At 58.0% G+C, this 57,671-nt stretch carries 52 protein-coding genes and 2 tRNA genes (1 of these 54 running past the window's edge); 36 read left to right on the top strand and 18 right to left on the bottom strand.

The genetic code is table 11. The annotated features are described in order from the left end of the window. Together HMPREF2651_RS04095 and HMPREF2651_RS04090 are read left to right on the top strand one after the other, a co-directional pair. Nucleotides 1-8, top strand: partial view of a mannose-1-phosphate guanylyltransferase gene (locus HMPREF2651_RS04095; protein ID WP_038627889.1) — the 3' end only. It extends 1,150 nt beyond the left edge of the window; 8 of the gene's 1,158 nt are visible here — the last part of the coding sequence; the start codon falls outside the window, past its left edge; it ends in the stop codon at nucleotides 6-8. Nucleotides 9-328: 320 nt separating this feature from the next. Then, nucleotides 329-697: a WhiB family transcriptional regulator gene (locus HMPREF2651_RS04090; protein WP_005510060.1), complete on the top strand. Its 369-nt coding sequence runs from the start codon at nucleotides 329-331 to the stop codon at nucleotides 695-697. Nucleotides 698-820: 123 nt separating this feature from the next. On the opposite strand, the gene HMPREF2651_RS10760 is transcribed toward HMPREF2651_RS04090, so the two are convergent. After that, nucleotides 821-1,303, bottom strand: coding sequence for a metallopeptidase family protein (locus HMPREF2651_RS10760; RefSeq protein ID WP_070628649.1), 483 nt, complete (start codon nucleotides 1,301-1,303; stop codon nucleotides 821-823). Nucleotides 1,304-1,475: 172 nt separating this feature from the next. On the opposite strand from HMPREF2651_RS10760, the gene HMPREF2651_RS04080 reads away from it, so the two are divergent. The 4 genes from HMPREF2651_RS04080 (at nucleotide 1,476) to manA (ending at nucleotide 5,723) form a co-directional block, all read left to right on the top strand. Next, nucleotides 1,476-1,883, top strand: a complete 408-nt coding sequence (locus tag HMPREF2651_RS04080; protein WP_005509890.1) for a DUF3499 domain-containing protein — start codon at nucleotides 1,476-1,478, stop codon at nucleotides 1,881-1,883. Between the two features lie 116 nt (nucleotides 1,884-1,999). Then, nucleotides 2,000-3,379: a phosphomannomutase/phosphoglucomutase gene (locus HMPREF2651_RS04075; protein WP_080972929.1), complete on the top strand. Its 1,380-nt coding sequence runs from the start codon at nucleotides 2,000-2,002 to the stop codon at nucleotides 3,377-3,379. Nucleotides 3,380-3,417: 38 nt separating this feature from the next. Continuing rightward, entirely contained in the window at nucleotides 3,418-4,434 is a 1,017-nt protein-coding gene (locus tag HMPREF2651_RS04070; protein WP_038627894.1) for a hypothetical protein, read from the top strand. Nucleotides 4,435-4,520: 86 nt separating this feature from the next. After that, a complete protein-coding gene (gene manA, locus HMPREF2651_RS04065) occupies nucleotides 4,521-5,723 on the top strand; it encodes a mannose-6-phosphate isomerase, class I (protein ID WP_049182270.1) in 1,203 nt (400 codons plus the stop codon). Here manA and HMPREF2651_RS04060 read toward each other — a convergent pair. Beyond that, on the bottom strand, nucleotides 5,720-6,496 hold the full coding sequence (locus HMPREF2651_RS04060; protein WP_049182269.1) for a hypothetical protein: 777 nt from the start codon (nucleotides 6,494-6,496) through the stop codon (nucleotides 5,720-5,722). The two genes, manA and HMPREF2651_RS04060, sit on opposite strands and share 4 nt — an antisense overlap. A gap of 350 nt (nucleotides 6,497-6,846) precedes the next feature. On the opposite strand from HMPREF2651_RS04060, the gene HMPREF2651_RS04055 reads away from it, so the two are divergent. From HMPREF2651_RS04055 to secA, 9 genes are all read left to right on the top strand, one after another. Beyond that, on the top strand, nucleotides 6,847-7,221 hold the full coding sequence (locus tag HMPREF2651_RS04055; protein WP_038627901.1) for a DUF4259 domain-containing protein: 375 nt from the start codon (nucleotides 6,847-6,849) through the stop codon (nucleotides 7,219-7,221). 67 nt (nucleotides 7,222-7,288) lie between these two features. Continuing rightward, nucleotides 7,289-8,743 (top strand): adenosylhomocysteinase, encoded by a 1,455-nt coding sequence (gene ahcY / locus HMPREF2651_RS04050; RefSeq protein ID WP_049182268.1) that lies wholly within the window; start codon nucleotides 7,289-7,291, stop codon nucleotides 8,741-8,743. Between the two features lie 45 nt (nucleotides 8,744-8,788). Next, a complete protein-coding gene (locus tag HMPREF2651_RS04045; protein ID WP_049182267.1) occupies nucleotides 8,789-9,418 on the top strand; it encodes a dTMP kinase in 630 nt (209 codons plus the stop codon). Between the two features lie 54 nt (nucleotides 9,419-9,472). Then, nucleotides 9,473-10,147, top strand: coding sequence for an MtrAB system response regulator MtrA (gene mtrA / locus HMPREF2651_RS04040; protein WP_048731669.1), 675 nt, complete (start codon nucleotides 9,473-9,475; stop codon nucleotides 10,145-10,147). Between the two features lie 78 nt (nucleotides 10,148-10,225). Continuing rightward, entirely contained in the window at nucleotides 10,226-11,899 is a 1,674-nt protein-coding gene (gene mtrB, locus HMPREF2651_RS04035) for an MtrAB system histidine kinase MtrB (protein ID WP_065423007.1), read from the top strand. Further along, entirely contained in the window at nucleotides 11,900-13,741 is a 1,842-nt protein-coding gene (locus HMPREF2651_RS04030) for an LpqB family beta-propeller domain-containing protein (RefSeq protein ID WP_049182266.1), read from the top strand. Nucleotides 13,742-14,234: 493 nt separating this feature from the next. Further along, nucleotides 14,235-14,492 (top strand): hypothetical protein, encoded by a 258-nt coding sequence (locus tag HMPREF2651_RS10890; RefSeq protein ID WP_141746480.1) that lies wholly within the window; start codon nucleotides 14,235-14,237, stop codon nucleotides 14,490-14,492. 161 nt (nucleotides 14,493-14,653) lie between these two features. Continuing rightward, complete coding sequence (gene hpf / locus HMPREF2651_RS04020; protein ID WP_038627911.1) at nucleotides 14,654-15,313, top strand: ribosome hibernation-promoting factor, HPF/YfiA family; 660 nt, start codon at nucleotides 14,654-14,656, stop codon at nucleotides 15,311-15,313. 161 nt (nucleotides 15,314-15,474) lie between these two features. After that, the gene (gene secA / locus HMPREF2651_RS04015; protein WP_038627913.1) at nucleotides 15,475-18,177 is read left to right on the top strand and encodes a preprotein translocase subunit SecA; all 2,703 of its coding nucleotides are present in this window, start codon (nucleotides 15,475-15,477) and stop codon (nucleotides 18,175-18,177) included. A 3-nt stretch (nucleotides 18,178-18,180) separates the two neighbouring features. Here secA and HMPREF2651_RS04010 read toward each other — a convergent pair whose 3' ends face one another. Next, nucleotides 18,181-18,804 carry a hypothetical protein gene (locus HMPREF2651_RS04010; RefSeq protein ID WP_049182265.1) on the bottom strand — a complete coding sequence of 208 codons (624 nt, stop codon included), beginning with the start codon at nucleotides 18,802-18,804 and terminating at the stop codon, nucleotides 18,181-18,183. A 286-nt stretch (nucleotides 18,805-19,090) separates the two neighbouring features. Between HMPREF2651_RS04010 and HMPREF2651_RS04005 the strand changes: the two genes are divergently transcribed. From HMPREF2651_RS04005 to HMPREF2651_RS03990, 4 genes are all read left to right on the top strand, one after another. Next, nucleotides 19,091-19,501 (top strand): HAD-IA family hydrolase, encoded by a 411-nt coding sequence (locus tag HMPREF2651_RS04005; RefSeq protein ID WP_038627918.1) that lies wholly within the window; start codon nucleotides 19,091-19,093, stop codon nucleotides 19,499-19,501. Further along, nucleotides 19,501-19,992 (top strand): DUF6912 family protein, encoded by a 492-nt coding sequence (locus HMPREF2651_RS04000; RefSeq protein ID WP_038627920.1) that lies wholly within the window; start codon nucleotides 19,501-19,503, stop codon nucleotides 19,990-19,992. Before HMPREF2651_RS04005 ends, HMPREF2651_RS04000 begins: the two co-directional genes overlap by 1 nt. Nucleotides 19,993-20,319: 327 nt before the next feature. After that, entirely contained in the window at nucleotides 20,320-21,384 is a 1,065-nt protein-coding gene (locus HMPREF2651_RS03995; RefSeq protein ID WP_038627922.1) for a flavin reductase family protein, read from the top strand. Between the two features lie 69 nt (nucleotides 21,385-21,453). Continuing rightward, nucleotides 21,454-22,794 carry a fatty acid desaturase family protein gene (locus HMPREF2651_RS03990; protein ID WP_038627925.1) on the top strand — a complete coding sequence of 447 codons (1,341 nt, stop codon included), beginning with the start codon at nucleotides 21,454-21,456 and terminating at the stop codon, nucleotides 22,792-22,794. Here HMPREF2651_RS03990 and HMPREF2651_RS03985 read toward each other — a convergent pair. From HMPREF2651_RS03985 to aroA, 3 genes are read right to left on the bottom strand one after another with little or no spacing between them, the layout of a single operon-like run. Then, a complete protein-coding gene (locus tag HMPREF2651_RS03985) occupies nucleotides 22,791-24,176 on the bottom strand; it encodes a chloride channel protein (protein ID WP_038627927.1) in 1,386 nt (461 codons plus the stop codon). The genes HMPREF2651_RS03990 and HMPREF2651_RS03985 overlap by 4 nt on opposite strands. Further along, nucleotides 24,163-25,209 (bottom strand): ribosome small subunit-dependent GTPase A, encoded by a 1,047-nt coding sequence (gene rsgA, locus HMPREF2651_RS03980; RefSeq protein WP_038627929.1) that lies wholly within the window; start codon nucleotides 25,207-25,209, stop codon nucleotides 24,163-24,165. Before rsgA ends, HMPREF2651_RS03985 begins: the two co-directional genes overlap by 14 nt. A 2-nt stretch (nucleotides 25,210-25,211) precedes the next feature. Next, entirely contained in the window at nucleotides 25,212-26,690 is a 1,479-nt protein-coding gene (gene aroA / locus HMPREF2651_RS03975; RefSeq protein WP_080972919.1) for a 3-phosphoshikimate 1-carboxyvinyltransferase, read from the bottom strand. Nucleotides 26,691-26,760: 70 nt separating this feature from the next. On the opposite strand from aroA, the gene HMPREF2651_RS03970 reads away from it, so the two are divergent. After that, a complete protein-coding gene (locus HMPREF2651_RS03970) occupies nucleotides 26,761-27,456 on the top strand; it encodes an SOS response-associated peptidase (protein WP_038627934.1) in 696 nt (231 codons plus the stop codon). Nucleotides 27,457-27,495: 39 nt separating this feature from the next. Here the strand turns inward: HMPREF2651_RS03970 and ybaK are convergent, their stop codons facing one another. Beyond that, complete coding sequence (gene ybaK, locus HMPREF2651_RS03965; protein ID WP_038627936.1) at nucleotides 27,496-28,008, bottom strand: Cys-tRNA(Pro) deacylase; 513 nt, start codon at nucleotides 28,006-28,008, stop codon at nucleotides 27,496-27,498. A 97-nt stretch (nucleotides 28,009-28,105) separates the two neighbouring features. Here ybaK and HMPREF2651_RS03960 point away from each other — a divergent pair, with 97 nt between their 5' ends. Further along, a complete protein-coding gene (locus tag HMPREF2651_RS03960; protein WP_016422221.1) occupies nucleotides 28,106-28,735 on the top strand; it encodes a sigma-70 family RNA polymerase sigma factor in 630 nt (209 codons plus the stop codon). After that, nucleotides 28,732-29,040: a mycothiol system anti-sigma-R factor gene (rsrA, locus tag HMPREF2651_RS11205; RefSeq protein ID WP_016422222.1), complete on the top strand. Its 309-nt coding sequence runs from the start codon at nucleotides 28,732-28,734 to the stop codon at nucleotides 29,038-29,040. Before HMPREF2651_RS03960 ends, rsrA begins: the two co-directional genes overlap by 4 nt. A 130-nt stretch (nucleotides 29,041-29,170) precedes the next feature. On the opposite strand, the gene HMPREF2651_RS03950 is transcribed toward rsrA, so the two are convergent. The 4 genes from HMPREF2651_RS03950 to HMPREF2651_RS03940 all read right to left on the bottom strand — a co-directional run bounded on the left by HMPREF2651_RS03950 (nucleotide 29,171) and on the right by HMPREF2651_RS03940 (nucleotide 31,620). Next, nucleotides 29,171-29,243, bottom strand: a tRNA-Ala gene (locus HMPREF2651_RS03950). Nucleotides 29,244-29,608: 365 nt separating this feature from the next. Then, nucleotides 29,609-29,683 (bottom strand): 50S ribosomal protein bL37, encoded by a 75-nt coding sequence (locus HMPREF2651_RS11200; protein WP_014300525.1) that lies wholly within the window; start codon nucleotides 29,681-29,683, stop codon nucleotides 29,609-29,611. Between the two features lie 75 nt (nucleotides 29,684-29,758). Next, nucleotides 29,759-30,028 carry a WhiB family transcriptional regulator gene (locus tag HMPREF2651_RS03945; protein WP_005511107.1) on the bottom strand — a complete coding sequence of 90 codons (270 nt, stop codon included), beginning with the start codon at nucleotides 30,026-30,028 and terminating at the stop codon, nucleotides 29,759-29,761. Between the two features lie 485 nt (nucleotides 30,029-30,513). After that, the gene (locus HMPREF2651_RS03940; protein WP_239663088.1) at nucleotides 30,514-31,620 is read right to left on the bottom strand and encodes a diacylglycerol/lipid kinase family protein; all 1,107 of its coding nucleotides are present in this window, start codon (nucleotides 31,618-31,620) and stop codon (nucleotides 30,514-30,516) included. Between the two features lie 100 nt (nucleotides 31,621-31,720). Here HMPREF2651_RS03940 and HMPREF2651_RS03935 point away from each other — a divergent pair, with 100 nt between their 5' ends. Beyond that, a complete protein-coding gene (locus HMPREF2651_RS03935) occupies nucleotides 31,721-32,179 on the top strand; it encodes a hypothetical protein (RefSeq protein ID WP_236658477.1) in 459 nt (152 codons plus the stop codon). Here HMPREF2651_RS03935 and HMPREF2651_RS03930 read toward each other — a convergent pair. After that, nucleotides 32,176-33,507, bottom strand: coding sequence for an Rv3212 family protein (locus HMPREF2651_RS03930; RefSeq protein WP_049182190.1), 1,332 nt, complete (start codon nucleotides 33,505-33,507; stop codon nucleotides 32,176-32,178). The two genes, HMPREF2651_RS03935 and HMPREF2651_RS03930, sit on opposite strands and share 4 nt — an antisense overlap. Before the next feature lie 69 nt (nucleotides 33,508-33,576). After that, a complete protein-coding gene (locus HMPREF2651_RS03925) occupies nucleotides 33,577-34,941 on the bottom strand; it encodes a DEAD/DEAH box helicase (protein ID WP_049182189.1) in 1,365 nt (454 codons plus the stop codon). A gap of 94 nt (nucleotides 34,942-35,035) precedes the next feature. Here HMPREF2651_RS03925 and HMPREF2651_RS03920 point away from each other — a divergent pair, with 94 nt between their 5' ends. From HMPREF2651_RS03920 to HMPREF2651_RS03890, 7 genes are all read left to right on the top strand, one after another. Then, nucleotides 35,036-35,260: a DUF3107 domain-containing protein gene (locus HMPREF2651_RS03920; RefSeq protein ID WP_065423001.1), complete on the top strand. Its 225-nt coding sequence runs from the start codon at nucleotides 35,036-35,038 to the stop codon at nucleotides 35,258-35,260. After that, nucleotides 35,260-36,168, top strand: a complete 909-nt coding sequence (locus HMPREF2651_RS03915) for a DUF3152 domain-containing protein (protein ID WP_070585980.1) — start codon at nucleotides 35,260-35,262, stop codon at nucleotides 36,166-36,168. Before HMPREF2651_RS03920 ends, HMPREF2651_RS03915 begins: the two co-directional genes overlap by 1 nt. A gap of 9 nt (nucleotides 36,169-36,177) precedes the next feature. Then, nucleotides 36,178-37,029: a TIGR02569 family protein gene (locus HMPREF2651_RS03910; RefSeq protein WP_049182185.1), complete on the top strand. Its 852-nt coding sequence runs from the start codon at nucleotides 36,178-36,180 to the stop codon at nucleotides 37,027-37,029. Between the two features lie 103 nt (nucleotides 37,030-37,132). Further along, nucleotides 37,133-40,483, top strand: a complete 3,351-nt coding sequence (locus HMPREF2651_RS03905) for an ATP-dependent helicase (protein ID WP_235191231.1) — start codon at nucleotides 37,133-37,135, stop codon at nucleotides 40,481-40,483. Between the two features lie 2 nt (nucleotides 40,484-40,485). Next, a complete protein-coding gene (locus HMPREF2651_RS03900; RefSeq protein ID WP_049182183.1) occupies nucleotides 40,486-43,980 on the top strand; it encodes an ATP-dependent helicase in 3,495 nt (1,164 codons plus the stop codon). A gap of 115 nt (nucleotides 43,981-44,095) precedes the next feature. Then, the gene (locus HMPREF2651_RS03895) at nucleotides 44,096-45,163 is read left to right on the top strand and encodes a potassium channel family protein (protein ID WP_049182182.1); all 1,068 of its coding nucleotides are present in this window, start codon (nucleotides 44,096-44,098) and stop codon (nucleotides 45,161-45,163) included. 119 nt (nucleotides 45,164-45,282) lie between these two features. Then, complete coding sequence (locus tag HMPREF2651_RS03890; RefSeq protein WP_049182343.1) at nucleotides 45,283-47,352, top strand: ATP-dependent DNA helicase UvrD2; 2,070 nt, start codon at nucleotides 45,283-45,285, stop codon at nucleotides 47,350-47,352. A gap of 26 nt (nucleotides 47,353-47,378) precedes the next feature. Here HMPREF2651_RS03890 and HMPREF2651_RS03885 read toward each other — a convergent pair whose 3' ends face one another. Further along, nucleotides 47,379-48,314 (bottom strand): TOMM precursor leader peptide-binding protein, encoded by a 936-nt coding sequence (locus tag HMPREF2651_RS03885; protein ID WP_239663087.1) that lies wholly within the window; start codon nucleotides 48,312-48,314, stop codon nucleotides 47,379-47,381. Nucleotides 48,315-48,382: 68 nt separating this feature from the next. On the opposite strand from HMPREF2651_RS03885, the gene HMPREF2651_RS03880 reads away from it, so the two are divergent. Continuing rightward, nucleotides 48,383-48,913: a YgjP-like metallopeptidase domain-containing protein gene (locus HMPREF2651_RS03880; protein WP_016422236.1), complete on the top strand. Its 531-nt coding sequence runs from the start codon at nucleotides 48,383-48,385 to the stop codon at nucleotides 48,911-48,913. Between the two features lie 4 nt (nucleotides 48,914-48,917). Here the strand turns inward: HMPREF2651_RS03880 and HMPREF2651_RS03875 are convergent, their stop codons facing one another. Beyond that, nucleotides 48,918-50,420 (bottom strand): zinc-dependent metalloprotease, encoded by a 1,503-nt coding sequence (locus HMPREF2651_RS03875; RefSeq protein ID WP_049182180.1) that lies wholly within the window; start codon nucleotides 50,418-50,420, stop codon nucleotides 48,918-48,920. 139 nt (nucleotides 50,421-50,559) lie between these two features. Here HMPREF2651_RS03875 and HMPREF2651_RS03870 point away from each other — a divergent pair, with 139 nt between their 5' ends. Continuing rightward, nucleotides 50,560-51,633 (top strand): YlbL family protein, encoded by a 1,074-nt coding sequence (locus HMPREF2651_RS03870; RefSeq protein WP_038627965.1) that lies wholly within the window; start codon nucleotides 50,560-50,562, stop codon nucleotides 51,631-51,633. Between the two features lie 37 nt (nucleotides 51,634-51,670). Here the strand turns inward: HMPREF2651_RS03870 and HMPREF2651_RS03865 are convergent, their stop codons facing one another. The 3 genes from HMPREF2651_RS03865 to HMPREF2651_RS03855 all read right to left on the bottom strand — a co-directional run bounded on the left by HMPREF2651_RS03865 (nucleotide 51,671) and on the right by HMPREF2651_RS03855 (nucleotide 54,009). Beyond that, nucleotides 51,671-53,098, bottom strand: coding sequence for an alanine/glycine:cation symporter family protein (locus HMPREF2651_RS03865; protein WP_038627968.1), 1,428 nt, complete (start codon nucleotides 53,096-53,098; stop codon nucleotides 51,671-51,673). Nucleotides 53,099-53,167: 69 nt separating this feature from the next. Next, nucleotides 53,168-53,593 (bottom strand): fluoride efflux transporter FluC, encoded by a 426-nt coding sequence (locus HMPREF2651_RS03860; protein WP_038627971.1) that lies wholly within the window; start codon nucleotides 53,591-53,593, stop codon nucleotides 53,168-53,170. Continuing rightward, nucleotides 53,590-54,009: a fluoride efflux transporter FluC gene (locus HMPREF2651_RS03855; RefSeq protein ID WP_224792265.1), complete on the bottom strand. Its 420-nt coding sequence runs from the start codon at nucleotides 54,007-54,009 to the stop codon at nucleotides 53,590-53,592. The genes HMPREF2651_RS03860 and HMPREF2651_RS03855 overlap by 4 nt, the downstream gene beginning before the upstream one ends. 290 nt (nucleotides 54,010-54,299) lie before the next feature. Between HMPREF2651_RS03855 and pgm the strand changes: the two genes are divergently transcribed. From pgm to HMPREF2651_RS03835, 4 genes are all read left to right on the top strand, one after another. Further along, complete coding sequence (pgm, locus tag HMPREF2651_RS03850) at nucleotides 54,300-55,955, top strand: phosphoglucomutase (alpha-D-glucose-1,6-bisphosphate-dependent) (RefSeq protein ID WP_038627973.1); 1,656 nt, start codon at nucleotides 54,300-54,302, stop codon at nucleotides 55,953-55,955. Nucleotides 55,956-56,009: 54 nt separating this feature from the next. Then, nucleotides 56,010-56,450 carry a MauE/DoxX family redox-associated membrane protein gene (locus HMPREF2651_RS03845; protein WP_038627975.1) on the top strand — a complete coding sequence of 147 codons (441 nt, stop codon included), beginning with the start codon at nucleotides 56,010-56,012 and terminating at the stop codon, nucleotides 56,448-56,450. 133 nt (nucleotides 56,451-56,583) lie between these two features. Then, a complete protein-coding gene (locus HMPREF2651_RS03840; protein ID WP_049182178.1) occupies nucleotides 56,584-57,315 on the top strand; it encodes a DsbA family protein in 732 nt (243 codons plus the stop codon). Between the two features lie 175 nt (nucleotides 57,316-57,490). Beyond that, nucleotides 57,491-57,566: transfer RNA gene (locus HMPREF2651_RS03835), tRNA-Ala, on the top strand. Nucleotides 57,567-57,671: the final 105 nt, after the last annotated feature.

Below are 57,671 nucleotides of genomic sequence, written 5' to 3'. Positions count from 1 at the left end.
ATGTCTAGTCTGCAGCCTTCGGCGTGTCAGACTTTTGTCGGCAATATCTGATTAGAATTGCCGGAGTATCGCCAAAGTTGCTGGTGAGAGGCATGTGGTGAATGTGGTTGAGTTCAGGTGGCAGGTTTAGGGTTCAGGCACCATCCTTCAACCTGAACTTAATCCCCAACGCGGGGGGAGGGGCTTCAGGGGCAATGAAAAGTATTGGGGCAAATTCTCTATTCGGCTTGACCGATGGTGGGTTACACGTGTGTAATCACAAATGTGTGTTTCGCACACTAAGCCCAATTTAAAGACCCGCAGCAACAACCATCAGGAGGCCCTCGGCATGGAAAAGTCCAGCATGTTTGATGGCGGCTCTGCTGTGGATAGTGAGACGAATGCGGGTGACATCGCTGTGAACGATAGCTCCTCTGAAAACCAGCCTCGGCCGTTGACAGAGTGGGCAGATGACCTTTCGGGGTTGTTTGAAGCCGTCGATCAGGACTGGCAGGAGCAGGCTCTGTGTGCCCAGACTGATCCAGAAGCTTTCTTCCCTGAGAAGGGTGGATCCACTCGCGAAGCAAAGCGTATTTGTCGTGCTTGTGGTGTGCGAGATGAATGCCTGGAGTTTGCTCTCGAGCATGATGAGCGCTTCGGTATTTGGGGTGGCCTCTCTGAGCGTGAGCGCCGCCGTTTGAAGCGGCAGATTGGCTAGGAAGGCTGGGGTCGGTTTTTATCCTTCTCTCGACCTCGCAGTTTCCCCTTGGGTAATACCCTGGGGGATTTTTCGTTGAACGGGTTTTTCTGCTCTCTAGGGAGCTCCTTAGAAGAGAGCTTTCTACAGGAAGTTTTCGTCGAAACTAGGATCCACCTCAACCGGATCAATACCCAGATATACCGCCACCAGGCGGGTCAGTACATATTGCAGCATCCGGTCCAGTTCCACTCGGCCCGACACACGGCGCTCAATGGGGCGGCGGAACACTACTACGCAGGGGCGGGTGGGGTTGCCTATGCGGTCAATGCCAGCAGGGATAAGCCGTCCCAGTGGGACAGGTCCGTCAGCGACAACCTCTTCCGGGAAGTACATGTCCGGGCGCAACTGCATGCGAGGAATCGTATCGATGGCGATGTCCAGGTGCGACAGTTGCCGGGACCAGCGCTGATCCAATGGGGCATAGGCGTCAATAACCGCCTGGTCAAAAGCTTCTGAACGGCTCTTCCAACGAGGTACTTCCGGCGGCAGCAGAGGCCCCCGAGGTCCGCGACCGCGTCGCAGTGAGCGTCGCAACGAGCGCGGAGTATAAGCCGATGAATTCATATTTGTTGAGCATAATCGGTCGGCCTGTCAACGTGGGTGAGGTCAACTTTCGGCCATGTCGCGGGTTTGCTGGGTAAGGCTGGGGTGCTCCGGGGGAGCGTCGGAAAGCGAAAACGCCCGGAGTGGGAGAAAAACTATCGAAACTTAAAGTTAGGGTCTAGACTTTGATGCCGTGAGTGTTTTTAGACGTTGTTGCCGGCCCGGCTGTGGCAAACCTGCCGTAGCTACGTTGACGTATGCCTACGCGGAGTCGACGGCTGTGGTGGGTCCGCTCGCCGCCGCGTCCGAACCGCATAGCTGGGATCTCTGTGAGAAGCACGCGCGTTCCATCACCGCACCGCTGGGTTGGGAGCTCGTGCGTTACGACGTGCCGACGCCCGCCCAGGACGATGATGATTTGACCGCATTGGCGGAAGCCGTCCGTGAAGCTGGCCGCAACGCGACTGGCCTGGTGTTGCGGGATGAGGTCGACAACCGTCCGCAGACCTACAAGATTGATTCCAGCCGTCACCCGTCGACGCGGAAATCCGCGCGCGGTCACCTGCATGTAGTTCGCGATCCGGAGGATTCGGACGACTAACGGGGCGGGCGCCGTGCCCCAGCTCATGCCATCTTGCCGCGGCATTTCTTTGTGAGAGCCTCTCTGTGGCTAGTATCATTTTTCACAACACTGATACTTACCCAGAGAGGTTTTTCGTGGGCACTTACAATCGTTCCGATTTGGATGCCGTCATCAAGGCCTATGACGTGCGCGGTGTTGTCGGTGAGGGCATCGACGCGGACCTTGTCGGAGCCATCGGCGCCGCCTTTGGGCACATCATGCGTTCAGAGGGCGCAACGCGTGCCGTAGTTGGCCACGATATGCGTGAGTCCTCGCCGGAGTTGGCGGCTAGTTTCGCCGATGGCGCGGCAGCGCAGGGGCTCAATGTCACCCTGCTCGGCCTGACCTCTACGGACGAGCTGTATTTCGCCTCCGGAGTAAGGGAATGCCCGGGCGCGATGTTCACTGCCAGCCACAACCCAGCTGAATACAACGGCATCAAGATGTGCCGTTCGCTGGCCCGCCCAATCGGGCAGGAGACAGGGCTTGCTCAGATTAAGGATCTGCTTGTCGGCGGAATCCCGGAGTACACCGGCACTCCGGGCGAAATTGATCGTGAGGATGTTCTGCAGGATTACGCGGCGTTCCTCCATGGGCTGGTCGACATCCGCTCCGGCCGTCGCCTGAAGGTTGCAGTCGATGCCGGTAACGGTATGGGGGGACTGACAGTTCCGGCAGTGCTCGGAGAAGACATGGATGTTGCTGACCTCTACTTTGAGCTCGACGGCAACTTCCCGAATCACGAGGCCAATCCATTGGAGCCCGCCAACCTCGTTGACCTACAGAAGTTTACGGTGGAGCAGGGCGCAGACATCGGTATTGCCTTCGATGGCGACGCTGACCGCTGCTTCGTCGTCGACGAGAAGGGCAACCCGGTCAGCCCATCGGCCATCTGTGCGTTGGTGGCCACCCGCTACCTGGAGCAGAACCCGGGTGCGGCTATCATCCATAACCTGATCACCTCGCACGTCGTGCCGGAGATGATTGTGGAAAACGGCGGAACTCCGGTTCGTACCCGTGTTGGGCACTCCTTTATTAAGGCGCAAATGGCCGAGCACAGTGCTGTTTTTGGTGGCGAGCATTCAGCGCACTACTACTTCAAGGAATTCTTCAACGCAGACTCCGGCATGCTGGCTGCCATGCATGTCCTGGCCGCACTGGCCGAGCAGAACAAGCCGCTGAGTGAATTCATGGCCGAGTACAACCGCTACGAGGCCTCCGGTGAGATTAATTCCCGCCTGGGCAGCGCCGAGGAGCAGCAGGCCAAGCAGAAGGAAATCGAGGCCGCGTTTGCCGATCGCACGGAGTCCTCGGACTGGATGGATGGCCTGACCATTGAGCTGGCGGACTCCAAGGCGTGGTTCAACGTCCGGGCCTCCAATACGGAGCCGCTGCTGCGTCTGAACGTCGAGGCTCCGACGCGTGCTGAGGTCGACGCTCTTGTCGACGAAGTTCTCGGCATCATCCGCGGTTAATCAACCCCACGCGCCCGTTTTCAGGCATGCTTGGGAGTATGACCTCGTCATTCGACTCCTCCCATAATCCGCGCCAAGAGGCCCTGTTCTACCGTATGGCCACTGCCGGTGCAGGTCTCAGAGCTGCTGCTTCCGCGACTCGCGGGGGTGCGTTTGCTCAACTTCCACTGCCGCGCAGTGCGGTCATCCTCGTGGGAAATCGTCGGGCGCAGCTCGCTGCCGAATCCGTGCGCGCGCTTGCCGACGACATCCGCTGCCCGGTGGTAATTGCGCATCAGCTGCCCAGTTATGTCGGTGCCCTCGACTTGGTCATCGTCTGTGACGACAACCCCGGCAGCCCACTGGGGGCAGCTCTGGCTGAAGCTGATAGGCGAGGTGCTGCCACGGTCGTGGTGGATCCCGGTGAAGGGCCACTGCGTGCCGCCGGTAGTCCCGATACGGTTGTGGTTCCGCGCCCGGCGATGGCGGAGTCCGCGTCCTTTACCGCCTATGTCGGTGCCATCGCCAGCGCGCTCACCGAATGTGGTGCCACCACCCTGGCTCCGGCCGGGGTCGTGGAGGAAGTCGCTGATGCGGTGGACGCCGATATTGCCGCCTGTGCTCCGCAGCGAGATGAAACAGTTAATCCCGCGCGGCAGGTAGCGCAGTGGGTGGCAGGCCGCAGAATGCTTGGAGTGTCGACGACCTCGGCGCTGGCACCGGTAGCGGAACTGGCATCGTTACAGATGCTTGAGGCAGGCGTGGTCTCGGCAGCGTCGTCGATAAGCGAATTGTCTCTTAGTGTGGGCGCGTTGCTCGCTGCAGAACCCCAGGAAAGCCGTGATATTTTCTATGACCCGTTCATTGATGGTGGGGATGAAGGGGCGACAGTGCTACCGTTGGGGGCGATTGTTTTAGCTGCGCCGAACAATGTGGGCCACTACCGGGACCACTACGGCGAGGTTGGATGGGCTCGTGTGGAGTGCCCTGCGCTCGATGCGGAGACTCATCATCCATTGGTTGAAGTATGTGTTGCTGCAGCCAGAGTTGGTGCGATTGCGGCGTTTTCTGCGTAATCGCCGGGTGTCACCGAAGGCTTTTGGGCCTTCGGTGAGATTGGCGTGCTTGCGCCAGAAGTGACTATTAGAGGAGTGATACGGGCATGGAGCTGTTGGACCCCGTGCTGCAGTCGTACCCCTGGGGGTCTCGTACACATTTGGCGAGAATCACCGGTGCGGACGCTCCCACATCGAAGCCCTGGGCGGAACTGTGGTTTGGTGCGCATGCACTGGCATCGGCCACGGTGGCCGGCACGCCGCTGGACGAGCTCATTGCGCAGGATCCGGCAGCTGCGCTCGGATATGCAATTGACACCGACAACGGCAGGCTGCCGTTCCTGTTGAAGCTGCTCGCAGCCGATGAGCCGCTATCGCTGCAGGCACACCCCACCTTGGCAGAAGCTCAGGAGGGATTTGCACGCGAAAATGCGGAGGGCATTCCGGCCACTGCACATTTCCGCAATTACCGGGACAACAACCACAAGCCAGAACTCATTGTCGCCCTGACTACCTTCGACGCGTTGGCCGGATTCCGCCCGGTGGAGCGCACGAAGGAGTTGCTCGCGACGCTGGCGGTACCGGAGCTCGACCACTACATGGGACTGCTCGATGCCGCCGATGACGAGAGTGCTCTGCGGGCATTGTTTACAACGTGGTTGACGTTGCCCCAGGATGTCCTCGATGAGCTGGTCGAGGCCGTGGCTGCCAAGTGCGCGGATTACAGTGGCGATGACGAGGAGTTCTCGCGAGTGGCCGAGACCACTTGCGAACTGGCTCGAAAGTATCCGGGGGATCCGGGAGTCCTGGGGTCGATGCTGCTTAATCGCCTTCGCTTACAGCCGGGCGAAGCCATCTACCTTGGTGCGGGACAGCTGCATGCTTACCTCAATGGCATGGGCGTGGAAATCATGGCCAACTCCGACAACGTGCTGCGCGGAGGGCTGACCTCTAAGCACGTCGATGTCGTGGAGCTACTGCGCGTGCTCTCTTTCCGACCGCTGCCAGATCCGGTGCTGCAGTCGTGGCTGACCGATGACGGCTGGAATGACTATGACGCGCCGGTGCGCGAGTTCCGCCTTCGTTCGCGGGACCTGGAGCCGGGCGAACATGTTCTGCTCGACGAAGAATCCGCCACGGTTGTGTTGTCTACAGCGGGCACGGTGGCGTTGCGTCACGACGACTCCGTGGTTGAGGTTCCCAGCGGCCATGCGGCCTGGGTTCCGGCTGTCGACGCAGTTGATATTGAGCTGACTGCGCGCCAAGACGGGGCAACCGTCTTTGTCGCGACCGTCCCGCGGGTGGGTTAGTCCTCGTCGTTATCGAAGAAATTTCCCAGGAATCCGGAGTCCTTCGGCTTTTCCGGGATTGGGGAAATCTTGCTATTGCTAGCCCCATTGCCGCCAGTGGTGCCCTTCTCCGTCGAAGGGGTCTGGTCCTTCGAAGAGGTCTGGCTCTTCGGAGGTGTCGGCTCCTTCGGGGATGTCGGTTCCTTCGAAGGAGTTTTCTGAGGAGTCTCGGACGGAGTTGTAGTTTGCGTACCCGACTGGGACTGCGCCTGCGATGAAGGCGGCTTCGGCTCAGCTGGTGCACCACCGTCGCCTTCCGGAAGACTGTCGTTCGGCTTTTCCGAGTTATCTTCCGGTAGCAGTGGCACCGGCTTGCTGGGCGTCGGCGAAGATATGTCGTCAGAGGTGGGCTTTGTGGTCTCTGTGGTCGTCGGAGGTGTCGATGTCGTCGACGTCGGAGTTGTCGCACTTGAGCTTGTGGAAGTCGGGGGGATGTAGGCCTGCGGTGGCAGGTACGGATCCTCAACGATTTCGGTGCTCGATGACGTGGTCGGACGAGGTACTAGACTGCCGTTCGTCTCAGTCAGCGAGGAATCTGAATTCGGTTCAGTGGTCTGCTGCAGCTCGGCATCACTAGGAACGGGAGGCAGTGGAGCAGAGGTCTCCATTTTCGACTGAGAGCCGGCGTTTTCCGGATTCGCCCCCTTGGCGGCACTGCTATCGGAGCAGCCTACGAGCGAAGCGCTCAGGGGAAGGGCTGCGAGCAGAAGAGCTCCAAAAGCCTTCTTCACCATGGTAGGTACTCCTTTCGTGTCATGCGTGAGGTCGCCCTGTAACGAAAAAGATAACAGTTGCATTACGAGGTCTGGGAACTAACTTAACATGCCCGTTATCTTCTCTCTAGGGTGAAAATTGTGTTGAAGGGATTAAATATGTCTCTCGAACTGTAAAAGTGACGAAAAGTCGGGTAGAACTTCGGTAAGGCCACATGCGGTTTTCCGGCTAGCGGTACGTGCAGGCGACAGCTTTTAGGTCGGCGGCCAGATTACCGTGGGCTCGTCGAAAAGCGCTCTTTGGAAAGCGCTCGTCGATAGACGAAAACTGGCTATTGGTTCGAAGCGCGAAAGGAGCGTGGCCACCTATCATGTCCATCTGGGATACTGAGATTTTTGGTAGCGATTCGGTCATTGAACTCTTCGATGAGGTTCAGGATCTCGACTCACAGGATCGTGTTGGTGCATTGATTGATGCTGGCCGCATTGGGGTGGATTCCGAAAATAGCGATGAGAAAGCATGCGCACTCGCGGCGGCTGTGATCATTGCAATTTGGAATGGTGCGCCATTTAGCGGCGGTGACATTGTGGAGGACTACAGCTTCATCCGGGAGGGAATCTCCGAGGCGCACGGCAGCGAGGAAGATGCGTTGGCTATCGCATCCGAGGTGTTCGATAGTCTTCTGGGGGAACTCAGTGAGTCTGACCAGGCGGCGCTGGAAAACTGCGTCGAAGCGGTAGAGTAACTCTCGCGTCCCCAGTAGTAATTCTTTAAGAAGAATCTCACGTCAAAGAATCTAGAGAAAGCGTTACATGTCCTCGAAGAACATTGATTTCAAGGTTGCAGACCTCTCCCTGGCTGAGGCCGGTCGTCACCAGATTCGTCTGGCTGAGCACGAGATGCCAGGTCTAATGGCGCTGCGCGAAGAGTACGCGGAGCAGCAGCCACTGGCCGGTGCCCGTATTTCCGGCTCCATTCACATGACGGTTCAAACCGCAGTGCTCATCGAGACGTTGACGGCGCTGGGCGCACAGGTCCGCTGGGCCTCGTGCAACATCTTCTCCACCCAGGATGAGGCCGCTGCGGCAGTCGTCGTTGGGCGAAACGGCACTCCGGAGGACCCGCAGGGTGTTCCGGTTTTCGCTTGGAAGGGCGAGACACTGGAAGAGTACTGGTGGTGCCTCGACCGCATCTTCGACTGGGGCGATGAAGATGCCAACATGATTCTGGACGACGGCGGCGACGCTACCATGGCTGTCATTAAGGGCATGGAATTCGAGGATGCTGGCCTGGTGCCGCCTGCAGAAGAGTCGGATTCGGATGAGTTTATTGCCTTCAAGGACATGCTTCGCGCCAGCCTGGAGAAGGATGCCGGCCGTTGGCACCGAATTGCAGAGTCGGTGAAGGGTGTCACAGAGGAGACCACCACTGGTGTCCACCGCCTCTACCACTTCGCAGAGCAGGGAGTGCTGCCATTCCCGGCCATGAACGTCAACGATGCGGTCACCAAGTCCAAGTTCGATAACAAGTACGGCACCCGTCACAGCCTTCTGGACGGCATCAACCGCGGTACCGACATGCTGGTTGGGGGCAAGAACGTACTGGTCTGTGGCTACGGTGACGTGGGTAAGGGGTGCGCAGAGGCACTGGTTGGCCAGGGCGCTCGCGTTCAGGTCACCGAGGCCGACCCGATTAACGCATTGCAGGCATTGATGGACGGTTTCGACGTTGTCGCTACTGAGAGCGTCATCGCAGATGTCGACATTGTCATCACCGCCACAGGCAACAAGGACGTCATTACTTTCGAGCACATGCAGCAGATGAAGAACCACGCGCTGCTGGGCAACATCGGGCACTTCGACAACGAGATTGACATGCACAGCCTGCACCATCGCGATGATGTCCGTCGTGTGGAGATCAAGCCGCAGGTCACCGAGTACATCTTCCCGCATGCTGACGGCGAAGAGCGCTCTCTGATCGTGCTTTCCGAGGGGCGTTTGCTCAACCTGGGCAATGCCACCGGACACCCGTCCTTCGTAATGTCGACCTCCTTCGCCGACCAGACAATCGCTCAGATTGAGCTCTACTGCAACGGCGAAAAGTACGACAACTCTGTCCACCGTCTTCCGAAGATTCTGGATGAGAAGGTCGCTCGCATTCACGTCGAGGCACTTGGCGGCGAGCTCACCCGGCTGTCCAAGGAACAGGCCGAATACATCGGCGTTGATGTCGAGGGTCCGTATAAGCCAGAGCACTACCGCTACTAGTTCTAGCCAAGGCTTGGTCGTAGCCATGTGTGCGAGGAGAAAAATTTGATTATCGCAGTCGAAGGAATCGACGGTGCTGGCAAGAACACGCTTGTCACAGCTGTTACCAATCAACTCCGAAGTCAAGGGCTCTCCGTTTCATCGATGACCTTTCCGGCGTACCGGCAGACGATCTTCGCTGATTTCGCCGATCAAGCTTTGCACGGTCAGCTCGGCGACACTGCGGACTCCGCTTGGGCAATGGCACTCCTGTTCGCTCTGGACCGCAAAGAACGTCGTGAAGCGATTGTTGATGCAGCGCGCGAAAACGATGTTCTGATCATCGACCGCTACGTCGCGTCCAACGCGGCCTACTCCCTGGCTCGCACGCAGGATCCGGCGATTGTCGAGTGGATTGAGAAGACCGAATTCGGAGATTTCCAGCTTCCGCTTCCCGACGTTCAGGTCTGTCTGGCCACGTCGGTGGGAGTGGCAGCCGACCGCGCACGCAATCGGGAAGCCTCTGATGCGCAGCGAACTAGGGATACCTACGAAAAGGACTCGGGTTTGCAGGAGCGCACGCTGGCGGCGTACCAGAAGTTCGCGGGGGGCTCGTGGCAGTCACCATGGTTGATGCTTACGGGGGATGATGGGGCGGACCGTCTTGTGGAATGGATCAGTGCACGCCTGCGCTAGCCACCTCAACTGGAAACTACAGAACTAGATAGCTTTACGTTTAGAATATGACGCATGAGCTCAAAAATCCTGGTTGTTGATGATGATCCGGCCATCGCCGAAATGCTCACGATGGTGATGGAGCGCGAGGGCTTCGACACAGTAGTAGTCGACGATGGCCTCGAAGCTGTCAAGGCAGCAGAGCGGGAGAATCCAGATTTGATTCTGCTGGATCTCATGTTGCCGGGCATGGGTGGTGTCGATGTCTGTCGCACTGTGCGAGAGACATCGGCGGTGCCGATCATCATGTTGACTGCGAAGACCGACACGGTCGATGTGGTCCTCGGCCTGGAATCCGGTGCGGATGACTATGTCACGAAGCCCTTTAAGCCGAAGGAGCTCGTGGCGCGTGTGCGCGCTCGGCTGCGTCGTCAAGAGGACAGTCCGAGTGAGACCCTCGAGGTCGGCGACCTGACTATCGACGTGCCCGGTCACGCCGTGTTCCGCGATGGCAAGGAGATTTCTCTGACCCCGTTGGAGTTTGACCTATTGCACACTCTTGCATCCCGTCCGAAGCAGGTCTTTTCCCGTGATGAGTTGTTGGAAAAGGTCTGGGGATATCAGCACACCTCGGATACTCGACTCGTCAACGTTCACGTTCAGCGTCTGCGCTCGAAGATTGAACTGGATCCGGAAAACCCCCAGATTGTGCTGACCGTCCGCGGTGTCGGGTACAAGACGGGTGACTAATCAAGGTCAGTCAGCTTTAGTGGGAGCCGATTCTTGCGTCGATTAATAACGAAGCTTCGAGACTTCACCAATAGGGGAGTGACCTGGGCGGTTACGCTCTGGCGCACGTCTATCCAAGCGCGCATTCTGACCTCTGTCGTGGTACTGAGCGCGATGGTGATTGCGGTACTCGGTTTCGCGCTGGCGACTATTGTTACCCAGCGGCTTATCGACGCAAAGGTTACCGCTGCCGACGAGGAAATTGACCGTGCTCGCGCGGTGGTGGAGCAGGCGATTGAGAACTCTTCGTCCAACGAGCTGCAAGCTCTGCTCAACGTGGGGCGCGATGCCCTTGTGAACCGTGCAGCCGGTTCCGGTGCTGCGCCATTGACAAGTTATGAACCGCTGCTCGTGGCGCCGGTGCCACGAGGCACGGTGTTGGCTTCATCGCCGATTAAGGCCGATGTCCCAGAACGATTGCATGAAGTAGTCCGACAAGGGCAAATTGCGTATCAGGTACGTCAAGTCACTGATAACCGCGGCGATACGTACTCGGCGTTAATTATCGGTAGCCCTACTTCTACCTCGGTTGATGGGCTCGAGATCTATCTGGTCACCTCTATGGCTGCAGAGGAATCGACTATTAAGTTGGTTCGTGGTCTGCTCGCCGGTGCGACAGTAGTCATCATGGCGCTTCTCGGCGGTATTACTTGGTTCTTCTCCAATCAGGTGACGACACCAGTGCGTTCCGCCGCCCAGATTGCCCAACGCTTTGCCGACGGCCACTTGCGCGAACGCATGGTCGTGCAGGGTGAAGATGACATGGCGCGACTGGCCATGAGCTTTAACAAGATGGCCGAATCGCTGTCGACGCAGATTAGACAGCTGGAGGAATACGGCAGTCTGCAGCGACAGTTCACCTCCGATGTTTCGCATGAGTTGAGGACGCCTCTGACCACGGTGCGTATGGCCGCCGATCTTATTGCTGACGGCGCTGAGGACCTCGATCCGGCGACTCGCCGCGCAGCTGAGCTGATGAATGAGGAGCTTGAGCGTTTTGAGATGCTTCTCAATGACCTGCTTGAGATCTCACGCCACGATGCCGGCGTTGCTGACCTGTCCGCAGAGAAGGTCGATGTCCGTCGCTGCGTGGATGCTGCCTATCAGCAGGTAACGGTCGTGGCTAAGGAGACCGGTACACCCATTCGCTTCCACCTGCCCGATGAACCGGTAATGGCAACAGTCGACTCGCGTCGTATCGAGCGCGTGCTACGCAATCTTATGGCCAACGCTGTTGACCACAGTGAGGGCAATCCGGTGGATGTCACAGTGCGGGCGAGCGATTCCGCGGTCTCGTTTACGGTCGTTGACCACGGTGTGGGGCTAAAGCCGGAGCAGCAAGAGCTGGTGTTTAACCGGTTCTGGCGCGCTGACCCCTCGCGTGTCCGACGCACCGGTGGTACCGGACTTGGCTTGGCGATCGCGCGTGAGGACGCACAATTGCATGGTGGGGAACTGGAGGCATTTGGCGTGCCGACGGTCGGTAGCTGTTTCCGCCTGACTGTGCCACTGGAGCCTGATGCGAGCTTCGGTGAGCATCCGCTCGGCCTGGAAGTTCCGCCGCTGCCCGATCAGATTCCGCATCAGCAGGAAATTGGTGCACGGGAGTTGGAATCGGATTCGATTGCACCGCAAGTCAAGAGCCAGGATCAGGATAAGGGGCAGCGGACTAGCGATAGCGAATCCCGACAGGCACGAGAGGAGGATATTTAAATGACGGCGCAGCAACAGTCAAAGGCTCGTCGCGTCCTGCGTAAGACAGTGGCGCTTAGCTCAGTGATCATTTTGGGCACGGCCGCAGGATGTACCACCATTCCGAGGAACACCAGCCCCCAGGTGCTGCGTCCGTTTGAGCCGCCCCAAGTTCGTATTGAGGTTCCGCAGCCACGGCCGAATGTCAATGCAGACATTGTCCTGCGCGACTTTTTCGCCGCGGCCGCGCATCCGGTTGATGATTTTCAAGCTATGCGTGCCTTCATGACCCCGGAACTTGCGGCCAGTTGGAAGCCGCATGATAGCGCCCGCATTCTCGACGGTGTCAACCTCATCGCTCAACGGGATGAAGGAGGTTCTCGACAGTCCTTCGTTGCCCGAGGTCGCAGCGTTGGTCAATTTGGTACTGATGGTGCTTATGAGCCCCAGTCCGGTGACTATGAGGAAACCGTGGAGATGAAGCTCGGTTCGGATGGGCAGTGGCGCATTTCCTCGCTGCCCGACGGTGTTGTCATGGAGCGTCAGGCATTCCTGGAAAACAATGTGCCTCGCAATGTCTATTTCCTCGACCCGGCGGGTAATCATTTGGTCACAGATCGTCGTTGGCTCTATCGTGGCGTCACCGATGGCGCGACCAATCTGTTGACAAAGCTGAAGAACGGACCATCAGCACCACTGCGACCGGGCGTCACCACAGTGCTCAAGCCCAATGCCTCAATTGCGGTGGAAGCAGGACCTGTGTCCAACTCGGACGGTCGCAGGGTCGAAATCACCGGATTGGGTGATGTTTCCGAGGAACTGCGTGTCATGCTCGCGGCACAGATTATCTGGACTCTCGACTCGGCAGATTTCCGTGGTCCGTGGATCCTCATGGCCGACGGCGAACCACTAATTGCCAGCCACGACGAGCCGTGGACGAAGGATACCGACGCAATCCAGCTCTACGACCCGAATCATCTACCGGCTGATAACGCGCCGTTGCGGACGGTCGACCGCAGCGGTATCTACGAGATTGCTGACGGCCACGCCACACCTGTGGGACGCGGCTGGACTGCCAGCGGCAGCACTGCGGTGTTTTCCGCGGCAGTGGGCATCAACCCCAATGGCAGCGAGCTTATTGCCGCCGTGTTCCGCTCGGCTGTGGATGGTCGTACCGGTTCGTATGACCTTGGGGAGTCCACATTGATGCTCGGCGGAATACAAGATCAGCCGGTTCCTGTGCTGACTGGCGAGAGTCTCACCCGTCCGACATGGTCGCCAGATGCCGAGGCGGTCTGGACAGTGAAGGACGGTACAACCGTCGTACGCCTGGTTCGGCAGTCGACGTCGTCCCGGATTCAGCAGGAGGAGGTTGATACCTCTGAGCTCAGTCACCTTCTTGACGGCGGCGAAGACACGGGGCACCCAAGCGCCGGTATTTCTGAATTCCGCGTCGATTCTTCGGGCACGCAGGTAGCGATGATTATCGCTGGTGAGGTCTATATCGCCACCATCGAAAGGCATGACGACAAACCGTGGAAGTTGACGCATCCGCGCGCTCTGCCGCTCCCTGAAAACGTTTCCCCGGTGTCGCTGACGTGGTCGCCGAATCAAACGGTCACGGTGGGCGGTTACAGCGGAGACACCCCGATGTGGAGTGCCTTCCCGGACGGTGCGACCAGCTCCGTTCTGCCGAAGCTCAACCTGACACCGCCAATTCCTGTGGTTACCGCGACCTCGTCGAAGCGTTACGCATTGGATGCCACCGGTGTTATGGAGCTGATCTCCAGCGAGGGGCAACAGCAGTTCTGGCGCCAGGTTCCGGGTGCGCGTGGTCGAATGGCTCCGGTGTCTGTGGAGTAAGCGCAAATCGGGGAGGGGATCAATGGCGCAGGGGAAATCATCGCAGGATGTACTGCGCGTGCTTTACGACGTCACTCGCGATGCGATTGGCCTCGTGATACCGGAAACCTGCCCGGTGTGCGGCTGCTCCGGGACGCTGTGTCGTGATTGCAAGGACAATCTTCAGCAACCTCCAGTGCGGTTTTCACCGCGGGCTGCGTTACGCGCAGCAGCGTGGACCTGCGGTCCGTACTCCGGTGCGAGGAGACATCTCATTTTGTCGGCCAAAGAACGGGGCAGTGGTGAAGCCAGACGAATCATGGGGGCTGTGTTCGCCGCTGCGGTACGAAGGCTGGCCTCAGACGGCCATATAATGCCCCCGGAAATTACCCCCGTCATTTTGATTCCCGCGCCGACAAGATTGTCATCCCGTCGACAACGGGGTGGGGATCCGGTAACAATTGCCTGCGACTTTGCCTGCAGTCAGCTCCCCTCTAGTTCGGTATTGCCCCTGGTGCGCATTGCTGAGCGCACGCGGGATTCCGCGGAACTTGGGGCTTCTCAACGCAGACGAAACCTTTCTGGCCACATTGTGCCGCTGACGCAATTCAAGCACGGAATTAGTGGCAAGCTGCGACAACGGTGTGCCCAGGCGACAGTGATTCTGGTTGATGATGTGGCCACCACTGGTGCCACTGCAGCGGAAACCGAGTTGGTGGCAGCGTCATTGGGGATTCGCATCGACATGGTGTTGGTACTCGCCCGGGCGTAGACGCAGGGGTGTCGTCGGCAAGCGAAAAATAAACGAGGGGAACGTGGCATTGGTTACCCCCGGAACTGTATCCTGGGGGTGCAGAAAGACTCGTCACCGTAGACGCCGTGAGTAATCCCGCTCACGGAAGGGCGGTGGCCATACCGGGAGGTAGGTAGCAAGTGTCCACACCTGCTGACAACAACGAGGTACTCAGCCCGAACGCTCAGGTGACCATCACCGGGCGCAATGTTGAGGTTCCAGAGCACTTCGCAGATCGTGTTAAGGCGAAGCTGGCGAAGATTGAGCGCCTCGACCCGACTTTGACCTTCTTCCACGTGGAGCTCCAGCACGAGCCGAATCCGCGCCGTGCAGACCGCTCTGACCGTATTCAGATCACCGCTACTGGCAAGGGGCACCTGGCTCGTGCGGAGGCGAAGGAAGATAGCTTCTACGCTGCACTGGAGTCTGCTCTGGGCAAGATGGAGCGCTCCCTGCGTAAGGTGAAGGCTCGCCGCAAGATTAGCCGTTCTGGCCACCGTGCACCGATGTCCGTCGGCGAGGCAACTGCTTCGCTGGTTGCAGAGGCTGAGGCAGCGGCTCCGGAAAAGGCTGATCCGTACGAGGATCTGGTTGAGGACGTACGTCCGGGCCAGGTTGTGCGTACCAAGCAGCACTCCGCAACTCCGATGACGGTCGAAGATGCTCTGTCTGAGATGGAGCTCGTCGGTCACGACTTCTACCTCTTCGTTAACGAGGCAACCTCTCGTCCGTCCGTGGTCTACCGTCGTCACGCATACGACTACGGTCTGATTGAGCTGGCAGAGGAAGACGAGAAGTAAGTCTTCATCAAAAAGAGCACGCAATGCCGCACAGAGCTGTGTATTGGTAAGTAATTGCTCACATGAGCCCGTCTTCTCTTAGAAGGGAAGGCGGGTTCGTCGTATAATCAACCGTTGCACATTAAAGTTCGACGTGAATCGGCCGGAAAGGTCCCAATTTAGTGTTTTCGCTCAGCAAGTTGCTCCGCATTGGTGAAGGCCGCGCTGTCAAGAGGCTTGGCAATATTGCAGATCAGGTCATCGCCAAGGAAGACGAGTACGCAGCTCTTTCAGACGATGAACTCCGCGCCAAGACCGAGGAGTTTAAGAAGCAGCTGGCTGACGGTGCCGATGTAGACGATCTGCTGCTGGATGCTTTCGCCACGGCGCGTGAGGCATCCTGGCGCGTGCTGGGTCAGAAGCACTACCGCGTCCAGGTTATGGGCGGTGCGGCACTGCACTTCGGCAACGTTGCCGAAATGGGTACTGGTGAAGGTAAGACCCTGACCTGTGTGCTGCCCGCATACCTCAATGCGTTGGCAGGCAAGGGCGTTCATGTCGTTACGGTTAATGACTACCTGGCTAAGCGTGACGCGGAGTGGATGGGTCGAGTCCACCGCTTCCTGGGGCTTGAGACCTCGGTGATTCTCTCTGAGCTCAGCCCGGACCAGCGCCGCAAGGCCTATGCTGCCGACATCACCTACGGCACGAACAATGAGTTCGGCTTTGACTACCTGCGCGACAATATGGCGCATTCGCTCGACGATTTGGTGCAGCGTGGGCACCACTTCGCCATCGTCGATGAGGTTGACTCGATTCTGATTGACGAGGCCCGTACCCCGTTAATTATTTCCGGTCCGGCGGATGGCGATCCGCACTGGTACCTGGCGTTCTCCAAGATTGTGCCGCGTATGAAGCGCGACATTCACTACGAAGTCGATGAGCGTAAGCGCACCATCGGTATTCGTGAAGAGGGTGTTGAATTCGTTGAGGATCAGCTGGGTATTTCAAACCTGTATGCTCCGGAAAATTCCTCGCTGGTCAGCTACCTGAACAATGCTCTGAAGGCCAAGGAGCTGTTCACCCGCGACAAGGATTACATTATCCGTAATGGTGAGATTCTCATTGTCGATGAGTTCACCGGTCGTGTGCTGGCAGGCCGTCGCTATAACGAGGGCATGCACCAGGCAATTGAGGCCAAGGAAGGGGTGGAGATTAAAAACGAGAACCAGACGCTGGCAACCGTCACGCTCCAGAACTACTTCCGCCTCTACGACAAGCTGTCCGGTATGACCGGTACGGCTGAGACTGAAGCGGCTGAGCTGCACCAGATTTACAAGCTGAACGTCATGGCGATCCCGCCGAATCGCCCGAAGCAGCGCGAGGATCTGCCCGACCTGATTTACAAGACGCAGGAGGCAAAGTTCGCCGCTGTTGTCGAGGACATCCGCGAATGCCATGAAAAGGGCCAGCCAGTTCTCGTTGGTACGACGTCAGTCGAGAAATCCGAGTACCTTTCCAAGCTCCTGCAGCGCGAAGGTATTCCTCATTCGGTGCTGAATGCAAAGCACCACGAGAAGGAAGCTGAGATTGTCGCGGTGGCGGGTCGTCTCGGAGGAGTTACTGTGGCAACTAACATGGCCGGTCGTGGTACTGACATCGTGCTGGGCGGTAACCCGGACATCATCGCTGACCTGAATCTGCGCTCTCGTGGTCTGGACCCGGTGGAAACTCCGGAAGAGTACGAAGAGGCGTGGGACGCTGAGATTGAGCGTGTTCGTCAGCAGTCGAAGGAAGAAGCTGACAAGGTACGTGAGGCCGGTGGACTCTACGTCCTGGGCACTGAGCGCCATGAGTCGCGCCGCATTGACAACCAGTTGCGTGGTCGTACCGGTCGTCAGGGTGACCCGGGTGTTACCCGCTTCTACCTGTCCATGCGCGATGATCTCATGGTTCGCTTCAACGGCCAGCGCATGGAAGCGCTGATGAACACTCTGAATGTCCCGGATGACGTTCCTATTGACTCCAAGGTTGTCTCCAACTCCATTAAGAGCGTTCAGGCTCAGGTGGAAAGCCAGAACTTCGAAATCCGTAAGAATGTTCTGAAGTATGACGAGGTTATGAACCAGCAGCGTAAGGTCATCTACGCTGAGCGCCGTCGCATCCTCGAAGGTGAGGATTTGAAGACTCAGGTTCGCGACATGCAGGACGATGTCGTCGATGCGTATGTCAACGGTGCCACCGCTGACGGTTACGTGGAGGATTGGGACCTCGACGAGCTGTGGAATGCCCTTGAGCAGCTCTACAGCCCGACGTTTACGGCGCAGGAGCTCATCGATGGCTCTGACTTCGGTACCCCGGGTGACCTCTCGGCCGATGAGCTGTCCAAGGCTCTGCACACGGATATCTCCGCCAGCTACGACCAGCTTGAGGATGCGGTTTCCGCAATTGGTGGCGACGACCAGATGCGCAACATTGAGCGCTTCACCATCCTGAACGTCATGGACCAGAAGTGGCGCGAGCACCTCTACGAGATGGACTACCTCAAGGAGGGCATTGGCTTGCGCGCCATGGCCCAGGCTGACCCGCTGGTGGAGTACCAGCGTGAGGGCTACGACATGTTCACCGCGATGATGGACGGCATCAAGGAAGAATCGGTTCGTCAGCTGTTCCTAATCCGTAAGCAGGTTATGCCCGCAGTGGAAAACACTGAGGGGCAGGAAAACCAGGCTCCGGCTCTGCCAACGGAAGCTGCTGAGAAAAATCAGCAGATGACCTACTCCGGCCCCAGCGAGGACGGCAGTGCAGAGCAGCAGCGCATGGATCAAGAGCGTGAGGGCAACCGGGCGCAGCGTCGGAAGGCGGCTCGCAAGCGCCGTCGCTAAGCACTAAAGCACACGAAACGCGGTCATGATCCATGGCCGCGTTTTTGCTGTTCCGCGGCGGAACGTGCCCGTGAACGCGCGAACGCGCGGACCGACACGGCAACTACCCAGGAATTCGACCTTTTTGCCGTCTGCTGAAGCGCTGGCGTGGAAGGATTGCAACGCGACACCTTTGAGGCTGGTGTTTTTCGACAGCGTGAGTATCGCAGCGTGAATAATCGGGTCAATGTTGATGCGACGCAAATCGTTGACTCGCCGGCGACCCGCGATAATGTCGAAGACGCGGCGAGTAATCGTGCCAAGCTCCTGTCTCAGATTCTGCTCACAGTGCTGGACGACGTGCGGTGTTTGCGGCGTCTTTTTTTCCGCAGGAGTGGCCACGGCGGGCGGTAATGCCGTCATGACAGCGGTCCCGGAAGCAACGGAACATCCGCTATAGGTCGGTGCCACTTTTGCGGTTGGAGAAGTGGCGGCATTAGCTGACTGGCCAAGTTGAATTGTGTGGAGAAGCGAAAAGCCCGTTGCTGGTTCGATGAATTCCCTGTCACTGGATCGGTTCTCAGCGGCGTGCGACAGCGCGTAAGGCATCGGCGCCTGCGATGTTGGTACGTGAGACGTAGGTGCCATGGATTAATCCCCCTAAAAACTCTCCATTGGCAAGTTCCCCCCCTTGCTGAAGACCATTGTCCTACAAGTGCTTTAAGTGTGCAGCTTGTGAAGGGGAATTCACGGCTGGCATGGGGGTGGGGAGAAGATGCAGCCGCGAAGTGGGCTGAGTGTCTCGCTGTTAATAGCCCTATAGGTTTCCGTCAAAGCCGTTCTGGTCGTCTATAAATTGGCGTAACGAACAGCCAATTAACACGCTGAACTGGAAAAAAGGCAAACGTGCAGGTCATGCGATAAACTACAGGCCATGCGCGGAATGATTATCGATTACTGTGGTGTCCTCGACGGTACGGATGAAGACCAGGCACGTTGGCGTAATTTGCTGGTAGAGGCGCGTGCAAATGGTGTTGGCCTGGCAGTCCTGTCGAATGACCCAGGTGGCCCATCAGCGGATCCGATTCGCAAGCTCGAAGATGAGGGCCTGGTAGACGCAGTTGTGCTCTCTGGTGAAATTGGCCATGAGAAGCCTTCGGCAGAGGCTTTTAATGCAGCTGCTGCGGCTATTGAACTGCCGGCACGGGACTGTGTGTTGGTGGATGATTCGATTGAGAACATCCATGCTGCCGTCTCTAACGGCATGGTGGGAGTCTTCTATCAGCAGTTCGACCGCGCAGTGGTCGAGATTGCCGGTCTACTGGGGCTCGAGGGCGAGTTCTAATGCGTGTCTATATCCCAGCGACTTTCTCCATGCTTGAGGCGCTGAAGGAGGATGAGCTCTTCCACGCCCGCGGTGGTTGGGGCTTTGCTGTCACTGAGGCGCTGCGCGATTTCTTTACTGAGGGCGATGATGAGGAACTGGCAGATGTGGCCTTTGATGAGGCTGCGCGTGCGTCGCTCCGTCTGCTCGATGCTGCAGAAGAGAAGTTCCCGCACCGCCGAGTAGTCATTTCCGTCGATGTGGAGGCGGAACCGCAGTCGGATATGGGCGATGCTGTGGTTAAGGTCGGCGGCCCAATTTCGCTTGCCGACGTTGCAGCGCTCCACATTGATGTGGAAGAGGCGGAAAGCAAGGTTGAGGCTGCAATTGAAGCCGTCGATAAGGCAGATCTCGGTGACGAGGATGCGGAGCTCACTGTCGGCGATGCGCTGGAGATTCCGCTGGCGTGGTATGACGTAGCTGAGCTCGGCATGGTGGTCGACTTCCTGTAGTAGCGCGTGCTTGGTGTTGAAGAAGGGGACTGGGTTTGGAACCCAGTCCCTTTTTGTATGGCACAAGTTTTTTCTGCGGGGGTATATAAGGCGGGATTGTTTTGTGTGGATAAGCTCCATGTCAAAGGGGGCGCTTCGCAGGAAAGCGGGGGTAATGACAATTTCGCTATTTGTGTCAAAATCATTTGCTTCTCTTGACCAATAACTTACCACTCCGTAGTCTACGTCTAAGTAACCTACGGGCACGTAATAATGGATTGGGCGGGGATTGCCCGCTGATGAACAGTGTTATTACTTGTTCTCCCGTGACAGTCAGGAGGGTCAAGAATGGGACTTAAGACCAAAGTTTCCCGGGTATTCAAGCATTTATCCACGCCACTTTTGCCCGATGACTACACGCAGTTGCTAAATCCGCTGTGGTCAAGTCGCGAGCTGCGCGGTCAGATTGAGGCCATTAATCCCACATCTCCTACTTCAGCAGAGTTGATAATCCGTCCGGGTTGGGGGATGCCAACAGACTTCAAGTCAGGTCAGTTCATTGGACTCGGCGTAGAGGTCAAGGGGAAATACCTGTGGCGTTCCTACTCACTGACAAATGCACCGCGGCCTCATGATGGGCTGCTGACTATCAACATTCGTGCACTCAACGACGGCTACGTGTCCCAACATCTCGTCGCCAATGTAAAACCGGGTACTGTCGTCCGCCTGGCTGCCCCGGCTGGGGATTTCCATCTTCCGGAGCCACTCCCAGCCCGTATTGCGTTTGTTACCGCAGGCTCCGGCGTAACTCCTGTGATTTCCATGCTGCGTGATCTTTCAGCTCGCAATGCATCAGTGGAAGTCGAACACATTCACTCCTACCGCGGCGAGGCAGAAGCTGTGTTTGTCAACGAACTCCGGGAGCTGGAACAGCGCAGCGCTATTAGCGCGTTGAAGTATCGCCTGCATGCCTGGAATACGGAGACGCAGCCGCGGATTGACGCTGCTGCGGTTACCGACATCATTGCTGACTTTGGAGCGCTGGCATCGTCGGCAAGCGCCTATGCCTGTGGTCCGGTTGAACTGCTGAAAAGCCTTGAGTCGGAGTTCCCCGAGCTGCGGACGGAACGTTTCACCGTTGACCGCTCGGCGGCGGAGGAGGCCGGTGGCACGGTGAGTTTCGGCAGCCGAGGAGATGTCGACGTAGACGGTGCAACCACCATCCTGGAGGCGGCCGAGCGCGTCGGGGTCGACCTTCCGTACGGCTGTCGGATGGGAATTTGTGCGACCTGCGTGCAGCAACTCTCCGACGGCGCAGCGCGGGACATCCGCACCGGTGCGACGTTTGTGGCGGGCGAGCGGGTCCGAACGTGCGTCTGTGCGCCGGCGGGGCACGCGCGTATCGAACTGTAAGTTCGCCCCACATCTATCTCAACCTGCATTAACCAGGAGAAACTACCTAAAGGAGTTGGGACCCTTCCCATGGCAATTTCCGATATCGCATCGTATGCGCACTTGAGCGAAGAAGACGTCGCAGAGATTGGGCGTCGGTTTGCGGAAATCGAAAAGCAACACCGCGATTCGCTGGGGCAGAAGGATGCTCGCTACATCCGCACGCTCATCCGCATTCAACGCACCCTTGAGGTGACTGGTCGAGGTCTGCTGATGGTACCGACCGCAGGCATGGCCCTGAACAAATTGGGGCTGCTGCCGAGGTCGTGGAAGAACACCGCACACTGGGGTTTCAAATGGGCGGGCATCTCAGCGCTGGGGCTGGCAAAGATTTTGGAAAACCTCGAAATCGGCCACAACACCATGCACGGTCAGTGGGACTGGATGAATGACCCCGAGATTCACTCGGCCACCTGGGAGTGGGACAATTCCTGCCCATCGAGCGGGTGGAAGCACTCCCACAACTTTGTCCACCACAAGTACACCAACGTGTTAGGTATGGACAACGATGTGGGATACGGCATTCTCCGGGTGACTCGTGACCGCCGTTGGAAGCCATCGACGCTGTTGCAGCCGGTGACAAACGTGGTCTTGGCCAGCCTTTTTCAATGGGCAGTGGCTTTCTACGACGTTGAGCTCGGGCGTGTGTTTGCAGGCAAGAAATCCTGGGATGAGGCCCGGCCGCAGCTCATGGAGGTTCTCAACAAGTCGGGGCGCCAGGTGATCAAGGACTACGTTCTCTTCCCGGCGATGGCGGGTCCGCGTTACCGCGAAGTGGCATTTGCGAATATGATGGCCAACCTCGCCCGTAATCTGTGGGCCTACGCTGTCATCTTCTGCGGACACTTCCCGGATGATGCCGAGACTTTCACCAAGGAGCAGTACAACACCGAGGACAAGAGTGAGTGGTATTTGCGCCAAATGCTGGGCTCGGCGAACTTCCACGGTGGGCTGGCGTTGTCGGTGCTCTCGGGAAATCTGAATTACCAGATTGAGCACCACCTCTTCCCAGACATGCCATCCAACAGGCTCGCGCAGATTTCGAAGCAGGTTCAGCAGATTTGCCGAGAATACGACCTGCCATACAACACGGGGTCGTTCCCGAAGCAGTTCTTCCAGGTCCAGCGCACACTACTAAAGTTGTCGCTGCCGGATCGCTTCTTAGTCGCTGACCCGGACAACGCCCCAGAGGTGCGTTCGGAGGCGGCGTTCAAGAAGTATCCGCAGGTTGAAGCGGAGCTCCAGTCCAGTTCCCCGCAACGCAAGGGCTTAGCGACGGGCCTGCGAATGCTCCGCCGTCTTCGCCCAGGCGTCCGGGAAATTGTCCGAGCCTATACAGGTCGCTCAACGCACACTGCTGGGCGCGGTTAGCCCTCGACCCGCTTGCGGACTGCAGCTGCGGCTGCCGGTTCGCGGTTCCATGGCATTGATTGTTTGTGGGGGAGCCGTAGCCAGGCGCGAATTATGGTCACAGTTAGTGTCGCAGTTGCACCAGCGAGGAAGAGCGCTAAGTAAGCCGAGGAATTCTGGCCGGTAAACTCCACGGTCACGATCAGTGCGAAAAGTGGAGCTGCCATGGACGCCGACAGGAAGGCCGCCGCGCCGAGAATTGCAAAGTCGCTCAGCGGAATTGAGGGCATCAATGGTTGTACGAAGCAGCCGATGATGAAACCGCTGAGCGCGCCAAGGGCAAAGCCGGGAGTTAACAGACCACCGACGGCACCCGAACGAAAAGTAACTAGAACCGCGACAGTTTTCGCGATCAGCAGCATGACCGCAAACCCCAGCAGTGGGCGATCCATGAGAACTGTGGTCGCAGCGATGCGGCCGTTGCCCAATACTTCTGGAATCCATAGCGAGATCACACCAACTAGCGTGAACGCGAGGGGGATGGCCCAGGCAGAATGCCAGCCAGTCGGTGCCTTGTCTAACACCCGCGAGCTGAGAATGCGAAATGCGTAGCCAATGGCGCCGCAGATAACGCCGAGGAGCAGTGCCGCACCGAGGTTGCCCCAGCCGTCTGAGAGATTGATTGGGCTGTAGAGCGGGCTACTGCCGACCACGATGCCCGACGTCACCGTGGCAATGGCTGAACACGCCAGTACCACCATCACCGCGGTAATGCTCAGTGAGCCCAGCAGAATCTCCAACGAGAAAACCGCTCCGGCCAGCGGGATGTGATAAATCGCCCCCAGGCCGGAACCGGCCGCTGCTGCGACCAGAATACGGCGGTGTAGCGGATCGATGCGTAGTCGATGCGACATCTGCGAGGCCACCATTGCACCTAGCTCACGCGGGGCATTCTCGCGTCCCATGGATGCACCTGCGGCTACGGTCGCCATCTGTAAAAACACATTGACAAGAGTCGACCACACAGGCATGAGACGGCCGTGCATGCCCGCCTCAACGCTTTCAATGGGCTTCGCCTTTGTGCGCAAAGCAGCCCACATTGGTCCTGCAATCAGCCCCGCCAACACGATCCCGACAAAGCGCTGTAGGCCGGTGGTGCCATCGGTCACGACCGCTACGTCACCCTCGTGCTGCCCGTAGACCGCGTACTCGATTCCGTGCATAATCAGCGCGAGCCCGGCTGCTCCGAGCCCCGTCGCAAGACCCACGATAAGTGTGTAGATGCACAGTCGAATCCAGCTGCCGGGAGCGGGGTAGAGACCGGAGTCCTCTTTGTTCGACTCAGCACTTGCCGAGGCTTCAGAGGACGACTCCGCAGAATTGGTGTGGCTAGTCTCTTTCAATGTCCAGCTCCCAGTCCTCGTTGTCGCTGATAGCGATCAATAGACGACGCACTGCCATCGCTCGACGGTGCTGAACTCCCTCCAACTTGTCCAGGGCGCACTCTGGATCCGCGGGTGGTCCCAAATGGGTGCAACCACGTGGGCATTCATCTGTTGCCGCCTGGATATCTGGAAACGCCGCCAGTAGCGTCTCCGGTGTCACATGAGCCAGGCCAAAGGAACGAATGCCCGGGGTATCAATGATCCACGAGGGCGCGCTGTTTTCGCTTTCCGACGGCAACATCAGCGCCACCGACTGCGTGGAGGTATGGCGGCCCTTACCCACACCACTGACTTCGCCGGTCTCACGGTTGGCTTCGGGAACAATCCGGTTGACGAGGGTTGATTTCCCAACACCGGAATGCCCAACCAAAGCTGTCACTCGTCCTGGAACATCGATGAGCTCTGACAAAGGAGCCAAGTTATCGTTAATACCGCAGACAACGACATCCACTCCGAGTGCGGAAAACTCCCCGGCAAATTCCTCTGGGTCAGCCAGATCAGACTTAGTCAGACAGAGCACGGGACGGACACCGCCGGCGTAGGCCGCGACCAGCGCGCGTTCGACAAAACCGGTGCGGGGTTCAGGATCGGCGACTGCACACACAATGAGCAGCAGGCTGGCATTGGCCACGACAATGCGCTCATACGGGTCATTGTCATCGGCGGTGCGACGCAAAACCGTGCTGCGCTCTGCCAGCTTGACGATGCGGGCCAGTGTGCCCTCACGGCCGCTGACATCGCCGACGACACCGACACGGTCACCGACAACGATATTGGTGCGGCCGAGCTCGCGGGCACGCATGCATGTCACTGCAACATCAGCGTTGTTATCGAGGACTACACCCCAACGACCACGATCCTTGGTCACCACCATGCCCCAGTGGGCATCGGCGTGGCTGGGGCGATCCTTCGTCCGTGGCCGAGACCCTCTACCGGGGCGGATGCGTACATCGGACTCGTCCCATTGCCGTCCACGCCTGCGTGCCGCCACTGTTATTTCCCTGCCTCGGTTCCGTTCTCCATGCCATCAAGTCGAGTGTCGACCGACTTTTCCAACGAGCTAGGGCTGGGGGAGGCCAGTCCGAGCATCTCCAGCCAGCGCAGGTCGAATCCAGGCATGGTCTTAGCGGTGGTACTGATGTTTTCGACTTCCACGTCCTCCGTGCGCAGGCCAACAATGGCACCAGCGGTGGCCATTCGATGGTCGGCGTAGCTGTGCCAGAGGCCACCGTGGAGCGGAACGGGGTCAATCGCAATGCCGTCGTCAAGCTCCGTAGCGCGACCGCCGAGGCGGTTGATTTCCGTGGTGAGCGCGGCAAGACGGTTGGTTTCGTGACCGCGCAAGTGTGCAATACCCGTCAGCTCGGTGCGGGTGGTGGCCAGGGTGGCGATGGCAGCGACCGTTGGGGTCAGCTCGCCAATCTCGGACATGTCCATCGTGATTCCGCGCAGCTCCGACGGCTTTGGACCCACGACGGTGAGGCTGGTGCGGCCGCCCTCGTGACGGTTGAACGTCACAGTAGCGCCCATAGCGGTGAGGATCTCGCGGATGCGGTTGCCCGGCTGCGTGGTGTGCTCTGGCCAGTCGGGCACGGTGACGCTGCCACCAGTGACAGCCGCAGCGGCCAGGAAGGCGGCAGCGTTGGACAGGTCGGGCTCGATTTGCCAAGTACGACCCATCATTTCGGTGGGGCGAATGGTGAACGTTGTGCGTGATCCCTCAGGTGCGTCGGCCGTGGTCTCCTCGATCTGCACACCGGCCTCGCGAAGCATGTCCAGGGTCATGTCAATGTGCGGGCGGGATGGAATCTCACCGGTCGGGTGAAGTACGAGGCCACGGCCATAGCGCGGCGCTGACAGCAACAGGCCAGAGACGAACTGGCTTGAGGCCGAAGCGTCAATTTCCACTTCGCCGCCGATGTCCGGCAGATCTTGCTCTTGGACCGAGTCACCGAGGCGGTTGCCCTGGTTCGGACCCTGTGGATTGACCGTGAAAGGAAGCCCATTTCCAGTGATGTTCACACCGAGGCCGCGCAGGGCATCCAGCACGGCCGACATCGGGCGAGCCTTGGCCTCTACGTCGCCCTCGAAGAACACCGACCCCTGCGCAAGAGCTGCGATAGGCGGCACGAAGCGCATAACCGTACCTGCAAGGCCACATTCCACGACACCACCGCGGAGCATGCGTGGAGTGACACGGAGCGTGTGGTTCGGGGCACCCGAATATGTCGAGTCGGCACTGATGTCAGTTCCCAAGGCCTGCAGTGCGCGAATCATAAGATCGGTATCGCGAGAGCGCAGAGCACCATGGATAACCGATGGGGTCGAAGATAGCGCCGCGATGACAAGAGCACGGTTCGTAATCGACTTCGAGCCGGCAATCTGCACCGTGGCGCTAAAAGGCTGTCGACCGGATTCGGCACCGTCGACACTTACAGTAGGGGCGGACCAATTCTGATTTTGGGAACACACACAACCAATTATGGAACACTTTCACTCCATACCTCGACTAGAGGGGGAGTCATCGGCACAATCAGTTGGTATGTGTGGTCGTTTCGTCAATTTCGCAGTCGCCGAAAAGCTGCTCAGCACCACGGCTGAAATTCCCGGTTTGGCGCCCGTGCGTGCCGACGGCCCGTTGCCCACCTCCCGCTACAACATCGGCCCGACCATGCCAATAGTTGCTCTTGCCCGCGAGCATCCCGGCCGCACAGGAACCATTGCAGCCGCCGTGCGCTGGGGTTTAATTCCGCAGTGGGCCCGCGAAGTGCCAACGACACCTTTCTTCAACGCCCGTGCGGAAACCTGGCAGTCCAAACCGACTTTCCGGGACGGCCTTCCCTGCGCAATCCCCATGAACGGTTGGTATGAATGGAAAAATCGCCAGCCCTACTTCGTCAGCTTCGGTGATGATGCACCGCTTTTCACCGTCGCGGGTCTGTGGGCACGCTGGGGAGATATAGTCTCCGCCACAATTCTCACCACCGACGCCGTGGGACAGCTCGCGGATCTGCATCATCGTATGCCGCGCGTGCTTGCCGACGACGAAGTCAGCGATTGGCTGGATCTCTCGGCCTGGGCAGCAAACGGAGATGTTGGCGTGACCAGCGCCGAGGTGGTGGACAAACTGACCATCCGACCGGTCAACCGCGCCGTCGGCAATGTTGCGAATGAAGGGCCGCACCTGTTGGATGAGCCCGATGGCGCGGTACCCGGCCACAACGAGGAGCTGTTTTAAGGCCGTATCAGCGGGGAGGTTGCAGGAGTAGCCGCAGGATTAGCGGGCGATGTCGGCGACCGTGGCGTCGCAAAGCGAAACCAAATCAGCGGGTGACAGTTCGATGTCCCACCCGCGGCGACCACCGGAGACGAACACAGTGTCGGAGAGAGTGGCTGTCTCATCAATGACGGTGGGGAGCTTGCGGCGACCGCCAAGCGGGGAGATGCCGCCGGGAATGTAGCCGGTGGCAAGTGACGCGTCATGGGGGTCGGCCATCGTGGCCTTGGAAGCCCCGATAGCCGCGGCGGCGGCCTTGAGGTTGAGCATTCCGGTGGCGGGAACGACGGCGATGGCCAGCCCAGTGCGTTTGCCGGATAGCTCGATAATGAGAGTTTTGAAGATGCGTTCGGGCTCGATGCCGAGGTGCTCTAGCAGCCAAGAGGCGGCCTCTTCGCCGAAGTTGTCGCTGCCGTGGGGGAATTGGTGAACGTGGAAGTCGATTCCGGCGTTCTGACAGAAGGCGATGGCCGGGGTGGCGGCAGCGGATTTTTTGGCGGACTTCTTCGACATAATTTCCCATCGTTGCACATCAGCGCAATTACGCTACGAAATGCCTGGTGACGGGGGTCTGCCGACTCGTGGGTGCGGATGTTTTAGGATAGGTAGCATGTCAGGTGATCAGACAGGAACATCGGCCATCCGGACTGATGAGTCGGATGAGGAGCTTGCGCAGCGCTTTGAGCGTGATGCCATGCCGCTTTTGGATCAGCTCTATGGAGCGGCGCTGCGGATGACACGCAACCCCGCCGATGCCGAAGACCTGGTGCAGGAGACCTATATAAAGGCTTTTCAGGGCTTCCGCTCCTACAAGCCGGGCACGAATCTGAAAGCATGGCTCTACCGCATTCTGACGAATGCGTACATCAACAACTACCGCAAGGCGCAGCGTCGTCCTGCCGAGTACGCCACCGATGACATCACCGATTCACAGATCGCGGAAACCGCGTCGCACACTTCGATAGGGCTGCGCTCTGCTGAGGTTGAAGCGCTGGAAAAGCTTCCTGACGAGGAAATTCGTGACGCTTTGATGAGTCTCAAAGAGGATTACCGGATGGTGGTCTACTACGCCGATGTCGAGGGATTGCCCTACAAGGAAATCGCCGAAATCATGGGCACACCCATCGGAACTGTGATGAGTCGGCTCCACCGTGGAAGAAAACAGCTCCGAGACGCGTTGCACAACGTAGCCGTGGAACGTGGATTCTTGAAAGAAGAGAAGGGAGATTCTCCGCGATGAGCCGAGAGTCGAGCCAAGATATGGAGCAGACGCCAGAGCGCGGGCACGCCTGTGAAGATGCTTTCTGTCAGGATGTCCACTCGCGCCTACACGCATTTTTGGATGGCGAGTGTGATTCGGAGGAGCGCCGCTTTCTCGAGGAACACATTCACAAATGCCCTCAGTGCTTAGAAGAGTTCGGTTCCGAGCAAGCTATCCGACGGCTGCTGCGCCGGTGCTGCCAGCAACCTGCCCCTGAGGACCTCCGCCAGCGCATTACCACCCGCATACGCGTGTCCTATACGCGGGTGGAGTACCGCAGGTAGTTGCTGGCGGCTAGGTTTTGGCGTGTATTCCTTTGATGCTTAATGCGATGTTTCGTAATGCGGTAGTGCGAAATACGGAAAATCCCAGGTCATGGAGATGTGGCCTGGGATATTTTTGTGGAATTATTTGTGGAGCTAAGGGGAATCGAACCCCTGACCTTCGCATTGCGAACGCGACGCTCTACCAACTGAGCTATAGCCCCATTACTTTCGAGCAACCTAGCTGGAGCTCCTGTAAAAGCTCTATTTTTAGACGTTACTCCCGGTGGGGTTTGGGCTCCAAACTCGCTGGTAGTGATCTGGCGGATGGTTAATCCTGAAAAGCGAGGATGGGGTATCGAAGAGGTATCGAAAAGGTGCAGAAAGTGACTAGGTTTATGACAAAAAACCGCGGGTGAATTCAATTCACGTGTCATAAACCTAGTCAGTTTCAGACCTGCTACCCGTTGAGCTCTCCATTGGAGACACAAAAACTCCACCTCGTCCTTCGATGCAATACCGAGTTGTGTCGGGGTGGAGTGAGATGTCTTAGCCAGTGATGGCTAAGGCTGCTGTAACTAAGGGCAACTTAGCTGTTCGGACGCTTGCCGTGGTTAGCCTTGTTCTTACGGCGGTCCTTGCGCTTACGGCCACGCTTGCTCATAGCTGGGCTCTCTTTCTATCGGGTTAAACAGGTATCAACCGGTATAGATTACACGGTAAGGGGTAAGTCTTTTAATTAGACTGCGGTGCTGGTGCGAGTGCGACGAGTGCGGCCGCGGTTGCGACGGCGCTTCAGTGCGCGACGCTCGTCCTCGCTCATGCCGCCCCAGACACCTGCATCCTGGCCGGTCTCAAGTGCCCAAGCCAGGCACTGAGCGGTAACGGGGCAGCGGTTGCAAACGACCTTGGCCTTAGCAATCTGGGCGAGAGCCGGGCCGGAGTTACCGACTGGGAAGAACAGCTCCGGATCCTCTTCACGACAAACGGCCTTGTGACGCCAATCCATGACAAACTCCTAAAACATTACGAGCCCCGGGTGAGGGCAGGGTTAAATTTCCTTGCGGGAAGGCAGCTCCGGAAATGGATTTCGTCAGACACGACAAATCGCCGTATCTCAACGAGGGTTGGGGTTCATTCCCGGTTGCCCAGGGGTATTAGGCATCTTGGGAGGGGCTACCTGTTGCATCACCTATGCGACGTGAAAGGTAGTGGGGACTCACCAAAGAGTTTGCGCCTAAAAAGGCGAGACTTGCATGGTTGCACATCCAGTGAACTGCGTGCCTGTCTCGCTGACGGTTTACATGTTTTCACGACTGGAGCGGTTCGTAAAGAGCAAAATGAATAAAAGTGCCAAACCTCACAGAAAAGTGAAGTTTTGGTTAAAACGCCAGGTCAAAACTAGCCTCTTGTGGGGGTGATTTTAGTTTTGGTAATTGCAGTAGTAAGGGTGTATGGCGCGTTTTTGTTGGCTTGTCAGTAAACAGTTACAGCTTAAGCCGGGTTTGCCTCGGTCTTTTGGCTAGTACTGAACAGGCGGCGTGTGCGATCCATGGCCTTTTTGGTCACCACAACGAGCAAGCGCTCGTCCACGGGGCGGGTAGCGACCTTCTTGGTGAACTGATCCTCGGTGTAATCGTCGGCACGCGCCACAAAATTGATTGCGCCTTGCTTAACGCGGATGTTGAGGGAATCGCACTGATTGATGTACTCGCCGTCCAATTGGAGACGAAGTGGAGCAGTAGCGGTGAGCTGGATGTGCTGAGCGTTGTCAACGCGTCGTTCGCGGGCTTCTATGTGGAAGGGGGAGCGTAGTCGGGTGAAGAAACCGGCCAAATTGGCTGCGGCGACAAGCCCCGCCACTCCCTTTAAAGAAGTGAAGCCATAAAACCCCAGGCCCCTGCGCAGTGACACAGTGGGGTTGGTGACGATGGGGAGGTCGCCGAGGAATGTCCATGGATTGGAGTTGGACACCACAGCCATTGCGAGATCGCGGCCAAATTCCTTGCCGTCGATAGTTGCGGTGATTTGTGGCGGGCTTCTGCGCAACTCGTTCCATGCGGTGAAAATTGCCGGCAAATAGCGCACGGCTTTGGCGCGGGTACCGTTATGTCGGAGCTGTTCCATGGTGGAAATGACTTCCGCATCGATGCCGATACCGGCATTGACGACGAAGCATCGCTCTGCTGCATGTCCAACACTAATAGCGCTGCGGGTTCGGGAGCGCAGCAGGCTTGCGATGTACCACGCGGCATCTACGGGGTCGCGGGGAATGCCCAACGCACCTGCCAAGACGTTGGCGCTGCCGGTGGGAATTGTCGCGATGGCAGGCAGTTCAGTGGCAGGCAGTGCGGAGAATGGGTTGGAGTCCATGAGCCCATTGACAATCTCGTTAATGGTTCCGTCGCCGCCGAGGGAAATAATGACGTCGTAATCGCGAACCGTTATTCCCGCCACCATTTCCTCAGCATGGCCGGGGTAAGCGGTGAACATGGATGTCAAGCGGATCCCATCGACTGAGCGAAGCGCCCGCACAATGCTGGGCATGCGTCGAGCAGAGTTACTGGTCGAATTCGGATTGGAGATTAGCAACGCACGCACAGGCACCAAGAGTAGTGCATGAATAGACCTGTGATGGGTGCATTGGTCGACTTGCCTCCAGAGTGTATTCATCGGTTCTCACCGGGCTAACATGTAGGGCGTGAGTAACCAGAAAAACAGCAGCAATGCGTCCAAATCGCGTACTACTGACCAGCTTGCGGTAACTGACGGGCCGATGGCCGCACCTCAGGTTGTCATGGTCGGTGCGTGGATCGGTGTCGCCGAATGTGCCCTCGGTCTGGGCTACGGAGTCTTCCTTCTGATTCGTGATTTGATGGGGTACCGCGACGAGGCCGCGGTCATTTCCGGTTGGGGTACCGCGCTGTGGTTCCTTCTCATTTTTGGCTCTGTTCTCGCTGGTGCGATTATGTTGCTGCGTGGCGCCCGTTGGGGGCGCGGGCCGATTATTATGCTCAACCTCTGCTTGCTGGGTGTGGCCTATTACATGTTCCGCTCGAGCGCTTTTCTGCTGGCTCTGCCGACGGCAGCAGCTTCAATTGCGGCGCTGGTCTGTATGTTTAGTCCGAAGGCGATTGACTGGGCTGCCCGCTCTTTTTAAATTTCGATGACGAACGCGTCGACTGACTCGCCGCGCTGAACCAGTAGCGTGTCACCGACAACTGCAAGGCGCACGGGCAGTTCCGGCTTGTCCGCATCATTTGCATGAGTGGACTTCGCAGCTGCAGGCAACGGGAGTGTGCCGATAATTTCGAGAGTTGAGGCATTCAATACCGCGACTCCGTCAGCGACTGGCATGAAAACATGCTCACCCCATGGAGCTGGGGTCCCTGTGGCCTCAGGAAACTCGAAATCCGGTGCCAGGGTGCTCGGACGGAAGCCAAGTAATCCACGTGGCGACCACCACGTCATGTGATGGGGGAGATCCGTTGTAAAAGGCGCACGCGGGGCATCGCCGTCGGAGTTAGCTTCAGCCGGTGCTGGACGCAGGGTAGTCTCACCCAGCGCCAATTCAGTTAGCATCGTGCCGTCCATACGAAAAACGCGGATGCGATTGTCTGCCAGTACCGCTGCCGTGTCCTGGCCAATCGATACCAGCGACATATCTGCAGTTACTGGACCAAGGTCAATATCGCTCTTGACTTCTGGTTTCCGCGATTCCTCCGGATTTGCCACCTGCATGACCAGGCGTCCGTGACCATCGCAATTGTTTACAACGGCCAGCAGCTCCACGCGTGTGAGCGCACTGATAATCGAACACTCTGGATGTGGCTGCATCTTCGGTTCCGGGGATGCTGGAATCTTGCCGTACTCGACTACTCGGACCAAGTCAGAACGCCACAGCTCCAGGAATCCAGAGTCGTAGACACCCGCGTATGAATTCGAGCGCACGGCGGCAGGGCTGTCAGCCGCAATCGATTTTCGGGTCGCGACATACTGCCCCGAATCGGGTTTGAGTGCAACGGTCTCACCGCAGCCAGCTGCCCCACGAAAAGTCGCGAAAACTTGGCCATCACTGCCCGAGAGCGCACACAGCGGAATATCTCGTCGATAGTGCCATCGCTCCGTGCCGTCGTTAAGCGAGATAGCACGCACGCCCCGGTCCTCAGCAACGATGAGGGAGTTGTCCATCACCAGTGGCGCCGGAGAGATGGTGTGCGTGCTTGCGCTTGCCGACGATTCGGTGGACCACACCGGCCGGAGAGTATGTGGCATTGCCTCCGGATCGTTCGCAGCCGGGGCTTGCATTGCCGAGCCGGCAGAAGCCGTCGTTTCAGTGTGATCGACCTTGCGGGCCGGGGAAGCGACCCATGTCCAACCGATGACTAGCACTACGGCGATGATGAGAATGACTGATGCGATTCGATTTCGACGCAGTCGGGTCTCTGCAGTGGTGGGCTCAGCGTTGGCTTGTGGTGACTGCAGCACGGTTGGAATGTCCTGTCGACGAGTGGTCGTGGAGAGAAGTGAGGCGGGGGAGTTGGCACGCGCAGCAGTTTAGCGGCGACGATGAGAATTGGAGTGGCCGTCCCGCCGTGAGTTTCGTCCTTGGCCGCGATTGCGATGATGAGGCTGTGAGCGGTTGTTTCGCGGACCTCTTCCGCCACGCCCGCGAGGTGGTCGGGAACCCAACACCGGGCGGGCTGGCCCGACTTTCTCATCGATTCCCTCGGGGATGTCAAGAGCTTCGGCGAGCTCGGGGGAGGTGGAAAACCACGTCGGAATCTCGGCCATGTCCAGGTCGAGAGCATCTGAAATAGCCTTCCACTTTGCGGTCTCATCCCAGCCGACGAGTGTAACGGCGACACCGCTGTGTCCCGCGCGTCCGGTGCGGCCGATGCGGTGGACATAGGTCATTTCGTCATCGGGCACCTGGTGGTTGATGACGTGGGTGACATCGTCGATGTCGATACCGCGAGCCGCGACATCGGTTGCGACCAGAACGTCGACATCGCCATTGCGGAACGCCGTCAGTGAGCGCTCACGTGCAGGCTGGCCCATATCGCCGTGGACGGCGGTGACCAGGAAGCCCCGCTCACCGAGCTGCTCAGCAACGGAAGCGGCACCACGCTTCGTACGGGCAAAAATGATGGTGCGACCACGACCGTTGGCTTGCAGGATGCGGGCAATGACTGAAACCTTATCCATTTGGTGCGATTGGAAAACAATCTGCTTAGTGGTCTCATGGACTGTGGCCTCTTCCTCGCCTGATTCAGCGCGGATGTGCACCGGACGATTCATAAAGGTACGTGCGAGAGTCAGAATTGGGCCCGGCATTGTTGCCGAGAAGAGCATGGTCTGACGTTCATCCGGCACCGCAGCCAGAATCTTCTCGATGTCCGGCAGGAAACCCAAGTCGAGCATTTCGTCGGCCTCGTCGAGAACCAAAATTTTTACGCCTGACAGCTCTAGATTATTGCGCTGGTAAAGATCGATGAGGCGGCCCGGAGTGCCGACGATGATGTCCACGCCACGGTCTAGCTGTTCAATCTGTTCCTCATAGGGGCGGCCACCGTAAATGGTGCATACACGCAGATTGGTTGAGTGCGCAGCGCGGGCTAAGTCCTCGCCGACCTGCACGCATAGCTCACGGGTGGGGACGACGATGATTGCGCGGGCAGTGCCATCCGGTTCTGGAATGCGGGCGTCATCAAAGACGCGGTCAATGAGGGGGACACCAAAACCAAGAGTTTTTCCCATGCCAGTACGGGCTTGGCCGATGATGTCCGTGCCGTCGAGCGCCAAGGGCAGCGTCAGTTCCTGGATGGCAAATGTGCGGTTGATTCCTTCGTCGGCGAGTGCGTCGCAGATTTCCGCGGCGACCCCCAATTCGACGAATGTCGGGGACTGGGACTCTGCCACGGCGACTCCTTTGCTGTTTGTAACCTCACGTGACACGACGGCTTAATCGGTCTCTCTAATCCTAGCCGCTTTGGGAATGGTTATGATGTCACCTATGGACATCACTATTGGATTTGCAGACAATACGCGTGAGCTGAGCATTGAAAACGTCGCTGGTGGCGAGGAGGTCAAGGCTGCGATCTCCCAGAAGCTGGCTGCTGGCGAAGGTGTGATTGAGCTCAGTGACGGCGCTGGTCAGGAGTACCTGATTAATGCTGACAAGGTCGCCTACGTCCGTACCGGTAATAACGCAGACCGTAAGGTTGGCTTCTTCGCCTAATGACGCAAGAACCCTTTCTCGTACGCATTGCAAGGAGTTGGGGGTGGCGAGCCTATGCCATCCCCGTACTTGTGGTGCTCACAGTCATCATTCTCTTCGACATCTTCCCTGCTGAAGATGATTCTTCAGGTTCCGGCAATGGCACTGTTGCCTCGCAGAGTGGCAACATTCGCCCTGGTCCGGTGCCCGGTGAGGGGTACGGTGATGGCTACGAGGGAGGGCAGTTGCCACCTGGTCCGGCCTTTGCCACGGAACCCTCGGGAAATTTTGAAGATGTCACCGTGGCGCATCCCCGCGTCGGGGAGGGGCGCCGCAATGCGATCAGGTATTCCGTGGAAATTGAAGACAACATTGATGTTCCTTCAATTGGTGGCGAGCGCGCCTTTGCGGAGACGGTGAACTCGATTCTAGCCGATCCACGTGGCTGGACAGCTAATCCAGATTTTTCTTTCGAGGCAGTGCCTCGCGATCAGGATCCGACGATTGTCGTGCAGCTTTCCGCGACTGGAACCGCACATCAGCTGTGCGGAAACACCTTGGGAATGGAGACCTCCTGTTACCTGTCTGGGCAGCGGGAAGGTGAGCCTGGGCGCGTGGTCGTCAGTATCGCCCGGTGGGTTCGAGGTGCCCTGCCTTTTGAGGGGGACCTGGGGTTGTATCGCCAATACCTTATTAATCACGAGGTTGGTCACGGACTTGGGTACGCGGTTCACGAGCCCTGCCCGAGGGACGGCGGTGTCGCGCCAATCATGATGCAGCAGACCCTGAGCGTGTCGAACGATGAACTGCACGAAATCGACAGCAGCGAGGTCTATCAGGTCGATGGCAAGACGTGTTCTGCCAACGGCTGGCCGTATCCATTTGGGGCGGACGACGATACGGCCGCACCGACTCAGAAAGCAAGGTAGTAGCAGATTATGATTGCCACTCCTCCCGACCGTGTTTTAGAGGCCTTTGGTGCCGAGGGTGAGCCGCATCGTGCCGAGCGAGCTTGGGACAATGGCTGGGTCTACGACGATTCCATTGTCCTTTCGCCGGTACATAATTCGGCGCAAGCGCTGTGGTCTGCAAAGGTTCGCAGCGCGCTAGATGTCGATGGCGTCCGAGTAGCGAAATCCGTGCGTACTAGTGACGGCCGCTTGGTCATTGCTGGGTGGCAGGCCCGTCATTTCATCCCGGGGGGATTCGCGCCACGTGCCGATGAAACCATTGTTGCCGCTGGTCGCGTGGAAGAGTCGCTTGCCAGTATTGAACGGCCGCAGTTCCTCCTTGATAAGGAGCCCGATTACTTTGTCATGTGTAATCGCGCAGCTTGGGAATCTGACCCAATCGGCATCCTCGAGCAGCTTCTCGACGCGGATAGCGTCCCCCGCGCCGATTGCGCCGAGGCTCTCACAATCTCCGGTGATCTTCTCCAGTTGCGGGCAGAGATGGTTGTGCCAACGGAGCTTCTGCAGGTCTGTCACGCAGACCTCGTCGGCACGCTGCTTTACGACGGCACGGCCGCCCCCGTTCTCACCGATATCGTGCCAGCATGGCGTGTCCGTGGTTGGACAGCTGCCTTAGCGGCAGTGGATTGTCTGTCCATGATGGGTGCTGATGAAGAGCTACTGCGACGCTTCGATCATTTGCCGGATTTCGGTCAGTTGCTCGTTCGTGCGATGTGCTATCGACTTTTTGTCCACGCTGTTAGTCCAGAATCGCAGCCGGGTGCGTATCGTGGCCTGTTCCGTGCGGCTTCGCTAGTCCGCGCGTTTGTGTCTAAGTAACGCCTGGCAGTATTCACGGGAGTTTTTGGGGCGGGGGTATTTTTACCTCTATTTCGAATGGGTGTTCGAGTGTCTGTCCGGAGGTTGTGCCACAATGGTGCACATGAACGTAGATGGAATGCCGAAGGTTCGGTTCGTCCAGGAGGAACCGCCTCGTCGTCGGCAGTGGTTGGGTACTGCGGTAGAGGCGCTTTTCCCTTCCCATAATCGGGCGCTCGTGGTAGCGAACAAGCTTGTAAACCAGCCTGTTGTGCGCGTTTTAGGCGGCCCAGGGACTGGCAAGAGTTCGCTGCTGGCAGATCTCGCGGTGGACTACATACACTCGGGCATTCCGGCGGACAGCATTTTGGTGGTGTCACAGTCAAAAGAGGCCGCCGCGGAATTGAGGCGGAATATTGACAGGCGTTTTTCCTCTGAACTGGGGGAAGGCGGTTCGTTCGGGGCAGGTCAAGGTGGCATGGTGCGTGCCGTGCATTCACTTGCCTATGCAGTAGTACGTGATGCCGCCGTCAGTCGGGGAGAGCCTGAACCATCGTTGACCACTGGTGCACGCCAAGATGCTGTCGTGCGGCAGCTTTTGGCTGGTCATGCGGAAGATGGTGGTGCGTATTGGCCAGAGCGGTTGCGCCCGGCTCTTCCATTAGTCGGTTTTTCCCGTGCGGTTCGTGACTTTCTGCTGCGTGCAGCTGAGCGGGGGATTGATGCCCCGAGGCTTCAGCAGCTCGGCGTGGACTATGGCATTGAGTCGTGGTGTGCGGCTGGCAAGTTTATGGCGGAGTATCAGCAGACTATGCGGTTGGCGTGGGAGCCCAGCTTGAACGCTGCAGAGATTGTCTCTGCGGCATTGATGGAGCTGGATACAGACGCGCAAGCACTGGCTCGGTGGGGAAAGTCGGTGGTGCTGGTCGATGATGCTGAACACCTATCGCCGGAGGCTGCGCGTCTTGTGGATCGGTTTGTGTCGCAGGCGGCGGTGGCCGTCATTACTGGTGATGAAGATCAATCGGTATTTCACTTCCGCGGTGCTAATAATGACTATCTCCGGGGGATTGGTGAGGTCGAGTACAAGGCAATCCACTTGCAGCAGTCTTACCGCTGTAACGCTGATATCGCGGATTTAGTCAACGCAGTTTCTCAGCGCTTGCCTAAGGCTCCTGCATACCGCGGCATTGTTGGTTCAGTTGGAACACAAGAAGCTAGTGAATCCGACGTTGGAAACAACAGTGAGACCGTCGCAGCGGAAAACTCGTACGCAGCGAAAAGTGCAGTAAAAATAGCTATTCATCCCTCTGAACGTGCACAGCGAGCCACAGTCGCGGACTACTTCCGGCGCCTTCATATTGACGAGGGGGTGGCATGGAAGGATATGGCGGTCATTGTCCGGTCCGGTGCAGGGGAGTCCTCTCTGTTCCGTGCATTGTCGCGTGCGGGTGTGCCTGTGCAGATTGACCCAACGGACATCGTGCTAAGTCATCAGCGATTGGTGCGAGCGCTGATGGTGGCGTTGCGGGCAACTATGAACCAGCTCGATGACGTGGAGTGGGACGAGTTCCTCTCCGGCCCACTGGTCAACATGGATCCGATTGTCAAAGAGCGTCTGCTGCGCGGAATCCGAAAGGCCGACCTGTTCGGCGGGGCCGCGATGACTCAGCTCATCGGAATCTTGAAAGCAGATGGACTCACAACAGAGCAGCTGGAACTTATTGAGTCTCTGTCGCAGCGTGAACGTCAGGCGCTGCAGGTGCCGCTGGATCTATTGAGCGCAGCGCGTGAAGCGTTGCGTGATGGTGTGGAAGCAACTTTGTGGGCAATTTGGCAGTCCACTGGTTTGGCAGACCATCTGGTGGCGGCATCGTTGCGCGGCGGTACAGCTGGAGCATCGGCTGACCGCGACCTGGATGCTGTGATGGCACTGTTCGACTTTGCTGGTGACCGTGTGGAGCTGAATCCAAAGCTGACGGTTGACGGTTTTATCGCTTCTGTGGAAGAACAGGAGCTGCCCATCGGCGCACGTGACCGTAGCGGGGTAGAGCGCGACGCCGTGCGCATTCTCTCAGCGCATGCGGCTCTGGGCAGGCAGTGGAAGGCAGTAGCAGTTGTCGGAGTACAGGAAGGCCAGTGGCCCAGCCTCGGTGTAACTGGCTCGGTGATGAAGCAGAACGAGTTCATCGGTCTCGTCGACCACGGGATTGCACCGCGGGAGTACATCAATTCCATGGCGGATGCGCTAGCGGAGGAACGTCGTTTGCTGCACGTCGCGGTATCACGGGCTAGCGACAGGGTACTGCTGACCGCAGTCGATTCTCCTGATGATGTTGGAGTTCCCAGTCCGTTTGTTATCGAGCTCGTTGAAAAGCTCGGTAATTCGGGGACGGAGCTGGCGAAGCAGTCGGAAGCCTCTTCGGCTGCGAACGGAGTCGGGGCTACGGCTAATGAAGCAAACACCGGCAGTCCGGATGTTGCAGAGGCAGAAGAATCCAAATGGGCCGGTGAAGGCCTGCCACGGGTGCTCTCTGTGGAGTCACTGCTGGCAGAACTGCGTGCAGCCGTTGTAGACGATGCGGAGACTGAGACGCGGCGTCGACAAGCTGCACGTCAACTCGCGCGATTGGCGCAGGTTGAGGTTGCTGGCGCACATCCAGACACCTGGTGGGGGCTCCGTGCACCGTCGACCTCGAAGCCGGTAAATGACAAGAAGCCGATGAGAATCAACCCTTCCAAGGTGGAAGCAGCCCTGAGTTGCCCGCTGAAGGCCATGCTGGATAAATCAGCACCGACATCGGCCATGTATTTAGGCTCTCTACTTCATCAGGCGGTAGAAGCCGTAGCCAAGGGAGTGACTGTACCTGAGGCGCAGTCCGAAATCCGGCGTGTTTTTGGTGACCTGTCCGATGATCCGGAGTGGCGTAAGCGTACTGAGGAAGACACCTGGTTGACAGCGCTGGAGGATTGGCAGCGGTGGATTGAGACTAAGAAAGATATCGGGACCGAGGTTCCGGTAAAAGTCACCATCAACGATGACATCGTGATTGTCGGACGAATCGACCGATTGATTGAAGACGCTGATGGTGCAGTTCAAATCGTCGATATTAAAACCGGTAAGACAGCGCCCTCCGGTAAAGACGTAGAAGAACATGCACAGCTAGCTACATATCAGCTGGCGTTGTCGAAGGGGAAGCTCGTTGAAAGCGGAGATGGGCTTGCTGTGGACAACGGCGAAGGCATTGAACAATCAGGGGCATACCTGGTATTTCCGCGAAAGTCACACAATAAGACCATTATCACTAGTCGAGAACAGTCAAAGCTCACGGAAGACAAGTTGGCTGACTGGGAGCGTCGTGTGGAGCAGGTAGCACGTGCGACGTCTGGCCCGCGTGCCTTGGCGCTCGCTGGTGATCATTGCAAGTTCTGCACGCTTTCGAAGGCGTGCCCGGCAGCAGAAGGGAATCGGTAGCCATGTCGGAGGAACGAACCATCATTGATCCCGGCACCCTGTCGGAGATGATGGGCCAGGACTTTCCGCCCACCCCGCAACAAGCGGCGGTAATCGGTGCACCGATGGAACCAATGCTTGTTGTCGCCGGTGCCGGTGCTGGTAAAACAGCGACAATGGCTTCCCGTGTCGTGTGGTTGGTCGCCAATGGCTTTATCCGCCCAGAAGAAGTTCTAGGTTTGACCTTCACCAGGAAGGCAGCGCGCGAGCTCGGCGTCCGTATCCGACAACAGCTCAATGCGCTTGCTTCCTCTGCCGCATTTCGTGCACAGGCTTCACCAAAGGTACTAGCAAGCCTCGAGGTCATTGCCCCAACCACGCTTACTTACGATGCCTATGCCTCTGAAGTCGTTAGCAATTATGGTCTTTTGCTGCCGACGGAGCCGGGGGTCACCATTATGGATGGCGCGACGCAGTGGCAGTTGGCCTGGGAAACCGCTCGTAATGTGAAGGAAATTGATGTCGATATTGCGCCATCGACTCTGGCCAGTCGCATTATTGAGCTGGGGGCGAACATCGACTCAAACCTTTCTTCACCGCAGGCGATTCGCGAGGAAACCGAAGCATTCATCAGCAATATTGAGCAGACCCCGCAGAAGGGTAAACGCGAGGGGCTAATTGGCGATCTACAGGGCATCGTCGATAAGCAGCGAGAGAGATTAGAGATTTTGCCGCTGGTAGAACAGGTTCGAGCTCGGTGCAATGAAGAAAATGTCGCCACTTTCGGTATGCAGATGGCTCGTGCGGCCCGACTAGCCACCGACTTCGCGGAAGTCGGAGAGGAGGAGCGGCGTCGCTTTAAGATCATCATGCTCGACGAGTACCAGGACACGTCGCACACACAGCGGCTGTTCCTGCGTGCGCTGTTCTCCGGTGGTTGTGTCACCGCTGTCGGCGATCCGATGCAGGCAATTTATGGCTGGCGAGGAGCAACTGCCGAAAACCTTGTGCAGTTTGTCAATGATTTTCCGCGGTCGGATGGGAAGCCAGCGGAGAAAAAGCAACTGACCATTTCTTGGCGAAATCCGCAGTCAGTGCTGCAGCTTGCTAACGCAGTCTCCGACCGTGCTTTCGCGGGGCAGGCTCGTACAGTAGAGGCACTGGATGCCGGTCCAAAAGCAGGTCAGGGCGAAGTGCAGCTTGCTTTCACCGCAACCGGTGAGGAAGAAGTTGCATACATCGCAGATTGCATGGAGGCGCAATTACGCGAATGTGAAGCAGCTGGCAACAAGCTCGATGCCGCCATCCTGGTTCGGACAAATGCTGAATCGGCTGTCTATTTAGATGCACTGTCTGAGCGGGGTGTGCCTGCAATCATCGTGGGACTCGCTGGATTGCTGCATTTGCCCGAGGTCATGGATATCACCTCGGTGATGAAGATATTGGTCGACCCCAGTTCAGACCAGGATGCTCTGCGTCTGCTGCTCAGCCCACAGGTCAATTTGGGTGCCGCAGACGTGGAGGCACTTCGCACTCGTGTAGACCAGCTGGCAATGGCAGGCAAGGACGAGTTGGCCCGAAAGAAGGGCAACCTCGAAGAGACTTCAGACTCCTCACCGCTTTCCCAGCTCGCTCGCCAGTATGACAAGCTCGTGGAAGATGCCGAAGCAGCATCGTCCGCGGTGGGGCTGGGGCACGCCATCGCCGACCCGGATATTCGTTTTTACGACGGCACCCCGCTAGCGCGCGGCAGTGTGGGAAAAAATGGGCGGTTGGTCTGCAGCGAGTCACTGAACTACACAGATGAAGCAATGGCGCGCATCGCACAGTTGGGTGCAAGCCTACGAAAACTACGTCGGTTCTCGCTGAATAAGCCTCTACCGGAACTGGTCGAGGACATCGCTACTGAGTTTGGAATTCGCGTAGAAGCAGCGGCTGGACAGTACGGTTCCGCTACCGCGATAACCAGGCCGACGACTGCGCATCTGGATAGGTTTGTCGATATCGCTGCGACGTATTCGCAAAATATCTCGGACGATGTGACAGGGTTTTTGAACTATTTGGAGTTCGCTGTCGAACACGATGATGGTTTGGAACGGGCACCTATGAACATGCCGGAAAACTGCGTCCAAATCATGACTATGCACAAGTCAAAGGGGTTGGAGTGGGAAACGGTTGCTGTCCCGGGCATCACCACCAGCAAGTTCGACAGAGTTGATTTGTCATCGTGGCTCACCAATTCAGTTCAGCTTCCTCCTGGTGCAATTACCCAAGTGGATCCGCTAACGGCTAGTGCAGAAACAACAGGGGATGCAACACAGCTTGCAGCAGGCGATTGGGCTCCCGTCGCTGATTCTGTCGATAGCAATGCCCCCGAACTGGACATATCAGGCGCAGATAACCAAACCGACCTCAACAAGGTAATCAAAGCCTACAAGGAAGAGCTGCGAGAAGTGGAGAGGGAAGAAAAACAGCGCCTCTTCTACGTTGCCATGACTCGCTCCGCGAAAAAGCTCATTGTCACTGCAAGCAGGCGGCCTAATCCGAGCTTGAAGAAACCCACCGACGTGTCGGCGGACTTCGCAGCCATCGCCACGCAATTCAGCGACTATGTGGTGTCGTGGACAGATGGGGAGGACCCTGAGGTAGAGGACACCGAAGTCGATCTGGACTGCGACACTGCGGTTGATGGGGTGGTCTGGCCCGTCGATACCCTGGGCAACCGCCGAGATAGTGTGCAGCGAGCAGCCGAAAGCGTCATGCGCTACATGGGCGAAGACCAGGATGAGCGCCCCATTGCAGGTGACCTGTCTGAGGTATGGGAAACGGAAACGACCATTCTCGTGGATGAAATCCGTCGAGCTAAGGCCGCGGAGATTCATCTACCAATGCCGACAAGCATGTCCACTAGCGAATACCAAGCCATGATTGCGGATCCGGTCGCGTTTGCTCGTCGGAAAGCACGCCCGGTGCCGTTTAAGCCAAACCGATTCGCGCGCCGAGGTACGGCATTCCACGCTTGGTTGGAGAATCGCTTCGGTGCACACAGCCTGCTGGACGATGAGGATCTCTTCGGGAATCAACTGGATGACTTCCTCGGCACAGAACAAGTCGCGTCCGAACGCGAACTTGAGAAGTTGAAGGCGAATTTCGAGGCATCCGAGTGGGCTGACCGCACGCCAGTGCATGTGGAAGTGCCGTTTGAAATTGCCATTGGGCAACGGCGGGTCGTCGGCCGAATCGACGCGGTGTTTAAGGACAACGGGAAGTGGAGCGTCATTGACTGGAAGACAGGCCAGATGCCGCGCGGAAAGGAAAGGGAAGTAGCGGCGCTACAGCTGGCGATTTACCGCTTGGCGTGGTCGGATAGGCTGCGTGAGATGGGAGTGGAAACGGCCCCCGAAGACATTGAAGCCGGGTTCTTCTATGTTTCGGCAGGACGAACGCTAATACCAGATGAAGCGCTACTGCCAAGCAGGATAGAGTTGGACAGGAAAATGCGCGAGCTGATTGGATAATCATCTACGTATGTAACTGCCGCGTGGCCGTGGCCAGTTATCCAGGTGAAAGCAGCAGTTTGTATGCGCTATTTTTCACCGGGAGGAGTTTTCATGAAAGGCAGGCGAGGAGCGGTTGCGTAATCCAATTCGGAAATCTTCGGGATACGAAACCGGGCTCAATGATCTTCCCGGGCATGCACTGCTGGGAGTCATTGGTCTGCCTGAGTCCGCGCCGAAGAATCCTTGGCGGCTAATCATACGTCGTTTGAACTACGCCGTGTTTTTGCTGCTGATTGCATCCGTCGTGGTCTACTACGATCACGACGGATACACGGAGCCTCTCACCTTCATCGATGCGGTGTATTACTCGGCTGTCAGCCTGTCGACGACGGGCTACGGTGACATCACGCCGGTCACACAGAGGGCTCGATTACTCAATATTTTGATCATTACGCCACTGCGTGTGGCCTTCCTTGCTCTCTTGGTCGGTACTACTCTGACCGTTTTGACCCAAGAGTCTCGGAAAACCCTGCAAATTCAGCGCTGGAGGAGACAGTTGCGCAACCACACCGTCGTTATCGGATACGGCACCAAGGGTCGTTCTGCCATTGCAGCTCTTCTCGCGGACGGCGTAGATCCGGCAGAAATCGTTGTTATTGATACGGACAAGGAAGCACTCGACCACGCTTCGAATCAAGGCTTGGCGACGGTGCATGGGTCGGCTACTAAATCTGATGTGCTGAAGTTAGCTGGTATTCAGCGTGCCCGCTCTATAGTCGTTGCACCGAACAAAGATGACACAGCGGTGCTGGTCACGTTGTCTGTCCGCGAGTTGGCACCGGGTGCCTCAATTGTGGCTTCAGTGCGTGAATCAGAAAACCGCCACTTGTTGACGCAGTCAGGTGCAGACCAAGTGGTCATTTCTTCTGAAACCGCCGGCCGAATGCTGGGGCTGGCCACGGTGACTCCTTCGGTGGTGGAGATGATGGAAGACCTCCTGAGCCCGGATGAAGGATTCTCTGTTGCAGAGAGGCTCGTCACCGAAGAGGAAATCGGTGCCAGCCCACGGCACCTCGCGGATATTGCACTCGGTGTGGTGCGCTCGGGTGAGCTGTACCGAATTGATTCACCGGAGTGTGAATCGGTGGAGCCAGGCGACCGGCTGCTGTACGTCCGCCGTGTCTACAGCAATGACGAATAGCACTCGACAAGTTTAAAAATGGGGTCTAACAACTTTTGACTTACTCAGAGGCGGATGTGAACGAGCCGGAATATCTAGCTGGGCTGGATCCAGATCAGCGTGAGGCAGCCACGGCTCCGATGGGGCCGGTGTGCATTCTTGCCGGAGCCGGTACAGGTAAGACCCGAACAATTACTCATCGCATCAAGTACCTCATTGACCAGGGGTTTGTGCAGCCGCAAAAGGTATTAGCGGTGACATTTACCTCGCGTGCCGCAGGGGAGATGCGCGACCGCCTGGCAAAGATGGGAACGCCCGGAGTCCAGGCGCGCACTTTCCACTCGGCATCACTTCGCCAGCTGCGCTACTTCTGGCCCCAAGTCGCCGGTGATATGCCCTGGCAGCTGTTGGATGACAAGAAATTCCGTGTTGTCGCCCAAGCAGTACGTCGAGTGGGCCTGGACACCTCTAAGGAAACAATCCGAGATGTCATGGGCGAGATTGAGTGGGCGAAGGCCACTCTGGCCGGTGCGGATAAGTACCAAGCCGCGCTGCGGGAGCATGGGCGCACGGCGCCTCTGTCTGCGGAGAAAATTGTCGATTGCTATCGCGCTTACGAGGACATAAAAACCACCCCGGACGGGCTATTGCTCGACTTCGACGACCTACTCATTCACACCGCCGGTGCGATGGAGAATTCCCGTGCAGTGGCGGAGGAATTCCGCAACCAGTATCGGTGCTTCGTCGTCGATGAGTACCAGGATGTCACCCCGTTACAGCAGCGAGTTCTCAACGCCTGGCTGGGAGACCGTGACAACCTGACAGTTGTCGGGGACGCCAACCAGACGATTTACTCTTTCACAGGCGCGACTCCGCAATACCTGATGAACTTCTCTCGGGACTACCCGGAAGCCACAGTGGTCCGCCTGCAGCGGGACTACCGATCGACCCCACAGGTCGTCGGTCTGGCTAACAATGTCATCGGCCGTGCGCAGGGACGTATCGCCGGCTCGCGGCTGAAGCTGATTGGGCAGCGTGAAGACGGCCCGGAGCCGACTTTCAATCAGTACGACGATGAGCCAATGGAAGCTCGCGCGACCGCGCGCAGCATCAAGCGACTTATCGACGCGGGTACGCCGGCATCGGAGATTGCCGTTTTGTACCGGATTAACGCACAGTCCGCAGTTTTTGAGCAGGCTTTGTCCGAGGTAGGAGTCGCCTACCAGGTTCGTGGCGGGGACGGTTTCTACCAGCGTCCCGAGATCCGCGATGCCATCGCAGCACTTGTGCGAGTTTCCCGTTCCTCACGGACTGTTCCGACATTGCAGGGCACGAATCTGTTGGATTTGGTCAAGCAGGTTTTCGCGGGTCTTGGCATGACTGACCAAGAGCCGGAAGGCACTGGTGCCAGGGAACGTTGGCAGTCACTGCGCGCCCTATTCGACCTGTGTAAGGACATCGTTCATGCCAACACCGAGGTCAATATCCAGGCGCTCCTCGGCCAATTGCACACTCGGCAGCAGGCCAAGCATCCGCCGACGCTGGATGGCGTGACGTTGGCTAGCCTGCATGCAGCCAAGGGGCTGGAGTGGGATGCGGTGTTCCTCGTTGGGCTTACCGACGGTTCGCTGCCTATCCAACATTCGCTGAATAAATTCGACCGATCTCCTGCACAGGGAGCGGAAGCCATCGAAGAAGAGCGCCGTCTGTTCTATGTCGGCATTACTCGAGCCCGTGAACATCTGGAGCTATCTTGGTCATTGTCGCGGACAGAAGGCGGCCGCAGGTCACGTCGCCGCACACGATTCCTCGATGAACTCGACATTGATGTCTCTGACTACTCGGCGGAGGCACAGCGAAGCTCAAGGAGCTCTAGTTCCCGTGGTAAGCGTCAGCAGTCCAAACAGTGCAAGGGCTGCACTAAGCCATTGCACACCGATGCGGAGCGGATCTCAGGGCGCTGTGAAGAGTGCCCGGTCAGTGCGGATCCTGCGCTACTGGAAGCATTGCGTGCATGGCGCCTGGAAATGTCGAGAGAAATGACTGTCCCCGCATTCGTGATCTTCTCCGATGCGACCCTTCTGGCCATCGGTGAGCAGCAACCGACTACGCCGGCGGAACTTCTGCAGATTCCCGGAATTGGAGAAGCGAAGCTCAATCATTTCGGCGAAGGCATCTTGGGAATCGTCAATTCTTTTGTGAATTCCTAGTCAGATTCTGCTCAAGGAACTTCGAATTACATGAACTGCATCTGCGAGTTGCCATGACCACACACTGGGCACTGCGGGTGGGGAGCAACCGTAGTGCGGGTGATATCGAGGCTTTCCAGATCTATGCGCACCTCTGTCGCACATAGATCTGAGAGGTCCGGTCGCCGCAGCTGCCCAACCAACAGCGGCACCGCTGTGTTCAGCCATTCCGGTGCGGTCACGGGCGTAAAAGTGCGAAGCTGCAGCGCAATCAGTGCCCGGACGGGGTCGCGGTCTCGTCGATAAGCTTCGAAACACATCGAGCAGGGCCCTTTACCTGGCTGAACAAGCGGCCCAAGAATCAGTGCTCCATCGCGGAAATGCGTGTGCAGATGCTCAATTCCACGATGAAACAGAGCGCGAACCAAGGGCATGCTCGGTACTTCCATGCCCGTGACCACCGCGAGCCCGATGTCTTCCGGCGTGGATTGAGATATTTTCAGCGTCGCATTGCGAGTGGGCGACATTGCCGTCGTCCAACTACCGCAACCCGTGCGACGAAGCTCTTTTAAAAGTCCAGTGCGCAAACTGTCCCGACCGATCAGCGTAATCCTCCGTCGTGTCGGTGGTTTTTGGACCAGTGCTGCTCGGTGAAGGTCGGAGATAAGTGCTGTAATGAACTGCGGTGACAGTTTGTCGTGACTGTCAGCAAAGGCCTCGCTTAAGGTGCTACCTCTATGAGCTGCAAGAAGTGCCGAGAAGACAGGCCCCGGCGGGGTGCCGTCGGAAAGCGGCAGAATCATGCTGCGCTCCGGTTCCACGCCGAACTGAATCCGCGCGCCTGGGCGCATGATAATCGGTATCTCCGGGCGCAGCGCGTAGTCCGTGGTAGGCGCGGCAAGCGTTTGTGCTGCGGGTGCGTCCGAACCTATTACGCCAGCCGTACCATCCCGCCCCCGAGACGTATCCCTGTATTCCCCCATAAAAATATCTTTTACCCCGGGGCCAGCTTTTACGCAATCGCAGGGCAGAGCATATACGCTTAAAAAGCATGAGCACCAAGCGACCTGAGTACGGCCCGGATGTTGAGGTTCGGCGCTCGAAGCGCCGCCGCCGTACTGTGTCCGCCCGCGCGGAGGGAAACCGAATCATTGTCATGGTTCCGGACGACCTCAGCGCCGCTGCGGAAAAACAGCAGGTCAATGAAATTGTGGCGCGAGTGCGGAAGAAAGTTGGCAGCAACCTGGATAATTCCGAGCTGGAGCGCCGCGCACGGCTGCTCTCGCGTACGGTGCTGGAAGATCGCCCGCGGTTTGAGTCAATCAAATGGGTCAAGAACATGTCGCGCAGGTGGGCATCGGTCACCGGCGGCGTCGATAGTCCGGGACGTATTCGCATTTCGCACAGGCTTGCCGACGTCCCGGGGTACGTCCTCGACGATGTCATTGTGCACGAACTGGTGCACACTTTCGTCGACGGGGGTCATACCGAAGAGTTCTGGTATTGGGCGGCAAAAGCCCCGTACCACGAACGGGCACGGGGCTATTTAGAGGCGTATCAGCGCTGGGGAACCCAGAGCTAACTAGCTACTTATCGTCATCGGTGTCGCCAGAATTGTCCTCGTCGGTGTCACTGTCCTTGCCCTCAGCCGCGCGTTTTTCGGCTTCTTTGCGCAGCTGCTCTTCAAGCTCTGCGATCGGGTCGAAGTCATCGTTGTCCGAACCGCCAAGAACCGAGTCAATAAAGGCCGCGGGTTCATCCAAATCTTCTGCTACGGGCAGGAAGTCCGGGTGATCCCAGACCTTGTCACGTCGCTCGATGCCCACAGCGGTGGTCAGGCGGTGCCACAAGTTGGTTGCCTCACGCACCTTGGGGGAGCCGAGGTCAATGCCGGTGGCCTTCTCCAGCGCCTGCTCAGCACCTTCGGTGGCGCGGCGACGACGCCAGGCTTCATCCAATTGTGCGGCACCCGGTAGACGCTCACCGAGGGCATCGGTGACAACCATGTCCACCCACCCTTCGACCAGTGCTAGCAGCGTCTGGAAACGAGTACGAGCATTCTCGTTACGAGAACGAATCTTCGGACTCAGATCCATATTTTGCAGCTGACTCATAGCCTCCTGCATACGCTGCGGATCCTGCATGTTCTCAATATCCAGACCGCGGGCGGCCTCTTCGATCGCGGAGTAGTCGATGACGATGCCAGCGGCGTACTCCTCGACAGAGGAAATCATGCGTTCAGCCAGCCATGGCACGCGGTCGTAAAGACGTTGGTGTGCAGCTTCACGGGCAGTGGCGTAGATAAACAGATCGCGCGCTGGAACCTCGAGTTCCTCTGCGAGAGTAACTAGATGTGTTGGCAGCAGTACCGCCGCACCAGTGGTGTGTAGCGGCAGCCCGAGGTCAGAACCAGTCAGGCTCGTCTGTGCCAATTCAGCCAGCGCATTGCCTAGCTGAGTACCGAAACTCATCGAGTTCATCTGACGCATGATGCCCAGCATCGGGCCCATCATCTCGCGAGCTTCTTCTGGAACGCCCTCGAGGGAGGCATCACTCATGCGGCTGGCGACGGGATCGACAAGGCGAGTCCATGTCGACTTGGTGTTCTCCAACCACTGCAGGCTATTCCACGCTTCTACGCGGTTGACACCAGCGGGAAGGGAGGTGACGTCATCTAGCCACAGTTCGGCCAGGCGCAAGGAATCAGACAGCGCCTCGCGGGCCGAGTCCTTCACCGGAGCTGGGTTACCAAGACGGGTCCGCGCAACGCGCTCGGCCGCGTCGTAGTTGACAGGGCCAGAGTTAGACTCCTGGAATCGCTGCCCCATGCCGGAGAACATCTCGCCGAACTGGTTGAGAATATCGCCCAAGTTCGGCTGTTCTCCTTTGCCAGAGGCGCCGCTGCCGGGCTGCCCGGGGCCGCCGAAACCGAAGCCACCGGCGCCGCCCATGCCACCGAAGGGGAACCCGAAGAAACCGAAAGGACCGCCCTGGCCGCCCTGACCGCCCTGGCCGGAGTCATTGTTGCCAGCGTCGTCACGATCGTCATCATTGTCGTTCGGACCAAAGCCAAATCCGTTAGAACTCATGCTCCCACCGTACCGGGCAATGACCCGCGTGAGTACTTAAAAGCACCACTTTATTGGCAACTTCGCGCCCAGCGAACAGACACGAACAACATTCATCAGGTGTCCAGTAGGCAGATAGCGAGAATGTAGGGTGTTATTTGTGAATCGTCGTACCCAAACTCTTGTTGCGGGCGCTGTGCCCATCGCCGCGTTGGCAACTGTGCTTTCGCTGCCAACGCTGACAGTTCCCTATGCCGCGCAGGGGCCTGGCCCGGTCTTCGACGTCCTCAGCGATGTCGAGGGAAAGAGCATTATCTCGGTCAGCGGCAGTGCTGCGGACTCCGAACGCTCTAAGGGCACGCTGGATATGACAACCGTCGCAGTCAGGCATAACCTGACATTGCCGCAGGTCATTGGCCTGTGGTTTGATCGTGACAACGATATCGTCCCCATTGAGGCGGTCTTCCCTCCGGGCCAGAGCCAGGACGAGGTGGAAGAGGAGAACAAGGCTGCATTCACCGAGTCGGAGGCCAACGCCACCTCCGCTGCACTGGCACATCTCGGGTTGCCGATGGAAGTCACCGTCGCCTACACAGTGCCGGATAGTCCCGTCGATGGGCGACTGCATGAAGACGATGTGATTCTCGCAGTGGATGGGGTGGCAGTAAGCAAGCCCGAGCAAGTCAAGGCGATTATTGCCGGACGCAACCCGGGCGATACTGTCACGTTGAGGGTCAAGCCTGCAACCGTCGATAAGCAGAAGGCTGCTAAGGGCGAGGACTCTGCCCCCGAGAAAGCCGTCGATATTTCTGTGACACTGGCGGAAAACCCGCATCAAAAGAATGCCGCGCTGCTCGGCGTGGGGATGGGGGCGCAATCCGCGGACGACACCAAAGTTGAGTACCAGCTCAGCGGCATTGGAGGTCCGTCGGCGGGTCTCATGATGACGCTTGGAGTGATTGACAAGCTGAGTCCAGGCGATCTGACCGAGGGGCAGCACCTCGCTGGCACTGGCACTATTGACGCTGCCGGCAACGTGGGCGAAATCGGTGGCATTACACACAAAATCTCGGCTGCCCGAGATGAGGGCGCCGAAATGTTCTTCGTGCCGGAAGGCAATTGCGCAGAAGCTGTGACTGCCGACCGAGGCGATATGAAGTTGGTAAAGGTCTCTGTGCTTGACGACGCGCTTGCGGCAATCGAAAAGCCGGAGACCGCGCAGACCTGCTCGTAGTTTTGCCGTAGCCCTTACGGGCAGCAGGTAGTTTCAGTTAGTTCTTGCTGAAAGCCTCGAAGTCTTGCTGAGACTGCCACTTGTCGATTTCCGCAGCCGTTGCTCGAAGTTGAGGGTCAAATTCGAGGTATGCCTTTGTCTCACGCGCGATGAGCCCGGACAGGACAATTAGACCGATGAGGTTCGGCAGCGCCATCAGGCCGTTGAGGGCCGAGGCGACGGACCAGACGGTTTCCAGCTGAGTTACCGCGCCGACGAAGACCACGCAGGTGAAGACCGCACGGTAGAGGCCGGTGCCGCGGCGACCGACCAGGGACTCGAAGGCGCGCTCACCGTAGTAGGACCAGCCCAGCATGGTGGAGAATGCGAAGAAGACAACCGACAGCGTGACGATGGTGCCACCCCAGTGACCCGGCAGACCGCGGGAGAATGCCTCAGCGGTCAGAGCGCCAGTGTCGACGTTGCCATCCTGCCAAACACCGGTGCTGATGATAACCAGGCCGGTGAAGGACACGACGATGATGGTGTCAATGAAGGTCTGAGTCATGGAGACCAAACCCTGACGAACTGGGTGAGTCGTCGATGCGGCGGCAGCGGCGATAGCACCGGAACCCAGGCCCGACTCGTTGGAGAACAGACCGCGGGCAACACCCATCTGCAGGGCGAGAATGAGCGTGGATCCTGCGAACCCACCAACGGCCGCGGTGCCGGTGAAAGCATCGGTGAAGATGAGCTTGAAGGTTTCGGGCAGCGCCGAGACATTGGCGACGAGCACCCACACGGCCGCACCGATGTAGAGCACAATCATCATCGGCACAAAGCTGGCGGTGATGCGGCCAATCGACTTAATGCCACCCATCAGAGCTGCACCTACCAGGATGAACATAATCATGCCGGAGAGCGTCGGATCGATGTCGAAGCTGTTTTCCAGGTTCGAGGCCACGGCATTGCCCTGGGTTAGGTTGCCGATACCAAACGCCGCCAGCGCAGCGAAGACGGCGAAGAGAATGCCCAGCGTCTTACCAAAACCATTCGGGATGGCCTTGCGCAGGTAGTACTGCGGACCACCGGACTGTTCGCCAGCTGCATCGGTCTGGCGGTACTTCACGCCCAGGAATGCCTCGGAGTACTTCGATGCCATACCTAGCAGGCCGGTTACCCACATCCAGAACAGCGCACCGGGTCCACCTAAGCCGATTGCGGTAGCGACACCGACAATGTTGCCGACACCGACAGTTGCCGCGAGAGCCGTCGCCAGCGCCTGGTAGTTGGTGATATCTCCCTCGGCGTCGTCGTCGTTACGGTCGATGAGTCCGAGGCGCAGTGCCGAGCCGAGTTTGACCAGGTGAATTGCGCCCAGGCGAATGGTCAAGATGATTCCGGTGCCGATCAGCGCGGGGATGAGGAGGTACGGACTCCAAATAAAACTATCCGCCGCTGAGACAAAATCGCTGAAGCTTTCCATGCTGTGGAACTTTACTGGTAGAAAGCCTAAACCCAATCATTAAATTCTCAGAAAATGATTATTGCGCTACTAATTCGCCACAAGTGGGGGTAAACGCATTCCGGCGAAAACAAAGATCATTCCGCCAATCAGTGTGAGAGCAACGTACCCACATGCCCTCCAAAAGTGTTGGTTTTTAAGGCGTGTGATCTCTCCGGCGAGTGTGGACCACGTCGACAGGCCGCCGGCGAAGCCAATCATCACCGTCGCATAGGCCAGGGCAGGGGTCATGCCGTCGCTTGTCGACGTTCCCCGCGACCACACCACAGCAGCGGCACCGGCGACGAAGCAGGCAATCATATTCGCGGTCCACGTTCCGGGCAGTTTGGAATCAGCCCACTTCACCGCAAGTTCGGCCAGCGTATAGCGCAGCGCTCCACCTACTGCGGCGCCAACTGCGATAGCGAGAATGGCAGAGAGTGCCGAGGGAAAAGAACTGAGGAGATCGCCGGTCATTCCGCAACCTCCCGCGCACACTTGGTTCCCAACCAGTAGGCGAGGGGACAACACAGCAGGTGAATAAGCCCAACGCTCACAATCAGCACGACTGACGTGTCCGCCTGTGCCAATAGGAGAATGACAAAGGCGGAGAAAGTGGTGAAGCCGCCACAAAAGCCAGTACCGCAGAAAGCGGAAAGCCGAGGATTAGCAAACGCGATACTGCTGACCAGGCCGAAGAGAAGGCAGCCCAGTAAGTTGATGACAGTCGTCGAGATTGCGCTAATTCCCGAGCCAACGATTGCATCGATCGCCGCTCCGAACAGAAAGCGACCTACTGCGCCAACAGCGGCGCCGCCGGCCACGGCCAGAGCTGTCAGACCCTGCGCTCGTCCTGCTGATGGCAGCTTCGGAGCAACAGATTCCTCATTCACGGTGAAAACGCTAGCACAGCGGCTAAGGGGGGGGGACAGGAGACAGGTGCCGGCAGCCCGGAATCCTTTCGAGAAGGTGCTCCCATCGGCACGCGGCAATCTATCTGATGCACCCTATTGCAGGGGCGAGTTTGCCTTACCGAGTGGTTCTTGCCATGCGCGCTGTCCCTAAAACGGGGACACTGGAGAGGAGGAAGCGCATCTAAGTTCGGTTTCTTTGTCTCGGCCGGTTGGTCGGCAATGAAATCGGCGGTTGCGCAGTTCGCCGATTTAGCAGGAGGATACCCACAATGGCTCATGAGCGCGCCGGGCAATTGGCCCAGCCATCCGACCTTATCGATGTCGCGGAACTGGTCACTGCCTACTACACAAAGCACCCGGACCCGAATAACCCCGACCAGAAGGTCGTCTTCGGTACTTCCGGTCACCGCGGTTCCTCCCTCGACGGCGCTTTCAACGAAGACCACATTCACGCCACTACTCAGGCCATCGTGGATTACCGCAAGGGCCAGGGCATTGAAGGCCCACTGTACGTTGGCCGCGATACCCACGGCCTGTCCGAGCCGGCAATGATTTCCGCCCTCGAGGTGCTCACGGCCAACGGCATTACCGTGATGGTTGACGCTCAGGATCGCTACACGCCGACCCCGGCCGTCAGTCACGCGATTCTGACGTATAACCGCGACGTGGAGGGCGGTCCGACGGGTAGTAGCTCCGCGCGTGCCGACGGCATCGTGATTACCCCTTCCCACAATCCGCCACGAGATGGTGGTTTTAAGTACAACCCGCCGACCGGTGGTCCGGCGGACGCGGATGCGACGGACTGGATTGCAGCTCGTGCCAATGAATACCTGGCTAAGGGCCTGGATGGGGTTAAGCGCCAGCTGGTGGATAAGGCCGCTGACCTCGTCGTAAAGCACGACTACCTCAACGCATACGTGTCGGACCTGCCGAATGTTGTCAACCTCGACGCCATCCGTGATGCCGGCGTGCGTATCGGCGCTGACCCAATGGGTGGTGCGTCGGTGGATTACTGGGGTGCAATTGGCGATGCGCATAACCTAAATCTGACTGTGGTCAATCCGCTGGTTGATGCGACCTGGCGTTTTATGACGCTGGATACAGACGGCAAGATTCGTATGGACTGCTCCTCACCGAATGCGATGGCGTCGTTGATTGGTAACCGCGATAAGTTCGACATCTCCACCGGCAATGACGCGGACTCGGACCGTCACGGAATTGTGACACCGGACGCAGGCTTGATGAACCCGAACCACTACCTGGCCGTTGCCATTGATTACCTCTTCGCACACCGCCCGGGCTGGTCGCAGGACACCGCGGTCGGTAAGACGCTGGTGTCTTCGTCGATGATTGACCGCGTCGTCGCCAATTTGGGTCGCAAGCTAGTGGAAGTTCCAGTCGGCTTTAAGTGGTTCGTCCCGGGTTTGCTCGGCGGCACCATCGGTTTCGGTGGTGAAGAATCCGCCGGCGCATCGTTCCTGCGTCACGACGGCACTGTGTGGTCTACCGATAAGGACGGCATCATCCTGGACCTCCTGGCCAGCGAGATCAAGGCCGTGACCGAGAAGACTCCATCGCAGCTCTACGCAGAGCTCGCCAATAAGTACGGTGCCCCGGCTTACGCCCGCACCGATGCGGACGCAACCCGTGAGCAGAAGGCAATCCTGAAGAAGCTCTCGCCGGAGCAGGTCAAGGCCGACACCCTGGCTGGGGAGACCATCACAGCCAAACTGACTGAAGCGCCGGGTAACGGCGCTGCGATTGGTGGCCTCAAGGTGGTTACGGAGAACGCTTGGTTCGCAGCACGCCCGTCGGGCACTGAAGATAAGTACAAGATTTACGCGGAGTCCTTCAAGGGAGCGGATCACCTGGCACAGGTTCAGGCTGAGGCACAGGACGTGGTCGCGGCAGTTCTGAACGGATAATCGGTAGCCGTTGGGCTAACTGTAAGCAGTTAACCTGTACTAATATTTCTGTGTATGAAGAATTTCGTAGGCGTGGTGGCCCGATTCGGCCTAGCTGCAGTTTGGTTGTACTCGGGTCTTATCAAACTGCTGAACCCGCTGGAATCGCGTCAGGCAGTGCAAGCTTATGAACTGCTGCCGAGCGACTTGGTGCCGATGGTAGCGGTTGCGCTGCCCGCCTTCGAAGTCATCCTTGGACTCTTACTGGTATTGGGGCTTTTCCTGCGTCCGGTAGCAGTATTGTCAGGAGCGCTCTTGCTGGTGTTCGTCGGAGGCATTATCTCGGCGTGGGCGCGCGGACTGCAGATTGACTGCGGCTGCTTTGGTGGCGGTGGCTACGACGAGAACGCTGACGCAGTTTCATATCTCAAGTCAATTGCCCGAGACATAGGTTTTTTGGCGTTGGCTGTATTTGTGTACGTATGGCCGTGGAAGAAGTTTGCCATTTACGCCTAGCCCGCCCGCTAGATTTTTAAGCCTAAGCAATAGGGCAAGTGGGCTGAAGTAAGGCGATGGGGTCTAGCAACCATTCCCGTTTTCTCAGGCACAATTGTGTCATTGGCAAGAAAACACCGCTATCGTAAGCGGTGTGAGTCAGAAGATTAAGAACCCAAATGAAAAGGGCAGTGGCTTCGTCGTTGGCCTGATTGCCCTTCTTGCTGTCGTTGTTGTTGTTATCGGCGGAGTTATCTACATCGGCCGGTCGCAGCCGATTGAGGGACTTCCAGATGAGGACGTCGACTTCTCCGTCGCACTCGACGGTGATGTCATCCGGCTAAGCAAGGACGGCGCCGAAGGGGCTAAAACAGCCACGATTTTTGAGGACTTCTCGTGCCACTACTGTGCTCAGATGAGCGAAGAGGGCCACGATGATGAGCTCAAGGCGCTAAATGACGGCAAGCTAGTCGCTGAATACCGCACGCTGAACTTCCTGGATGGTCAGGAGAAGGAGCAGCGTGACGGTCACTCCACTCGCATCTACGCGACTGCCCGCAAGATTGCTGAGACCGGGGATGCTCGCGCATATTGGAACTTCCGCACAATGATGATGGTTGACCAGCAGAACTCCGTCACGTGGAGCAATGACGAGCTGGCTGACCGCCTGGAGCAGCTCGGTGTCGCTGACGAAATTGTCAGCGAAGTCCGCTCCGGCATCGACACCACCGAGGCCAAGGCAAGCGCAGACGCTAACTTCGATGACCTTGAGAAGCGCTTGGGCAAGGTTTCCTCGCCGCATGTCTTTGTCGATGGCAAGGATATTCTGGAGAACATTTCCGGTGATGGCGGACTGGGGCAGTGGGTCAAGGTGGCCCTGCGCTAGGATCCGTGCACGCTCACACGATTCATCTTCAGTTCATGTTCGGCAGATCCGCTTTGGGGTACTCGGCGAATGCGTAAAAGAGTGTTCTACATGCGGATTTGGTGATACATGACAGTGCCATGTAGCCTTTGAGGAGTCCACAGCGGAGGGTGAAAGCCACTTCGATGTTGATTCTGGGGCTATGGCGCAGCTGGTAGCGCATCACACTGGCAGTGTGGGGGTCACGGGTTCGAGTCCCGTTAGCTCCACCAGTAGAAAATCCCTCGGTCGAAATGACCGGGGGTTTTCTTGTATCTGCCCTGGGTAGTGTGCTCGCCGTTTACGGGTTAAGTAAAGAAAAGTGTGTCTTTTCCGGG

Source organism: Corynebacterium sp. HMSC063A05 (assembly GCF_001809695.1).
In the GTDB taxonomy this organism is placed as follows: domain Bacteria; phylum Actinomycetota; class Actinomycetes; order Mycobacteriales; family Mycobacteriaceae; genus Corynebacterium; species Corynebacterium amycolatum.
Note: the sequence above shows the minus strand (reverse complement) of the source record. Positions and strands in the feature narration are given on the sequence as shown.

Bases quoted from the DNA above. Each gene is read 5' to 3' on its own strand.
- ybaK (WP_038627936.1), bottom strand. From the start codon at position 28,008: ATGTCGAAGAAGTCCGCCAAAAAATCCGCTGCCGCCACCCCGGCCATC.
- HMPREF2651_RS04090 (WP_005510060.1), top strand. From the start codon at position 329: ATGGAAAAGTCCAGCATGTTTGATGGCGGCTCTGCTGTGGATAGTGAG.
- HMPREF2651_RS04010 (WP_049182265.1), bottom strand. From the start codon at position 18,804: ATGGCACCTACGTCTCACGTACCAACATCGCAGGCGCCGATGCCTTAC.
- HMPREF2651_RS03995 (WP_038627922.1), top strand. From the start codon at position 20,320: ATGGGACTTAAGACCAAAGTTTCCCGGGTATTCAAGCATTTATCCACG.
- HMPREF2651_RS03900 (WP_049182183.1), top strand. From the start codon at position 40,486: ATGTCGGAGGAACGAACCATCATTGATCCCGGCACCCTGTCGGAGATG.
- HMPREF2651_RS03920 (WP_065423001.1), top strand. From the start codon at position 35,036: ATGGACATCACTATTGGATTTGCAGACAATACGCGTGAGCTGAGCATT.
- HMPREF2651_RS03845 (WP_038627975.1), top strand. From the start codon at position 56,010: ATGAAGAATTTCGTAGGCGTGGTGGCCCGATTCGGCCTAGCTGCAGTT.
- HMPREF2651_RS04055 (WP_038627901.1), top strand. From the start codon at position 6,847: ATGTCCATCTGGGATACTGAGATTTTTGGTAGCGATTCGGTCATTGAA.
- HMPREF2651_RS03885 (WP_239663087.1), bottom strand. From the start codon at position 48,314: ATGGGGGAATACAGGGATACGTCTCGGGGGCGGGATGGTACGGCTGGC.
- HMPREF2651_RS03875 (WP_049182180.1), bottom strand. From the start codon at position 50,420: ATGAGTTCTAACGGATTTGGCTTTGGTCCGAACGACAATGATGACGAT.
- HMPREF2651_RS03890 (WP_049182343.1), top strand. From the start codon at position 45,283: ATGGGGCCGGTGTGCATTCTTGCCGGAGCCGGTACAGGTAAGACCCGA.
- HMPREF2651_RS03970 (WP_038627934.1), top strand. From the start codon at position 26,761: ATGTGTGGTCGTTTCGTCAATTTCGCAGTCGCCGAAAAGCTGCTCAGC.
- HMPREF2651_RS03915 (WP_070585980.1), top strand. From the start codon at position 35,260: ATGACGCAAGAACCCTTTCTCGTACGCATTGCAAGGAGTTGGGGGTGG.
- HMPREF2651_RS03990 (WP_038627925.1), top strand. From the start codon at position 21,454: ATGGCAATTTCCGATATCGCATCGTATGCGCACTTGAGCGAAGAAGAC.
- rsrA (WP_016422222.1), top strand. From the start codon at position 28,732: ATGAGCCGAGAGTCGAGCCAAGATATGGAGCAGACGCCAGAGCGCGGG.
- ahcY (WP_049182268.1), top strand. From the start codon at position 7,289: ATGTCCTCGAAGAACATTGATTTCAAGGTTGCAGACCTCTCCCTGGCT.
- HMPREF2651_RS04005 (WP_038627918.1), top strand. From the start codon at position 19,091: ATGCGCGGAATGATTATCGATTACTGTGGTGTCCTCGACGGTACGGAT.
- HMPREF2651_RS03865 (WP_038627968.1), bottom strand. From the start codon at position 53,098: ATGGAAAGCTTCAGCGATTTTGTCTCAGCGGCGGATAGTTTTATTTGG.
- HMPREF2651_RS03960 (WP_016422221.1), top strand. From the start codon at position 28,106: ATGTCAGGTGATCAGACAGGAACATCGGCCATCCGGACTGATGAGTCG.
- manA (WP_049182270.1), top strand. From the start codon at position 4,521: ATGGAGCTGTTGGACCCCGTGCTGCAGTCGTACCCCTGGGGGTCTCGT.
- HMPREF2651_RS10760 (WP_070628649.1), bottom strand. From the start codon at position 1,303: ATGAATTCATCGGCTTATACTCCGCGCTCGTTGCGACGCTCACTGCGA.
- HMPREF2651_RS04030 (WP_049182266.1), top strand. From the start codon at position 11,900: ATGACGGCGCAGCAACAGTCAAAGGCTCGTCGCGTCCTGCGTAAGACA.
- HMPREF2651_RS03945 (WP_005511107.1), bottom strand. From the start codon at position 30,028: ATGGATTGGCGTCACAAGGCCGTTTGTCGTGAAGAGGATCCGGAGCTG.
- mtrA (WP_048731669.1), top strand. From the start codon at position 9,473: ATGAGCTCAAAAATCCTGGTTGTTGATGATGATCCGGCCATCGCCGAA.
- HMPREF2651_RS03905 (WP_235191231.1), top strand. From the start codon at position 37,133: ATGAACGTAGATGGAATGCCGAAGGTTCGGTTCGTCCAGGAGGAACCG.
- HMPREF2651_RS04000 (WP_038627920.1), top strand. From the start codon at position 19,501: ATGCGTGTCTATATCCCAGCGACTTTCTCCATGCTTGAGGCGCTGAAG.
- HMPREF2651_RS04070 (WP_038627894.1), top strand. From the start codon at position 3,418: ATGACCTCGTCATTCGACTCCTCCCATAATCCGCGCCAAGAGGCCCTG.
- HMPREF2651_RS03880 (WP_016422236.1), top strand. From the start codon at position 48,383: ATGAGCACCAAGCGACCTGAGTACGGCCCGGATGTTGAGGTTCGGCGC.
- HMPREF2651_RS03910 (WP_049182185.1), top strand. From the start codon at position 36,178: ATGATTGCCACTCCTCCCGACCGTGTTTTAGAGGCCTTTGGTGCCGAG.
- HMPREF2651_RS04060 (WP_049182269.1), bottom strand. From the start codon at position 6,496: ATGGTGAAGAAGGCTTTTGGAGCTCTTCTGCTCGCAGCCCTTCCCCTG.
- pgm (WP_038627973.1), top strand. From the start codon at position 54,300: ATGGCTCATGAGCGCGCCGGGCAATTGGCCCAGCCATCCGACCTTATC.
- HMPREF2651_RS03860 (WP_038627971.1), bottom strand. From the start codon at position 53,593: ATGACCGGCGATCTCCTCAGTTCTTTTCCCTCGGCACTCTCTGCCATT.